Below are 48,733 nucleotides of genomic sequence, written 5' to 3'. Positions count from 1 at the left end.
CGTACAGCCAGTACTGCTCGTCGTTGATCCGGATCGCTTTCTGATCGACCGCAACGCGATCCGGGCTCTCACCGTCAGCTGGCTGTAGATCGGCTTTCTGTACCCAATTGTGAACAGCAACACGACTTCGATCGACACCCAACTCCTCAAGAAGAATAACTGTATTCGAAAGTGATAGTCCAGCGAGATGGTGGCGAATACCCTTTTCAATGATCTCGCGGGGTGTCCGTTCTCGCTCCACAAACCCCAAGTCGATCCACTCGGTAGACTCGGTGAGGCGGGCGGTTTTCGGCATAGGCACTGAATCCTCGTCCCGCCTCATTCTTAACTTAACACCGCGTCTGGCCGTCCGCCTGTTTATAAATGGCTGTTGACGGATCGACGACGAGCACTTCCAAAGTCGCAGCCATCCGTTTATAAACAATCGCTGACGGATCAATGGCGAACACCGCCAAAGCCCCAGCCGCGAGGACTCGCGCGACTCGCTGCGGTCCTCAGTCAGTCGCTGGCGCTCCCTCCTTGCGGTCCTTGCGTCGTCGTGCTTCGCCCTCGCGGCTGCCCCTTTGAGTCCCGCCCGCAACCGCGCCTCACGCCTCCCCAGCCTCGTCAGTCGCCTCCGCTTCGCTCCGGCGACTGACTCCCTCGCGCGGTGCTCCTCGCGGCCGCCGATGGCGGCCGCTCGCAGGCACGCGCCGCCGCACTGCCGCCGCGCCACCGCACCGCGGACCATTTATAAACGATCGTGCGGTCGGTTCCCCGGCGAACGCGTCGGGTACTCGTCCCGTTTATATCGCTCGCGCCCGTGTTGATCGTATGCGAAATGTGGACGCCGCAGGGCTGGGGATCGGCGACGACCACCCGCCCCGGATCATGGGCGTGCTCAACGTCTCCGAGGAGTCACCGTACGACCCGAGCGTGTACGACGACCCGGGCGAGGCGGCTCGGTACGTCGACGAGGAGCTGATCGGCGAGGGCGCCGACATCGTCGACGTGGGCCTCGAATCGGCGAACAAGGACCTCGACGTGCTCTCTGCCGAACAGGAGCTGGACCGGCTCGACACCGCCGTCGAGACGCTCGAATCGACTTCTGGCGACGCCGTCTGGTCGATCGAGACGCGCTATCACGAGGTCGCCGACGAGGCGCTCTCGCGCGGCTTCGACATGGTCAACGATATCTGCGGCTTCGCCGACCCCGAGATGCCCCGCGTCTGCCGTGAACACGACGTGGCGGTCTCGAAGATGGCCTCGCCGCCGGACCTCGAGCGACCGGGCGCCATCGAGGACGTCGACGACATCTACGAGGCCCTGTCGATGAACGGGTTTACCGACAAGACCATCCTCGACCCCGCGTTCGGCGGCTGGTCGGCGGCGAAGACCCACGAAGACGACCGCGAGACGTTCCACCGGCTGCGGGAGTTCCGCGGGTACGGCCGCCCCCTGCTCGTCTCGATCAACCGCAAGAGCTTCCTCAGGACCATCGCGGGTCGGAGCACCGAGGAGGCGCTCCCCGTCTCGCTCGCCGCCACGTCGATGGCGGTCGAGCGCGGCGCCCACGTGATCCGCACCCACGACGTGGCCGAGACCCGGGACGCCGCCTTGATCGGCGCCGAGTTCGCGCGCGACCGCCACCGCCCCGGCGACTCCGGCGCCGTCGCGGCCGAGGAGCTCGACGTGACGACGGTCCGCGAGGCCGAGCGCCATCTCAACCGGATCGGCGCGCCCGAGGCGCCCGAGGGGACCGACGGCGGGCGCGCCGCCGCCGGAAACGCGGTCGTCCGCACCTACGAGCTCTCCGGGCTCGACGACCCCGCAGTCGGCGCGTTACGCGCCGCGACCGTCGGCGGCGACGCGGTCGGCGCGACCTTCGCGCTCGGCGACCCGGACCGCGCCGGGGCGCAGACGGCTCCCTCGGCGACCGACGGCGGTACCGGCGACACCGGGGGCGAGGCGCCGCTCGGCGACGGCGACGCGAGCGACCGCCGCGGACTCCTGATCGGGACGCCCGCCGCGATCAATTCGGTGAGAGAGGCGGTATCCGGCGTTTCGGAGCCGCTCGACGCTGCGATCGCGGAAATCGACCGATACGTGAGTTAAGAGAAAGTTTATGCCCTCGTGTAGACAACCGATCGACCGGACGCCGGAGGGGCACGCGGGTAGGGGTACTCTGTGCCACTCCGGTCCATACCATAATTCGCCCGAACAGCGGCGGCGCCGTTCGGCGACTCGCGTGACGTCCGTTCCGAGCGTGATCTCCCCGTGAACTTCCCGGCCTTCGAACCGGTCTACGAGGCGATCCTCACCGACTTCGGGTTCGACCGCGCGGCCGACGAGCGCGCCCGCGACGTCGCCGCCGACCTCGCCACGCCGTTCCCGCTCGACCGCCTCGGCGACTGGGAGGGCCGGACCGTCGCCGTCGCGGGCGCGGCGCCCTGCCTCGCCGACGAGGTCGCGCTCGCCCGCGACGCCGACGTCGTCGTCGCGGCCTCGACTGCCGTCGACGTCCTCGCCGACCGCGGCGTCGCCGTCGACTGTATGGTGACCGACCTCGACAAGAACCCGGAGACTGCGGCGGCGCTGACCCGCGACGGCGTCCCCGTCGCCGCCCACGCCCACGGCGACAACGTCCCGGCGGTCCGCGAGTGGCTCCCGCGCTTCGCCGACGAGTGGACGCTTGCGACGACGCAGGCGGCCCCGGTCGGCCCGGTCCGGAACACCGGCGGGTTCACCGACGGCGACCGCGCCGCGTTCCTCGCCGACCACGTCGGGGCCGGCGACCTCGTCTTCCCGGGCTGGGAGTTCGACGACCCCGACGTCGACCCGATGAAGGCGCGGAAGCTCGACTGGGCCGCGCGGCTGCTGCGCTGGCTCGAACGCCGGCGCGACGAGGAGTTCGAGATTCTGGACGGACGCCGCGAGGCGGCGGACGCTGCCCTGAGCGAGATTTTCGGGGAAACGTCTGAATCGGGCTCCGCCGACGGTTAGCGGCTCTCGATTTTTCGCTCGACCCGAGGCTCCGGGAACAGCTCGCTCTCGTCGCGGTCGCCGATCCACTCCGCCAGCTGGACGAGCTGGTCCGCGGCGGCCTCGAACAAGCGCTCGCTCTTCTCCGGGGTCACGTCGGTCGGGTCGCCGAACGCGCCGTTCGCGGAGTTGTCGACCGCGTCGTAGAAGGTGCGAGCCCCGTGGACCATCGTGTCGGCGTCGTCGAGGTCGACGAGTCCGCCGTCGCGGGCGTCTTCGAGCCGGTCCTCGCGGACGAGGTCGGGCGCGAGGTGGGTGATCATCGCAGTTTCCTTGGGGCCCGCGTGGGGGCCGTTGCGCTCGAAGAGGTCGTCGACTAACTCCGGGATCGACTCGTCCCACATCCACTCGACGGCGTAGGCGACCTCGTCCTCGTGGAGCCGGCGGCCGACCTCGCGGAGGTGCTGGACGTTACCGCCGTGGGCGTTGACGAACACCACGCGGTCGATGCCGTGGTACGCGAGGTTCCGCGCGAACGACTCGACGTAGTCGCGGAACTCGGGCGGGTCAACCCACATCGTCCCCGGGAACTGTCGGTGGTGTGGGCTGACGCCGACGGTGATCGTCGGCGTCCGGAACGCATCGGAGCGCTCGGCGGCCGCCGTCGCGAGTCCCTCCGCGATCAGGTGGTCGGTCGCGAGCGGGAGGTGCGGGCCGTGCTGTTCGGTCGAGCCGAGCGGGACGAGCGCGACGGATCCGGGGGACAGCGCGTCGCCCAGCTCCGGCCAAGTGTGGTCCGCGATGTACATACCTCCGCCTCGCGCGCGACACGTATCAACCCCGTCGTCGCGGTCCGGTTCGCCGGCATCGGACGCGCCGGACCTCGCCGCCGTCGAGCGCCGATCCGCGTCGCCGTCGAGCGCGCGGACCTCGCCGCAGTCGAGGCGCGAGCCCCCGCGGAGCCCCGGCCGCTCGCCCTGTGTCGACACCCTTTTTGTGTCGTCCGGCCGAAGCGCTGACCATGTTCGGAGGCGGCGGCATGAACCCGCGAAAGATGAAACAGATGATGAAACAGATGGGGATCGACGTCGAGGAGCTCGACGCCGAGCGGGTCGTCATCGAGACGGCCGACGGCGACGACCTCGTCTTCGACGGCGCCCAGGTCACCAAGATGGACGCCCAAGGCCAGGAGACCTACCAGATCGTCGGCTCCCCCGACGAGGTGGCCGACGCGGGCGCGGGTGGCGCGACCGCGGTCGAGGGCGGCGACGCGGACGACCCGGCGCTCGACGACGCGGACGACGGCGACGAGGGCATCCCCGAGGAGGACGTGAAACTGGTCGCCCAGCAGGCCGGCGTCTCGAAGGAGGCCGCCCGCGAAGCCTTAGAGGCGGCCAACGGCGAGCCCGCGCGAGCGATCTCGGACCTGCAGTGACGGACGCCGCGTACCTGCTCGTCCACGAGGACCGCGAGTACCTGCTTGAGCCCGGCGAGGAGTTCGGGACCGACCTCGGCGTGCTCGAGGTCCCCGAAGACGTCGCGGCCGGCGACGAGGTCGAGACCCACCTCGGCACCGTCTTCGAGGTCCGCGCGCTCCGCGGCCCCGACCTGTTCAACCACCTCGAACGCACCGGCGCCCCGATGATGCCGCGCGACGTGGGGCTCGTGCTGGGTCACACCGGCGCGTCCGGCGGCGACCGCGTCCTCGACGCCGGCACCGGCACGGGCATCCTCGCCGCGTACCTCGGCCGGGCCGGCGCCGACGTGACGACGTACGAGGTCGACGCCGAGTTCGCCGATGTCGCTCGCGAGAACATGACGACCGCGGGCGTCGCCGACCGCGTCGAGGTCCGCACCGGCGACCTCACCGACGAGCTGGACGCGCTCGCCGAGGGCGAGCCGTTCGACGTCCTCACGCTCGACACCGGCGACGCCCCGGCGGTCGTCGAGCGCGCGGACGACCTGCTCGCGCCCGGCGGCCGCCTCGCCGTCTACTCCCCGTTCGTCGAGGGGACGCGCGAGGCGGCGCTCGCGGCCCGCGAGGCCGGATTCAGCGAGGTCGAGACCCTCGAAACGATCCAGCGCGAGATGGACTTCTCCGACCGCGGCTCCCGCCCCTCCACCGCGGGCGTGGGCCACACTGGGTACCTCGTGTTCGGGCGAGCGCCCTGAGTTCGGCGCCCCGACGCTTTCCTCTCCTCGCGGCCTCCGCCCGGACCGGCGCAACGTTCTTTCTGGTCGCGGCTGTCAGCGATCGGTGTGACCGCGGACGATGCCGGCACCGAGAACGTCTCCGACGCCGCCAGCGGTGGCTCCGAAGTCGCCGACGTCCTCCCCCGACCCGACGACCCGCTCGCCGACGCGGTCGAGGCCGCGCTGACGGGCCGATCCGCGGTCGTCGCGGTCGGCGTGCCGATCCGGCTGTTGCCGTCCGTGCTCGCCGCGCGCGAGCGCTCGTCGGGCCCGCCGTGGCAGATCGCCTGTCGCCCGGGCGTCGTCGACGCGCTCTCCCGCGCGCTCGTCCTCGGCACCGCGGTCGCAGAGGCGGTCGAGAACGGCGAGCTACGGATCCGGATCGGCGAGCCGCTCGGCCACGGGACGGGCGGGACGGTGTTCGCGAGCCCCGACCGCGTCGACGCCGTCGTCGGACCCCGGGGGGACCGGACGCTCGCGACGACGGCGGCCAGTACAGACGCGGAGGCGGTCGACACCGATGCGGAGGCGGTCAACGGCGCCCGCGCGACGGTCGAGTCGCGGTTCGACGCGGCGTCGTCGGAGACCGTCGGGATGCCCTCGCGGACTCGACTGCTCGCCGCCGCGCGCGAGGTCCTCGACGACCGGTTCGCGGACGACTTAGCGACCGTGCTGGCGTCGCTCGATTCCGGCGAGTTCGGACGCACGACCGAGGTGACAGACCGGACGCTGCTCGTCGCGCTCGGGGCGCGACACGACCTCCTCTTCCGGGACCTGCGGAGGTGGGTCGGGACCGACGGCGTCGGGATCGCCCCGGCACAGGAGTTCACCGGCGACCGACAGGCGCTCGTCGACCGGGGGCTGATCGAGTCGATCAAGGTGCCGATGGGGCCGGGGCGGCCGATGCTCCGCCTCCGCGCGGTCGACGACGCGCTGTTGCGCGCCCGGGCCGAGGAGGTACCGAGCGTGCTCCAAGGCCGGTTCGCGCTGCCGACCGACGCGGACGGGCGGGTCCGAGACGACGCGAGCCGTGGGGGACGGCGGCCCGTGTGGGAGCGTCGCCGCTGGTGACTCCCCGGACTCGATTCGCCTCCGGGGTCCCCGGATCGGCCCGTCAGTCCCACGTGACAAGAACTAACTCGCGGCGGCGCCCCCACACGGATATGACGACGTTCTCCGACAGGGTCGAGCGGATCTCGATAAGCGGGATCCGCGAGGTGTTCGAGGCGGCCGGCGACGACGCGATCAACCTCGGACTGGGCCAGCCCGACTTCCCGACGCCGGACCACGCCCGGCGGGCGGCGGTCAACGCCATCGAGTCCGGGAAGGCGGACGCGTACACCGAGAACAAGGGCACGCTCGGGCTCCGGGAGGCCATCGCCGAGAAACACCGCGCCGACCAGGGGATCGACCTCGACCCCGGGAACGTCATCGCGACCGCGGGCGGCAGCGAGGCGCTCCACGTCGCCCTCGAGGCCCACGTCGACGCCGGCGACGAGGTGTTGATCCCCGATCCGGGGTTCGTCTCCTACGACGCGCTGACGAAGCTGACGGGCGGCGAGTCGGTCCCCGTGCCGCTCCGCGACGACCTCACCATCGACCCGGCCGCCATCGAAGCGGCGATCACCGAGGACACGGCCGCGTTCGTCGTGAACTCGCCCGGGAACCCCACGGGCGCCGTCTCCACCGAGGAAGACGTGCGCGAGTTCGCCCGGATCGCCGACGAGCACGACGTGCTCTGCGTATCCGACGAGGTGTACGAGTACACCGTCTTCGACGGCGAACACCGCTCCCCGATCGAGTTCGCGGAGACGGACAACGTCGTGGTCGTCAACTCCGCCTCGAAGCTGTTCTCGATGACGGGCTGGCGGCTCGGCTGGGTGTACGGCGCCGCAGAGCGCGTCGAGCGCATGCTGCGCGTCCACCAATACGCGCAGGCGTGCGCCTCGGCGCCGGCCCAGTACGCCGCCGAGGCCGCGCTCCGGGGCGACCGGGACGTGGTCGACGAGATGACCGCCTCCTTCGAGCGCCGGCGGGACATCCTCCTCGACGGCTTCGACGACATCGGCATCGACTGCCCGACGCCGCAGGGGGCGTTCTACGCGATGCCGCGCGTCCCGGACGGCTTCGTCGACGAGTGTATCGACCGCGGCGTGGTCGTCGTCCCCGGCGAGGCGTTCGGCGAGAACGGGGCGGGCCACGCGCGCATCTCGTACGCGACCGACGAGGACGAACTTCGCGAGGCGCTCGACGTGATGGCGGAGGCGTACGAGGCGGTCCGCTGAGGCGGCCGGGAGACGCGCAGCCCGGTCAGCCCTCCTCTCCGTCCAAAATACGGAGGTAGCGCTCGTAGTACTCGTCGCCGTACCGGATCATCTCCTCCTCGGTCTCGCGGGCGGCGGCGTCTTTGCGAACGTTGCCGTCGACGTAGTGACGCGCGTCGATCGCACGGAGCAGTTCGACGTAGGCGTCCGAGTACGGGTGCGCCTCGCTGTACTCCTCCATGCCCGCCTGCTCGACGATCCGCGTCGCCTCCGCGGAGAGGTCGTCCGACCCGACCCTGGCGCCGACGAACGTCGCCCGGAGGATCGCCTCCATCCGCTCGGGGGACTCGGCGACCGCCTCCGCGGTCGGCCGGTACACGGCCTCGTGAAAGCGCTCCCGTTCGATTTCCACCCGATACGTGCTATCCCGGTAGGCGACGCGATCGGGGCCGTCGGCGGCGAGCAGCGCGCTCTCCGCGCGAGCGGTCTCGTCGCGGTAGGCGTAGCCGCCGCGCTGGACCAGTCCGACCGGGTACCCGCCGACGTTGCCGCGGGCCCGCGCGGCGAGGTGCGCGATCCGGACCGCGCGCCGGTCGGCGTCGGGGAGATCGCCGTCTTCGCCGCCGTCGACCGTGGAATCGTCGTCGCCTCCGGAGCCCTCTCCGTCGACCTCGAAGAGACGGAGGACCGGATACGTCTCGGCGACCTCGTCGACGACGACGGAGCCGAGCCGGTGGTAGGTGCCGTCCCGCAGGACGTACTCCGGATCGTCGGGGGCCGCGAAGAACGGTTTGCGGCCTTGCGTCGTGTGTGATTCGCCCGCCAGCGCGGCGTCGAGCGCCGCCTCGTCCCACTCCGTCGGCGGGTCGTTCCGGTCGCGCACGTACCGATCGCGCAGCGATCCGTCGATCCGCGAGAGCGAGAGCCTGAGCTGCGGTCCGCTGCCGTCGTCCGTGTCGCCGTCCTCGTCGGTCCCAAGACAGCCGGCGGCGGCGCCGATACCGCCCGCGAGCGCGCCGGCGAGGAGGCGACGGCGAGAGGGCGCGAGTTCGTCCATACCGACAGTTCGGACAGTCGACTGAAAGGTATTGCCGAAACGTAAACGACCACTTGTGCCACGGCGCCGTCGACCGTGACGGGCCCGTCGAACCCGATTTAAATTACCGTTGGTAATTCAATGTCGGCGGAGAGTTTCCGCAAGTTATACTGTCGCCCGCGGAGTAGCCGCCGCTAATGGATCGGAACATACAGGTCAGCCGCCTCGACCGACAGGCGGTCGAGGACCAGGAGGTCGAGATCGTCGAGCGAAAGGGGATCGGCCACCCCGACTCGATCTGCGACGGCGTCGCTGAGTCCGTCTCACGGGCGCTCTCGCAGCTCTACCTCGATCGCGTTGGCAAGGTGCTCCACTACAACACGGACGAGACGCAGCTGGTCGCCGGCCGCGCGGCTCCCGCGTTCGGCGGCGGCGAGGTCGTCGAGCCCATCTACATCCTCATCGTCGGCCGCGCCACGAAGGAGTACGACGGCGAGCAGCTCCCCGTCGACTCGACCGCGCTGGCGGCCGCCCGCGAGTACCTCTCCGAGGCGATCCCGGAGCTGGAGTACGGCACCGACGTCGTCGTCGACGCCAGGCTCGGCGAGGGGTCGGGAGACCTCCAAGACGTCTTCGGCGAGGAGACGCAGGAGGTTCCGATGGCCAACGACACCTCCTTCGGCGTCGGCCACGCGCCGCTCACCGAGACGGAGACGATCGTCCGCGAGGCCGAGCACGCGCTCAACACGACCTACCACGACGACCACCCCGAGCTCGGCCCCGACGTGAAGATCATGGGGAAACGCGAGGGCGACCGGATCGACATCACCGTCGCCGCCGCGATGGTCGACGCGTACGTCGACGGCCTCGACGAGTACGACGACGCGGTCGCGTCCGTCCGCGAGTACGTCGACGACCTCGCCCGCGAGTACACCGACCGTGAGGTCAACGTCGACGTCAACACCGCCGACGACTACGACGAGGGCTCCGTCTACCTCACCGTCACCGGCACCTCCGCCGAGCAGGGCGACGACGGCTCGGTCGGGCGCGGCAACCGCGCGAACGGCCTCATCACGCCCAACCGCCCGATGTCGATGGAGGCGACCTCCGGGAAGAACCCCGTTAACCACATCGGGAAGATCTACAACCTGCTCTCCACTCGCGTCGCCGAGTCCGTCACCGATGAGGTCGACGGCATCCGCGACCTCCAGGTCCGCCTGCTCTCACAGATCGGTCGCCCGATCGACGAGCCGCACGTCGCCGACGCGCAGATCGTCACCGAAGACGGCGTCGCGCTGAACGACATCGAGGCGGACGTGCTCGACATCGTCGACCGCGAGCTGGCGGACGTGACGGACGTCACTCGCAGCGTCATCGAGGGCGACGTCTCGACGTTCTGACCGCGGACACGGTCGGACCGGAAACCCGGTCCAAGCGGCGTCGACCCAGGGTTTCTACTGTCGACGCGACGTACCGAACAGCATGGCAGACGCCTCGACAGCCATCGATCTCAAGGCAGATCTGACCGACGACGTGGCCCTCGTCACGGGCGCGACGCGGGGGATCGGCGCCGAGATCGCCGCGGAACTCGCCGACTTGGGAGCGACCGTCTACGCCGGTGCGCGCGACCCCGACGACGTCACCGCGTCCGACCAGCACGCGGTCCGGTTGGACGTGACCGAGGACGAGGAGATACGGTCCGCGGTCGACCGGATCGAGCGCGAACAGGGCTCGCTCGACGTTCTCGTCAACAACGCGGGCGTGTTTCCGCGGTCGGGACCCCTCCACGAGATGGACCCTGCGGACTTCGACCGCACGATGGCCGTGAACCTCCGCGGGCCGGTCGCCTTGACCAAGCACGCGCTGCCGCCCCTCTTGGACGGGACCGGGGGTCGCGTCGTGACGCTCTCGTCGGGGCTCGGCCAATTCACCGACGGACAGATGGACGGCGGCTACCCGGCCTACCGGCTCTCGAAGGTCGGCGTCGGCGGGCTGACGGCGTACCTCGACGGCGAGTACGGCGATCAGGGACTCATCGCCAACGCCGTTTCCCCCGGCTGGGTGCGGACGGACATGGGCGGCGACGAGGCCCCTCGGACGCCTTCCAAGGGCGCCGAGACGCCGGTCTGGCTCGCTCGGTTCGCGCCGGGGAGCCCCGCGGGGCACCTCTGGAAGGACCGCGAGCGGATCTCTTGGTAGCGTCACCGACCGCAACCGATTTTACCGCGCCCCGCGACCGCCGACGTGTGACGCGGGTGTGTCTCCTCGGCGACCCCGACGTGGAGCTCTCCTACGAGCTGCTCTCCCGCGAGACGGCTCGCGACGCGCTCGCTACCTATCGGATCGAAGAGCCGTTCGAGAACAGCGTCGCCGTCGACACCGTGAGCCTCGGCGCCGCCGTCTCGCTTCTGAACGACCTCGACTGGTACCTCGTCCGCTTCGTCGAGGAGGCGCTCGTGTTGGAGCCCTCGGTCGCGACCGACGAGTGGCTCTCCCGCGACCTCGCCCGCGAGGTCCGCGACGGCGACGTGCCCCCGGAGGAGACCGACCAGCGGCTGAAGATGTTCGGGCTCGTCGACGGGCGGCCGGTCGAACCGCTGTTCGTCCGGCGGCGACAGGGCGAGACGCCCGAGTACGACCTCCGCGACGTCGACGAAACCGTGATCGTCCGCGTGAGCGAGTCGGAGTTCTCGGGCTGAGAGGGGAGAAAAGCTCGGGCGGAGCGGAGGAGGGGAGCCCTCGGCTCGAGCGGTTAGCCCTGGTAACCGGCCATCTCCATCACGGAGGCGAACTGCTCCGTGTCCGTGACGCTCTCGTAGACCATCCCGCCGATCATGCCGCCGGGGTAGCTCTCGCCGTTCATCGCGTGGTTCACCTTGTGACAGTGGAGCGCGTAGACGCCGGGGTCGGCGTCGGCGGTGAACTCGATCGTCTTGCGCTCGGCCGGCGCGATGGGAATCACGTCCTCGCGGTGGCGAGCGGCCTCGGGGATGACGCCGCCGTCCTTCTCGACGACGGTGAAGCCGTGGTTGTGGGTGTGCATCGCGTGCGACTCGTAGCCGGCGTTGACGTAGTGGATCCGCACCTCGTCGCCTTCCTCAACGATCAGGGGAGAGCCCTCCTCGGGGTGGAACGTGTACGGCGCGCACCGCCCGTTGACCGTGAACACGTCGGGGTTGCGGTCGCGCTGGCCGAACTCGACGTCGGCGCCGGCCATCGAGGCCGACAGCCGGCTGTCCCAGTCTCCGATCGTCATGAACGCCTCCTTGTCGGGGGCCTCGTACCCCTCCGGGTCGACGCGGAGGATTCCGTACATCCCCATATCGAGGTGGTTCTGTGTCTGGTAGTGGCAGTGATAGAAGTGCGTCCCCGGCTGGTTCGCGGTGATCTCGTAGGTGTGCTCCTCGCCGGGAGCGACCTGCTGGCCGGTCGTCGTCGGGACCCCGTCGTCCATCCAGCTCTTCGAGAGCCCGTGGACGTGGAACGTGTGCGGTCGGTTGTGCTCCGTGTTGTCGTAGGTGATCTCCAGGTCCGTGCCCTCGGTCACCCGGAGCAGCGGCCCCGGAACGCTGGGGTCCGTGTCCGGCGTCTCCCACGCCCAGACCTCCGGCAGCTCCCAGGGGCCGCCCTGCGTCTCGTCGCCGAGGAGCCGATGGCGACACGCCCGCGTCGACATCGTGATCGCGCCGTCCGTCTCGTCGAGATCGATCGTCGTCCGCGGCGACGTGAACGGGTGGTCCGTCTCGACCGCCGTCGAGTCGCTCCCGGACCAGTCGTCGACCTGTTCGGCCGCACCGCCGTCACCCGCTCCGTCCCCTACAGCGTTCTCCGCGCCGCTTCCGTCATCTGCCCGCGGGGCACCGCACCCCGCCAATCCGACGCTCCCGAGCGCCGCCGCCCCGGCGAGGAATCCGCGTCTGGACGTCACGTCTCGACCAAATATGTTCGCTTTCTTCATCACGTTCCCGACTCGGAACCGGATTGATTAAAGACGTATTCGGATGTCTCCATCGTGAGAATCCGGCCAAAGACCGAGAGAGTTTTGTCCCTTCGCCGCGCTGAGTCGGCCTTCCCCGCCGTTCAGGCGCCTCCATCTAGCTCCGCGAGGATCCGCGTCCGGACCGGGTCGGTGTCGACCGGCGCCCACGCCTCCACGTCGTAGGTCACGTCGGCGAGCACCTCCAGCCGGTCGGCGTCGCCCTCGTTTATCGCCTCGACCGCCTCCTCGCGTAGTTGGGAGAGAACCGAGTCAGCGAGGGCCTCGCGGTCGACGTCGCGGTCGGGCACGTCGAGAATGTGCGGCAGGTCCTCGGCGCCCTCCGGGAGCGTCGGGAACGCCGCCGGGCCGACCGCGAGGGCGGTCGTCTCCTCCTCGCTCCGGTCCGTCTCACCGTCGCCCGAGAGCGCGTCGTCCGGGGCTGGCACGAGCGCGTACTCTCGAACCGCGAGGTCGATGGCGGCGTCGATCGCGCCCTCGTCGACCTCGGTCCGCTTTTTAAACGCCAGCTCCGAGAGCGCGTGTGACATCTCCCCGCGGGTGAGCCACCCGAACAGGTCGACGACGCCGGCGAGGTCGTCGCGCGCGGCGACGCTCGGGCCGCTTCCGTCCGCCATCTCAGTCCTCCCCTGGGGCCGGCTCCGCCCGTCCGTCGTCCGCCGGCGAGCCGCCGCCGGCGTCGATTTCCCTGTCTGCGCCGCCGTCGCGAACCGAATCGAGGTCCGCCCGCGCGGCCTCCCGGACCTCGTCGGGGTCGACCGGCGCGTTCTCCCACGCCGGGAGCCGCGTGTCCGACCCCGGCTCGCCGAGCGCCTCGGCGTACGTCGCCACCTGCGAGCGCTCGGCGTCGGGGTCGTACGAGAGCCCGTTGAACGCGGCGTCGGCGGCGTACCCGTCTATCAGCTCCTCGGCGGCCTCGCGGTACCGCTCGGCGAGGCCGTCGTATTTGACGTCGACGTCAGCGTCCTCGACCGCGCGCAGCGTCGCCGCGCCGACCGCCCGGCTCATGTCGGCGAGGCCGGTCGGCCCCTCGACGGAGCGGTGGTCGTGCTCGTACCGGCCCAAGTCGACCTGCGCGCTGTCCGCGAAGCCCGCGTGGCCGAACGCCTCGCCGAGCGTCCCGACCTCCAGTCCCCAGCCGCGCTGGACGCGGAGCCGGGAGACGAGGTCGCTCGTCGCCGCGAACTCGCCGGCGAGCGCGTAGCGGAACGCCGAGAGGTACCGGAGGATGTCCGGCTCTCGCCCGGGCGCGGCGTCGCCGAGCGCGCGGACGAGCGGCCGGAAGAACAGCCGGAACAGCCGCCCGTACAGCGAGCCGTCCTCGACGCGGGCGTAGTACCCCTTCGAGAACGCGTACCCCCGCCCCAGCGGGAACAGCAGTCGGTTCACGAACGCCGGCGAGTAGGTCTTCGTGTCGGCGTCGTGGACGACGACGAACTCTTCGTCGAGCGCACGTCCGAGGGCGAGCCACACGTCGCGGCCCTTGCCTCGGTCGCCGTCGAGCCCCCGCGCTTTGAGCAGCGACGCGAGTCGGGGCCCGTCACACCACAGCGTCTCGACGTCGAGGTCGAACCCGTCGAGCCACTCCGCGAACGGGCCGGCACGGTCGGCGGACGCGCGCAGCGGCACGATCACTCGGGCCGGGTCGACCGTCTCCAGCGTCGAGAGCACGCGCTCGGCCGCGAGCGTCCCGTACTCGCGCTCGGTCATCGGCACGACGACCGCCGCGCGGTCCGTCGGGGCGTCGGGCCGGTGGTCGGTCAACGCGTGAAGCGTCGTCACGCGCTCCTGAACGTACTCCATTTACCGATCACACGGGAGCGACGACCAAAACAGGTGCGGTACCGCCGACCCGTGCCGGTCCCGGCCGGTCGCGCTCCGCCCGCGCCGCCTCAGGCCGCCCGCGTCGCGCCAGCCGCGCCGCCGGGGACGCGCCCGAGGCGGTACAGGGCCGCGTACGCGGCGACCAGGACCGACAGGCCGCCTGCGAGCGCGAGGAAGACGGCGTCGTACCCCGCGCCCGCCTCGATGGCCTCGCCGACGACCCACGAGCCCGCCGCCTGCGTGGACATCATCCCCGCCGAGAACATCGCGTACGCCGACGCGCGCGACTCGTCGGGCAGCGACGCGAGCAGGTACGTGTCGCCGGCCGGGAACAGCATGTGGATGGCGAAGCCGACGACGACGCTCGCGGCGATCACCGCCGCCAGCCCCTCGGCGGCGACGACGAGGACGACCCCGCCGATGAACGCCGTGACGATGCCGAGCAGGTACGGCACGTGGGGGAGCCGGTCCGCGAGGTCGCCCGAGACGAGGAATGCGGGGACGCCGGCGGCGAAGATCACCGTCAGGAGGTTCCGCGCGGTCGCCCGCGCCAGCCCCTTGTCGATCATGTACAGCTCGTAGAAGTTGAACAGTCCCTGCCAGACGAAGCTCGTGAGCCCCATCAGCACGACGCCGGCGAAGATTAGCTTCCACTCGCCGCGGGCGGCCCCGAGGAAGTCGGTGTCTCCCGCGCCGGCGTCGGGGAGCTCGGTCCGCCTCGCGAGCGCGACGAACAGGAGCGTGCTGGCCGCCGCGGCGAGCGCCAGCGCGTAGAAGGCGTACCGCCAGTCGTACCACAGCGCGACGGTGACGGCGGGCGCGGCGATGACGGCGGAGAGCTGGCTCGCCATTCCGTGGACGCCCATCACACGACCGACGCGCTGCGGGAACAGCTCCGCGATGAAAGGGTTCGCGGCGACGAAGTAGACGCCGGAGGCTAAGCCGACCGCGAACGCGGCGACCATCAGCGCGAGGACGCCCGGCGCGAGCGCGACGCCCAGCGCGCCGGCGGTCAGCATCGCGCCGGAGACGAGGATCACCCGCTGCCGCGTGAAGCGCGTGAGCGCCCACCCTGCGGGGAGCCGCGGGGCGGCCGATCCGAGCCACGCGAGCGTGACGATGAGCCCGGCGGTCCCCTCGCGGATCCCGAACGCGTCGATGAACTCGCCCACGAGCGGGGCGAACACGACGCGCGCGAAGTTGACGAGGAAGACCAGCGCGCAGAGCGATCCGAACAGCCGGGTCCGTGACACGGCGGCGGTTCGCCGCGCCCGGACACAAGCGTTGCGAAAGCGGGCTGACGCCGCGCTCGCGGGACCGATAGGTGCCGGCTGCGGCCGTATCGTGGTCGCTACCGCCTGTTTGGGGCTCTCGCGTCTGACCAGCGTCGTACGGGGTTTTTATCCGCCCCGACCCCGAACCACGAGGTATGAAATCCACGCGTAAGGGGCTCCGCGACGGCGACCTGATAAAGGACACCTACGAACGGCTCAACTGCGCCAACTGCGACCAGGTGTTAAAAAAGGAGAACGACCCCGACGAGGTGTTCTCGGTCCGTATCTGCCCGGAGTGCGGCGCGCGGTTCAAGGAGCTTCGCTGACCGCCGGGTCGCCGTTCGGTCTGTCGCCGCACCGCGCTACCCGTTTCCGCTCGCCGCTCGTCGCCCGGATTTCCTCCCTCGCGCACTCCGCTTTCTTTCGTCGCGCGTCGCAGCTCAAGGGTCGAATGAGCCCGCGACCGACCCTGTCACCGTCCGCGCCTCGGCCGCAACCGTCTCTATCCACCGGTACCCGGTGTACGCGTCGACCGCCGAGCGCGCGCTCCGCTCGTCCGCCGCGAGCGCCTCGTCCGGCTCTGCGAAGGACGGGAGGAACCGCGTCGCCAGCCACCGGTCCAGCGGGTTCTCGCTCCCCGCGAGCGTCGTCGCCGCTCCGATCGCCGCGTCGCGCGCGGCGCCGACCGCGTCGGGACCGTCGGGGAACATCGCCTCGCCGTTCTCGATCCGCGACGCGACGGCGTCCAGCCCGCGAAATCGGACGCGGGCGAGGAGGGTCTGCGTGAGCGCGGTCGCCGGGTGGTCCGGCTCGTAGTCGTCGACCGGAACGGGGTCGAACCGGAGATCCTCGAACGTCCGGTAGAGGGCCGTCGAGAGCAGCGAGACGCTCGGCGCGTCCCGTGGGACGGACCGGTCGTCGAGGAACGCCTCGGTCCCCGGATTCGACCGGAGTCGGTCGGCCTCCTCTCCGTGGAGCGCCCGGAGCCGATCGCCGATCTCGGCGCCCACCCGCTTCGCCTCGCGACGGAGCGGCTCGGCGACCGACACCGGGTCGTCGATCGAGGCCCGGTACCGGTCGCGGAGGTACCGTCCCGCCTCGACGTACGACTGGACGCGCTCGACGTCCCCGACCGCATCGCCGGTCCGAAGCGGGTTTGCTTGGTCCGCAGGCCTCGCGTTCCCGCCGACCAGCGTCCGCCGCAGCGACTCGTCGTACCAGCGCTCTATCGGGCCGTAGACCGCAGCGCCGGCCGCCGGGTCTGCCGCTGGGCCCGGTAACTCCTCCAACGTCTCGGACGCGCGCTGCCGAACCGTCCCGATGTCTGCGGCCACCGCCGTCGGCTCGCCCTCGACGGTCACGGCCGCCCACGTGCCGACGGCGGTCGCGGCGTGGCCGCGCGCGGTCGCGTACCGCTCCGCGATCCGGAGCGGCGGGAGCGACGCCGCCGAGGACGGGAGCGCGTCGCGGGCCGCCGCCCGCTCCGTCTCGATCTGCTCCCGTATCTCGCCGTTCGGGAGGGTCGCCGCGGTCAGCGGCTCGGGAATCGGGGAGAGCAATCGGTCGACGCGGTCGGCGAACACGCTCTCGACCGCGGGCGCGACGTCGACGGGGACGAGCCGCGGCGGGTCGGGGAATGGCTCGTCGAACTCGCGCGAGACGCGCTCGACGTCGAGCGACGGGGGGTCGTTCCAGAACCGCGGTTCGCGCCCCGCGCCGGAGCAGCCGGCGAGCGAGCCGAGCGCGACCGCGCCAGCGGCGGCGAGCGCGTCGCGTCGGGTGAGGCGCCGCGTCACGAACCGTCACCTCTCTCGTCGTCGGTCCCGCCGAGCGCCGTCTCGTTCCCCGGCACCGTCGCGTTCCCCTCGATCACCGCGTACTCGGTGTCCGTTTGCCGACACGGAGTGCGTCCGCTGGACCCGGACCCGGTGATCCGGTCGTCGAGCGCGACCGGGAGCCGGAACAGCAGCGCGAGCGCGACCCGCGTGTCCGTCTCGCACGCCTCGTCGGGCGGCCTGAGTTCGCGGCAGTACTCGTACTCGACGCGACCGGGCTGCCACGACACCGAGTGGATCACGAGCCGCTCACACGACTCGACGCCCGCGGGCGAGACGTACACGGTCTCCGCGTCGTAGTCCGTCTCGTCGAGGAACGATCGGACCCGCTCGCGGTCCGCGTCGGAGACGCCCTCGGCGACCAACAGCTCGGCCGCTCGGTCCGCGCTCGTGACGAGTTCGCGACCGATCCGGACCGGTTCGTCCTCGTCGTTCGCTTCGCTCCCGTCGAGGAGGACGCTCTCGCCGTCGGGATTCCGCGGCTTCACCACGGTCGGGTCCGAGTCGGTGCCGGACGCCTGCTGCTGGGCGGACTCCGCCTCCGGGTCACTCCCGCCGGAACAGCCGGCGAGCGGGCCGACCACGCCGAGGGCCGCGCTACCGAGGAGGGCTCGTCGCGTGGGGGACATGCGACCGGCTTGGACCGGTTGCGACAAACGCTTTGCGGCGTCGGGACGGCGGAGCCGGCTCCTCGGGGTCGATTCCGCGGCCCTCGCGGCGGCCGTCGCCCGCGGTCACTCGAAGACGGCGTCGAACGCCGACGCGCCGAGCGGGTCGAAGGTGCCGGCCGCGACGTTCTCGCGCACGTGGTCGGGGTCGGTCGTCCCGACGAGCGACGAGGTGACGCCGGGGGCGCTCCGCGCGAAGTTGAGCGCGCGCTGGGCGGGCGTCTCGCCCGCGAGCGTCGCGTCGACGTCGGCGGGGATCGCGCCCTCCGCGGCGAGGTCCCCCTGCCCGACGCTCGCGCTCGTCACCACCGAGAGGCCGGCCTCGTGGGCGAATTCGAGCGTCGAGACGGGGCCGTCGTCGGCGGCGCCGGGCGGCGTGGATTGGTTCCGCCGCGTGAACGCGTCCGCCATCGCGACGTTGAAGGGGAGCTGGATCGCCGCGAACCCGTGGTCGTCGTCGGGCCCGACCGCCTCGCCGGCGGCCTCGGCCCGCGAGAGGACCTCGGCGAGCGAGAGGTAGTCGTCGGCCTCGGTCGGGACGCGGAACGCGCTCCACGTCGCGACGCCGTACGCTCCCACGTCGCCGGCGGCCCGCCGGCGTTCGAGGGCCTCGAAGGCGGCTTCGATCCGATCGTACACGTCCGCTCGCGACCGGACGGCGAGCTGCGTCTCGGGATTGTGGACGTAGAAGCAGTCGATCGAGTCGAGGTCGAGCCGGTCGAGCGAGCGGTCCAGCGACCACTCCAAGTACGCCGGCGTGATGGCGTGCGCGCCGTTCGCGAGGTCGTCGGGGTCGACGATCCCCGGCTCGACGAAGCGCTCGCGAACGTACGCGCTCGGGTCGTCCGGGCGCTCGCCGTCGAACGGGAGGAAGCCGCCCTTCGTCGCGACGACCACGGACTCGCGGTCGACGGGGGCGTCACGGAGCGCCTCGCCGACGACGCGCTCGGCGCGACCGCAACGGTAGTTGGCCGCGGTGTCGACGTGGTTCATCCCCGACCGGAGCGCCAGTTCGATCGACTCGCGGGCCGCCTCGTCGACCGCGGGCGTCGGCGCACCGAGGTACGTCCCGATCCCGACGCTGGAGACGACGCCCGGCCCGAAACGACGGAAGTAGGTGCGCCCGAAGGCGTCGCCGAACCGGTTCCGGTACCCCCAGAGGGCCTCGCGAGTCGCCATGTGGTCGAGGTAGTTGGCTCGCGGGTAAAAGTCGCGCGGGAGGCCGGGTCGCAGCTGACGGGGGTGACCCTGTTGTGGCCGCGGTCAGTCGGTCACGCGGAAGGTCCGCGTCGTGTCCCTGTCGCCGCGGACGACGTCGACCTCGATGAGCCCCAGCGAGGTGAAGATCTCGCCCCAGTCCCGGTAGTACAGCGGCGTCTCGTCGTCGACGTAGTTCACGTCCGGATCGCCCGACGCCGACTCGCGCGCCGGATCCTCGATCTCGGCCGTGACGAGCACGTCGTCGGTGATCCGTGCGATCTCCGCGAAGGCCGACTCGACGTCGGGATGGAGGTGCTGGAGCGTCTCCACCGAGTACACCGCGTCGAACGCGCCGTCGTCGAACTCCCCGACGAGGTCCTCTATCGCGCCGCAGTGAAACGTCCCATCGGCGGCGAGTTCGGGGTACGTCTCCCGCATCGTCTCGAACGCCTCGGCGTTGATGTCGATCCCCGAGAGGTCCTCAAAGCCGTTGGCCGCGAGGTGTTCGAGGTGCCGGCCGGAGCCGCACCCTAGTTCGAGGACGGCCGCGTCGCGGTCGAGGTGCGCGTCGAGCGCCTCGCGGATCAGCGCGCTCGTCTCGTTCGGCCCGTAGTGGGCGTAGTACGCCGGTGAGTATTCGCCCGCCCGGTTCGTCCACGACTCTCGGACGGAATGTGGTTCCACGTGCGCCAACGCGGACAGAGAGGGAAAACGTCGTCGGACGGCCCCGCTGCCGAACCGCGCCGAACCGCGCAGAACCGGACAACCGCGTGACGCGTCGCGTTTCGGCGACACGAGTACACTTACCTGTCCGTCTCTCACATGGGTGTCTATGGCAAGCAAGGAGTACGACTACGTCGTGGTCGGCGCCGGCTCCGCGGGCTGCGTCCTCGCGAATCGACTCACCGCGGACCCGGACGCGAGCGTGCTGCTCCTCGAGGCGGGCACGCCCGACGACGACCGGAACGTCCGGATCCCGGCGGCGTTCCCGGAGCTGTTCAAGGGGGACGCCGACTGGGAGTACTACACCGAGCCGCAGGACGGCTGCGCCGGCCGGGAGCTCTACTGGCCGCGCGGCAAGACGCTCGGGGGATGCTCGTCCACTAACGCGATGATCTACATCCGGGGCCATCGGTGGGACTACGACCGCTGGGCCGAGCTGGGGAACGACGGCTGGGGGTACGACTCGATGCTGGAGTACTTCAAGCGCGCCGAGACGTTCGAGCCGTCGACGTCGTCGTATCACGGGGACGCGGGGCCGCTCAACGTCACCGACCAGTCGTCGCCGCGGCCGGCCTCCGAGGCGTTCGTCAGCGCGGCCGCGCGGGCGGGGTACGACCGCAACGACGACTTCAACGGGGCGAAACAGGAGGGCGTCGGGCTCTACCACGTCACGCAGAAGGACGGGAAGCGCCACAGCGCGGCCGACGCGTACCTCAAGCCCGCGCTCGATCGCCCGAATCTCACCGCCGAGACCGGCGCGCAGGTGACCGAGGTTCGCGTCAAGGGTGGTCGCGCGACCGGCGTCGAGTACGAGCAAGACGGCGAGACCCACTCCGTCGACGCGACCGAGGAGGTGATCTTGAGCGCCGGTGCGGTCAACTCCCCGCAGCTCCTCATGCTCTCTGGGATCGGCGACCCCGATCACCTCGCCGACCACGGCATCGACGTCGAAGCCGCCTCGCCCGGCGTCGGTCGGAACCTTCAGGACCACCTGTTCGCGTTTACCGTCTACGAGGCCGACGACGGCGTCAGCACGCTGGACGACGCCGGGAGCCTGAAGGACCTCTTCAACTGGTTCGTCCGCAAGCGCGGGAAGCTCACCTCCAACGTCGGCGAAGCTGGCGGCTTCGTTCGCACCGACGAGGACGAGCCCCGACCGGACCTGCAGTTCCACTTCGCTCCCTCCTACTTCATGGAACACGGCCTCGCGAACCCTGAGGATGGCCGGGGCCTGTCGATCGGCGCGACGCAGCTTCGACCGGAGAGCCGCGGCCGGATCAGGCTCAACTCGGCCGACCCGTTCGAGGCGCCCGCCATCGACCCGAACTACCTCGACGAGCGCGCCGACCTCGACACGCTCGTCGAGGGGGTCAAGCGCGCCCGCGAGATCGCCCGGCAGGACCCCCTCTCGGAGTTCCTCGGGCGCGAGGAGTGGCCCGGCGAGGACGTCGAGACCGACGAGGAGATCGCCCGACACGTCCGCGAGGAGTGTCACACCGTCTACCACCCGGTCGGGACGTGTAAGATGGGCGACGACGAGGCGGCGGTCGTGGACGACGAGCTCCGGGTCCACGGCGTCGAGGGGCTCCGCGTCGTCGACGCGAGCGTGATGCCGACGCTCGTCGGCGGGAACACGAACGCACCGACGATCGCCGTCGCCGAGCGGGCGGCGGACCTGATCCGCGACGAGCGGCCGACGGCCGCCGAGGGGCCGGTCTCGGCCGCCGGCGACTGACTGGGGACCGGCCTCGGCCGCCGGCGACTGACCGGGGGCACTCCTTCGGACGCGGGCGACACGTCGACCGCGCCCCGCCGTCAGACGCCCGCACGACGCAACGACTATACGGACTCCGGGAGTCACGTGTGATAATGGCCTCGCTCACCGACCACCTGACGGACCTCGTCGCGGACGTCGACGCCGCGCTGCTGTTCTCTCCGACGAGCTCCTTCTACGAGCGATTCGCGGACGATGAGGTCGAGGTCGTCGTCGTCGCGCCCGACAACGACGTCGACGCGGAGACGTTCGTCGAGCTCCCCCTCCCGTTCGACAACGTCAAAGACCGGATTCGGTTCGGCATTGAGGGCGCGATAGACGAGGATCTCCTCGCCGAGGGTGACGAGGTCGCGTGCGTCGCCTCGGTGTTCGACGGCGGCTCGGACGCGCTCGTCCGCGTCACCGTCGACGAGGGGATCCACACCGGTATCTTCGATCTGTTCGCCAACTCCCGGGCGGAGCCGAGCGTCATCCGCGACGTGTTTGAGGTCGCGATAGAACTCGGCAAAAAGGGGCAGAAGGGGAAGCCCGTCGGCGCCTTGTTTGTCGTCGGCGACGCGGGGAAGGTGATGAACAAGTCGCGGCCGCTGTCGTACAACCCCTTCGAGAAGAGCCACGTCCACGTCGGCGACCCGATCGTGAACGTAATGTTAAAGGAGTTTTCGCGGCTCGACGGCGCCTTCGTCGTCTCCGACTCCGGGAAGATCGTCTCCGCGTACCGCTACCTCGAACCCGCCGCCGAGGGAGTCGACATCCCGAAGGGACTCGGCGCGCGCCACATGTCCGGCGCGGCGATCACCCGCGACACGAACTCGACCGCCATCGTCCTCTCTGAGTCCGACGGACTCGTCCGGGCGTTCAAGGCCGGCGAACTCGTCTTGGAGATCGATCCGGAGGAGTACTGACCCATGTCCGCGGCCCAGATCACCGTTCCAGAGTTCCTCGCGAACGTCCCCTATCGGATCTGGCTGGCGCTGGGCGTCCTCCTTTTCGGGCTCCTCTTAGCGTACCTCACCGGCGTGATCAACCGCCGCCTGCTCCGTCGCGCCGGGGTGCCGGAGGTGATCGAGGGGACCGCCTTCGAGCGGACGGCCCGCGAGTTCGACACCTCGACGGTGCGGATACTGGCCCGGCTCTCGAGCTACTTCATCCTCGCCGTCACCGTCATCGTCGCGCTCACCGTCGCGGACGTGAACTACCTCGAGCAGTTCTGGTCCGGGGTCGCGGCGTTCCTCCCGCGGCTGTTCGTCGCCGTGGTCGTGTTCATCGTCGGGATCGTCGTCGGTGACAAGGCCGAACTGCTCGTCGCCGAGCGCCTCCGGGGGATCAAGCTCCCGGAGCTCGGCGTGCTCCCGACGCTCGTGAAGTACAGCGTCGTCTACGTCGCGGCGCTCATCGCCCTCGGACAGGTGGGCGTCCAGACGCTCGCGCTCATCGTGCTGCTCGCGGCGTACGCGTTCGCGCTCGTGTTATTCGCCGCGCTCGCGACGAAGGACCTCGTCGCCTCGGCCGCGGCCGGCGTCTTCCTCCTCCTCCGGCAGCCGTACGGCATCGGCGACGAGGTGCGCGTCGCCGGCGAGCGCGGTATCGTCCAGGAGGTCGACCTCTTCGTCACCCACATCGAGACGGACGGCGAGGAGCACGTCGTCCCGAACCACGCGGTGTTCCGCGAGGGGATCGTGCTGATCCGCGGGTAGGGCCGCCGCCTCGGCCGCCTCGAAACGCAACTGTAACCCCGTCACCCATTCCCACGCTATGAAAGTCGTGGTCCCCGTATAACTCGACGCGGCGCCAACGTCGAGACATGACCCCCGATACCGCGATCGTCGCCTGCGACGGCTGGGACGGCAGCGAGTGCGAGGGGACGCCCCACTGCCCGCCGCGCTGTCCGCGGTTCGTCGACAAGGAGGGGACGCGCTGGACGATCCGGCCCGCGACCGACGCGGACGAGCCGTTCCTCGCCGAGATGTACGAGCGGTTCGACCGGACCGACCGCGCGCAGGGGCTCCCGCCCGTGAGCCGGCGACGGCGCGTCGAGTGGATCCGCTCGATGCTGACCGAGGGGAACAACGTCGTCGCGGAGCGGGACGGCGAGCTGTTCGGCCACGCGATGTACACGCCGACCGACGCCGCGACCCCCGAACTCGCCGTGTTCGTCCACCCCGACGCGCAGGACCGCGGCGTCGGGACGGAGCTATGCCGGCACGTCATCGCCAACGCCGCGGCCGCTGGCCGCGACGGGATCGAGCTCCACGTTGAGACCGGGAACCGCGTCGCTCGGAACGTCTACCGGACGGTGGGCTTCGAGGTCGTCGAGCGCCGCGGTGACCTCCGGATGCGCCTCGACCTCGAGGACCCGATCGCGACCGAGGTCCGCTGGCCGCCGTTCGTCCGCGAGGGGCCCGCAGAGCCCGCGGTCGACCTCTCGCCGGGCGAAGGCGGGGCGGGGCGGTCGCCCGCGGACGACTGAGGCAGCGGGCAGCCGACCGAGGCGGCGGGAAACCGACTGAGGCGGACCGACGCCGTGGATCTCCCGCTCACGCGCCCACCGCCACCGCAACCGTTAGGCCCCGCCAACCCTAGGATTCCGTAACCGTGGACGACGCCATCGAGTGGCTGCGGGACCGCCCATTCTACGAGGGACAGATCGCCGACCACCGGCGGATCCCGGCCCGCGAGCCCGAGTTCGCGGACGTCGACCTCGAACCGCGGCTCGCCGGCGCGCTCGCGGACCGCGGGATCGACCGGCTCTACCGCCACCAGGCCGACGCGATCGAGGCGGTCCGCGGCGGCGACGACGCCGTGCTCGCGACCGAGACGGCCAGCGGCAAGTCGCTCGCGTACACCGTCCCCGCCTTCGAGGCGGCGATGGATCACGGCGGACGCACCCTGTATATCGGCCCGCAGAACGCGCTGATCGCGGACCAGGAGGAGTCGCTGTCGGCGCTCGCCGCGGACCTCGGCTTCGGCAGCCGCGTCTCGGTCGACTCCTACACCGGCCGGCTCTCGCAGTCAGAAAAGCGGGACGTACGCGACCGCCGGCCGACCGTCCTCCTCTCGAACCCGGACATGCTCCACTACGCGCTGTTGCCGTACGCCGGGCGCCTGTGGGACTGGTTCTTCTCGTCGCTGGAGTACGTCGTGATCGACGAGGTCCACAGCTACCGCGGCGTGTTCGGCTCGCAGGTCGCGTTGACTCTGCGCCGGCTCGCGCGGACCTGCGAGCGGTTCGACTCGTCTCCGCAGTTTGTCTGCTGTTCGGCGACGATCAACAACCCCGTCGACCACGTCGCGACCGTCACCGGCCGCGACCCCGCCGGGATACGGCTCGTCGACGAGGACGCGTCGGGTCGGGGGCCGCGCGACTGGGTGCTGTGGAACCCGCCGGAGTACGACGACGACTGGGCCGAGCGCGGCAGCGGCCGCCGGAAGTCGAGCCACACGGAGAGCAAACGGCTGTTCGTCGACCTCGTCACCGCGGGCCAGCAGACGCTGGCGTTCACGCGGGCACGTCAGACCGCGGAGCAGTACGCGACCGACAGCGCGAGCGACCTCCGGGAGCGGGGCGAGCGCGACCTCGCGGGGAAGGTAGGCGCGTATCAGGCGGCGCTCACCGACGACCGGCGCCGCGAGATCGAGGCCGACCTCCACGCCGGCGACCTGCGCGGCGTCTGGTCGACGAGCGCGCTCGAACTCGGCGTCGACGTGGGCGGGCTCGACGCGGTGGTGCTCGACGGCTATCCCGGCACGCGCATGTCCGCCCACCAGCGAGCCGGTCGAGCGGGCCGCGGCGACGACCCCGCCCTAGTCGTGATGGTCGGCGGCGAGGACCAGCTCGACCAGTACCTGATGCGGAACCCGAGCGACTTCTTCGACGCGCCGCCGGAGGACGCCATCTGCGACCCGGAGAACGGCCAGCTCATGCCCGGCCACGTCGCCTGCGCGGCCGACGAGAACTGGCTCGCGCCCGCGGACGAACGCTTCTTCGGCGACTCCTTCCCGGGCGTGGTGGCGGACCTGACGGACGAGGGCGTGCTGAACCGGCGCGAGGCCGCGGCGGGCACACGCTGGGTCCACGCCGGGGGGTCGAGCCCGCAGCAGTCCGTGAACCTCCGCACCGCCGAGGAGCGCGAAATCTCGCTGATCGAGCGGTCGAGCGGCGAGACGGTCGCGACGCTCGGCTTCGCCGACGCGCTTCGCGACGCCCATCCGGGCGCCATCTACCACCAGCAGGGCCGCACCTACGAGGTGGTCGAACTCGACCTCGACCGCGATGTCGCCGAGCTCCAGCAGTCGTGGGCCGACTACTACACGCAGGTGCGCTCCGACAAGGACATCGTCGTGAACGAGGACCTCGTCGAGCGCGCGCTCTCGGCGCGCGAGGACGTGCCCGTCCGCTTCGCGGACGTCACGGTCACGGAGCAGATCACGGGGTTCGTGCGGAAAGACGCCGCGACGGGCGAGTCGCTCGGCGAGTCGACGCTCGACCTCCCGGAGACGACGCTGCGCACGAAGTCGCTGTACTTCCCCGTGCCCGAAGACATCGAACGCGAGATGCGGCGCCTCGGCGACCCGCTCGGGGATGCGGACGCTGGCGACCCGGAAGTCAGCGCGGACGGCGGCGAGACGCCCGATAGCGAACCCGACGCGGACGACGCCGCCGACGGCGAACCGATCCCGGGCGGCGAGTACGCGTTCAACGGCGGCATTCACGCCGCCGAACACGGGATCATCTCGCTGTTCCCGTTCCACCTGCTCTGTGACCGCGCCGACGTCGGCGGCATCTCGACCCCGCACCACCCCCACACCGAGGGGCCGGCGGTGTTCGTCTACGACGGCTACCCGGGCGGCGTCGGGCTCACTCGGCGCGGCCACTTGCGGATCGAAGAGCTGATGACCCGGACGGCGCGGCTCATCGACACCTGCGACTGCGAGGGGGGTTGCCCGGCCTGCGTCCAGTCGCCCCACTGCGGCAACGGGAACGATCCCCTGGCGAAGGCGCCCGCCGTCCGCCTGCTCGAATCGCTGACGGGCTCGGGCGCGGACTCCTGACCACGCCCACCCAAAGCTCCTTGGCGCCGGGCACCGACGCCTCCCTCCATGGAGTTGGACCTCGACGACGCCGCGGATCCGGCGGCCAGGGCGATGGAGTGGCTCGTCCTCGGCGCGGCGTACTTCCTGCTCCTCCTCTTTCTCATCGGCGTGTTCGACCTGTTCGTCTCGCTGTACCGCCTCCTCGTCACGGGCGACTTCACCGACCCGGTCGAGGTCGTCGCGCTGCTGGACAGCGTCCTCCTGTTGCTCATCATCGTCGAGGTCCACCGGACGCTGGTGGCGTACGCGCGCGGCCAGCCGGTCCTCCGGATCGTCGTGAGCGCCGCCATCATCGCCGTCTCGCGGCGCGTGATCAGCTTCCGGCTGGAGGACTACGGCACGGGCGACGAGGCGCTGCTCGCGGCCGCGGCGCTCGGCGTGTTGATCCTCTCGCTCACGCTCGGCTACTTCCTCCTCGACCGGGTGAGCGTCCCGGGGCGCCTGGAGCTCTGACCGGAACGCCGACCCCGACCCGACCTTCGATCCCGGTGGTTTCACGGTGGACGCGCCCGTGTCGATCCCATGGAGCTGTTCTGGCACCGACGGGACCTCAGAGTCGCCGACAACGTCGGGCTCGCGGCCGCGGCGGGGACCGACGCCGGTGACGGCGCGGGCGACGACGATCGCGCGGACGACGAAGCTCGCGGAGACGACGCCGACCGGGGGCCCGCCGCGCCCGTCTTCGTCTTCGACCCGGACGTCCTCGACCACGCGAGCGACGTGCGAGTCCGCCGCCTGCTCGACGGGCTCGCCGCGCTCCGCGAGGACTACCGCGAGCGCGGGAGCGACCTGCTCGTCGCGCGCGGCGACCCCGAGGCGGTTCTCCCGCGGCTCGCGGAGGCACTCGACGCCGAGCGCGTCGTCTGGAACCGCGACTACTCCGGGCTCGCCCGCGAGCGCGACGCGGGGGTGCGGCGCGCGCTCGCCGCGGTCGACGTCGCGCGCGAGGCCCACCACGACGCGGTCCTCCACGACCCGGACGCCATCCGGACGAACGCCGGCGATCCGTACTCGGTGTACAGCTACTACTGGAAGAAGTGGACCGACCGCGCGAAAGAGGACCCGGCCCCCGCGCCGACCGGCGAGGGGCTCGTCGGCGCCGATCGGCTAGCCGAGGCGGTCGACGCCGTCGACTGGGGCGACTCGGCCGACGCGGTCGCGGACGGGGGTGGCGCCGATCAAGGAGGCGGCGCCGACGCTGGAATTGTCACCACCGATGCCTCCGTTGGCGACCTGCCGACCCCCGGCGATCTCGGCTTTTCGGAGCCGGACGCCGCGGTCGGGCCCGCGGGGACCGCCGCGGCCCGCGAGCGCCTCGACACGTTCCTCGACGAGGCGGTGTTCGCCTACGAGGCCGAGCGCGACTACCCGGGCCGGGAGGCGACCTCCCGGCTCTCGGCGTTCCTCAAATACGGCGAGATCGGCGTCCGGGAGGCGTACGCGGCGACCGAGGAGGCGATGGTCGAGGCCGAGTCGGACGCCCGGCCCGACGACGCCCCTGAGCAGGTCGAGGAGTTCCAGGGCCAGCTGGCGTGGCGGGAGTTCTACACGCAGGTGCTCTTCCACAATCCCGAGGTGGTGACGGAGAACTACAAGACGTACGAGGAGGGGATCGAGTGGCGAGACGACCCCGAGGAGATAGCCGCCTGGAAGCGCGGCGAGACGGGGTATCCGATCGTCGACGCCGGGATGCGCCAGCTCCGCGAGGAGGCGTTCATGCACAACCGCGTCCGGATGATCGTCGCCTCGTTCCTGACGAAGGACCTCCTCGCCGACTGGCGCCACGGCTACGACCACTTCCGTGAGCACCTGGCCGACCACGACACCGCCAACGACAACGGCGGGTGGCAGTGGGCGGCCTCGACTGGGACCGACGCGCAGCCCTACTTCCGCATCTTCAACCCGATGACGCAGGGGGAGCGCTACGACCCCGACGCCGAGTATATAAAGAAATACGTTCCAGAACTCCGCAACCTCGACGCCGACCTGATCCACGGGTGGCACGAGCTGTCGCCCACCCAGCGCGCGAATGCGGCGCCGGAGTACCCGTCGCCCATCGTCGACCACTCTGAGCGCCGGGAGGCGGCGCTAGCGATGTACAAGCGCGCGCGCGGCGAGGATCCGGACGAATAAGCAGACTCTGTCGAGAGACGCCGTATCGCTGTGACGACTAATACCATCAAAGCCCCAGTCGCGAGGACTCGATTCGCTCGCTGCGGTCCTCGATCGCTCGCGCCGCTCGCTCTCTGCGGTCCTTGCGTCGCGCGTCTTCGTCCTCGCGACTGCCCCTTTGAGTCCCACCCTACACCGCACGGAACCGCAGCCTCAAACCTCCCCAGCCTCGTCGGTGGTCCTCCGCTTCGCTCCGGACCACCGACTCCCTCGCACGCGCGGTTCGCGCCCGGTGGGCGCTCACCGGCGCGCGCCACCGCACCTCGATTTCTATTTAAAACAGCGCCTCGCTCTCGTCGAGGACGCGCGCCGGACCGCCGACCTCCCAGACGTCGGTGTCGATGCCGATCTCGGCGATCCGGCTCTCGACCTCGTCGACGTGGTCGGCCAGGGTGTTCACGTACACCGACGCGCCGGTGTCCGTCGAGAAGTAGACGGGGACGCCCGACTCCCGGAGCTCGCGGACCGCGTTGAACACCGCGATCGTCTCGGGCTGCCAGTACACCCACCCCGCGGGGCCGGTCATCGTCGTAGCCGTCAGGGAGAGCGAGTCGTGCTCGGCGGTTTCGAAGATCCGATCGAAGTCGCCCGCGCGGAGCGCGTCGGTCATCTCGACCAGCTGGTCTTGAACGTGCGCGGTCCGCGCCTGCATCATGTGGCTCGCGGCGGCCTCGCGGTGGGCCTCCTCCGTCTCTTTATAAGCGGGGACATGCGCGGCGACGATCCGGAGGTCCTCCTCGGGGTCGAACCCGTCCTCGCTCACGCCCACGTCGAGGCGGTACGAGCGGCAGTCCTCGTCGTTGAGTCCGGCTTCGAGCCGCGAGTACGCGCCCGTGACGGAGCGTGCTGCGGAGGAGGACCCGCGGCGGGCAATCGTGGAGACTTCGGGCAGGGAGCGGTCGAGTCCCGTGGCCTCCACGAGGGCGAGCGCGGCGGCCGCGAACCCCGACGAGGAGGAGCCGAAGCCGATGTTCGACGGGAAGGAGTTCTCGCTTTCCAGCCGCACGGCCGCGTCGACCCCGGCCAGTTCGCGGACGTGGTCGACGACCATGTCGATGCGCTCGGCGGCGCGACCGTCGACTTCCTCGCCGCCGATGACGTAGGCGTCTTCGCTCGCGTCGGGCTGCCACTCGACGGTCGTCGTCGTCGCGGTCGGCGCGGTACAGAGGCTGATGCTGTCGTGGTACGGGAGTCGCAGTTCCTCGTCGCGCATCCCGTGGTACTTGACGAGCCCCTGGATCGGGTGGGCTCGCGCGGTGGCCTTGCCGGTCATACCTCGGGAAGCGTCCGGCGGGGGATTAGTCGTTGCGATGAGCGGGAGGAAAGGGACGCCCGTCGACGAGCGCTCAGTACGTCTCGACGTCGAGGCCGTCGATGCGCCCGAAGTGCTCGTGATTGCGGGTCACGACCGGTTCGTCGTTCAAAAGCGCCGTCGCCCCGATGATACAGTCCTCTCTGTCGATCTCCTCACCTCGGGCGCGAAGCGAGCCGGAGATCTTCCCGGCCGTTCGCATTACGGTGTCGTCGGCGACGACCGCGTGGCGCGTGTCGAGTACGTTGAGAATCGCTTGTCGGCGCTCTTCGGGAGCGTTCAACTGTGGAACCGCCTCGTACAGTTCGAGCACCGTTAACGAGGAGATCTTCTCGGGGCGATTCTCCCGTTCGATGAGATCGAGGTATCGGACTGCGTCCCGGTCGTCGTGTAGAACGTCGATGACGAAGGTCGTGTCCTCGATCATTCGTCGCTCCGAACGTCCGAATCGAGGCGCTCGCGCCGATCGCGAGAGCGTGACCGCCCCTCCTCGACGAGGGATTCGAGTTCGTCGGCCTCGTCCTCCGAGAGGATCCCGGCGACCTCGGTCCACGACCGCTCGCCGGCGATCCGCTTGACCACGTCGGAAAACGACTCTCCCTCCCGCTTGTGCGATTTGAGCCGCTCGTAGGCTTCCTCATCGAGCGAGATCGTTTTCGTCGACATTACAGTACATAGTTACGTGTGTATATTTATAAATCTCAACGACGATCTCCGCTCGTTTCGTACGCTTCCGTCCCCACCACGGCGACGCGATCGAGGGGAACCCTTTTTGACCGGTCGGCGGGTACTCCGCGCCATGACCGAGTACACCGTCGAGTTCGTCGGCACCGGCGAGACGATCGAGGTGGCCGACACGGAGACGATCCTCAGCTCCTGTTTCGACGAGGGGGTCGCACAGGAGTACTCCTGCCGCGTCGGGATGTGTCTCGCCTGTTCCGCCGAGATCGTCGAGGGCGAGGTGACCCAGCCCGCGGCCCGCGGCCTCACCGACGAGGAGGCCGAGGAGTACGCGCTCACCTGTATGGCGCGGCCGCAGTCGGACCTGAAGCTCGACCGCGGGAAGTACCCGCCGAGCATCGAGGACGACGCAGCGGTCTCCGCGGGCGAGGGCGACGGCGCGGGCGGCGCAGACGGTGCGGCCGCGGACGACGACTGAAAAATCCGCTTTTTCGACCAGGGAGGTCAGTACGGCACCGCATACAGCGCTATCGCGAGGAACGGGATCAACGCGATCAGCATCGCGATGGCGTAGCCGAACATCTCGCGCGCCTTCACGTTCGTGATGGCGAGCAGCGGCAGCGCCCAGAACGGGTTCAGCAGGTTCGTGTGCGCGTCGCCGACCGCGTACGCGATGGTCGCCTGCCCGTAGGGCACGCCGAGCTCTTGGGCGGCCTGAAGCACCGACGGGCCGACGACGAGCCACTCGCCGCCGCCGGAGGGGACGAACAGGTTCGCGACGGAGCCGACGACCCACGCGACGACGGGGTACGTCGCCGCCGTCGACACTTCGAGCAACCCCTCGGCGAGCAACAGCGCTAGCCCGGAGCTGGCCATGATCCCCTGAATGCCGGCGAAGAAGGGGAACAGCAGGACGATGCCGGCCGCCGCGCCGGCGGCGTCGTTGAACCGGTCGCGGTAGTACGCCGGTCGCTGGTAGATGAGCAGGCCGGCGAAGAGGAAGCTGAAGTTGACGGCGTTCAGTGTGAACGCGTTGAGTCCCTGCCCGGTGAACTGGAGCGCGACGATGGCGACGCCCGACAGCGCGACCAGCCCGCCGATGATCCGGCTGTTGTTCAGCCGCTCGGCGGGGACGTCGTCGACGTCGGCGGGCGGCTCGTCGACCGGGTCCGCGGCGTCGGCGGCGTCGGTGCCGCCATCCGCCGCGGAGTCAAATAGGTCCGCCTCGTCGACGTACTCGGTGATCCCCTTCGCGCGGCCGCCCGAGGGCGCGAGGACGTACAGTACCACGCTCGCGAAGACGATGGAGAGCGCGGTGAGCGTGAGCGCGTACGGGTGGAAGATGGTCTCGGCGGCTGGCACCGTCGACGTGAGGAAGTCGAACCCGGTCCCCTCACCGATGTTGTTCGCGTCGGTCAGCTGGAGCGGCGCGGAGCCGGAGATGCCCCAGTGCCAGGTCAGGCCGAGCCCCATGTACCCGGCGACCGCCAGCAGGGGGTAATGAACGTTGATATCCTTCCGGTGGGCGACCTTCCCCATCTCGCGGGCGAAGATGGCGCCCATGATGAGGCTGAACCCCCAGTGGACCCACGCCAGCGACATCGAGATGAACCCGACGAACGCGGCGGCCTGCGCGCCGGAGTTCGGAATCTCGGCGAGCCGCTGGAGGACCGCGTTGACCCGCGGGTGGTACGCGATGACGAACCCGGTCATCAGGATGAGCACCATCTGCATCGAGAATCCGAGGAACGCCCAGAAGCCGCCGTACCAGAACTCCAACAGTTCCACCGGTCCCGAGTCCGTGGCTATCAGTCCGGCCACGTAGACGATATACGTCAACAGGATGGCAAAAACGAACGGACTCGGCATCCACCGTTCGACGGCCTCTGACATTCGAAACCCGATACGTTCGATAACGCCTGCCTCGTCACTCGCTGCCATACACGCCGTATCCAGTATCCTACAGTATAAATAATGGGATACGGTCGTAGCGGCTGACACGTTTCCGTTCGCGCTCGACGACGCCAATCCGCGGTCGACGACGCCCGTCCGCCGCCGGCGGTACGCTACTCGACGCGCTCGAAGCGGTGCCGCACCACGTCCGCGTCGTCGTCCCAGTCGAAGTTACCGCCGTGCGCGCGGACCATCCGCTCTTTGTACGCCTCGAGCGAGGGGGACCCCTCGCGTTTCGCGTCCTCGTCGGTCATGTCCCCGAGCGTGCGCTCGGTGACCTCGATCAGTTCGAAGGCGACGCCCTCTATCTCGAACGTGTCGCCCGCCTCGCCGTATCGGTTCCCGCGGTGGAGCTGCGTCACGTCACCGTCGAGGGCGGCCTGTTTCACGCGGTCGTTCGGTAGCAGGTCGGCTGGGTCGTTCTCGGACATGTCGGGTCGTTGGGTCCGGATCGATTTATAAGCGCGGCCCCGGGGCAACGGCCGGAGCGCGTGCCAACCGTCCCCGCGTTCTACGAATCTCGAAAACGCCGGTCGCAGGGATCGACACGGACGTGAACACCCGTTTCGACGGCCGAGCCGAGGGATTCAAGATACTGCCGAGTCCCATCTCAGACGATGCGACAGGACCACCTCATCACCGCGACCCAGCTCTCGCGGGATGACATCGAGGCCGTGCTCGACCGGGCCAGAGCGGTCGCCGACGACCCCGCCGCGTACGCGGACCGGCACGCCGGCCGCGTGCTGGCGCTCTGCTTTTTCGAGCCCAGCACGCGCACCCGGATGAGCTTCGACAGCGCGGCCAAGCGCCTCGGGATGAACACCATCGACATGGGCGACGTCGACTCCTCGTCCGTCTCGAAGGGGGAGTCGCTCTCGGACACCGTCCGCGTCATCGAGGGGTACGCCGACGCCCTCGTCCTCCGGCACCCCAGCGAGGGCGCCGCGACGCTGGCCGGCGAGCGCGTCGACGTCCCCGTGGTCAACGCGGGCGACGGCGCGGGCCAACACCCCTCCCAGACGCTCCTCGATCTCCACACGATCCGCGAGGACCACGGGCTCGACGACCTCACGATCGGGATCATGGGCGACCTGAAGTACGGGCGGACGGTCCACTCGCTGGCGGCCGCGCTCACGGAGTTCGACGCCAACCAGCACTTCATCAGCCCCGAGTCGCTGCGGCTCCCGCGGTCGGTCCGGTTCGACCTCCACGAGACGGGCGCGCAGATCCGCGAACACGAGGAGCTCGAGCCCGTCCTCGACGAGCTCGACGTGCTGTACGTCACCCGGATCCAGAAGGAGCGCTTCCCCGACGAGAACGAGTATCACCGCGTCGCGGGCGAGTATCGGATCGACGCCGAAACGCTCGATGCGGCCGCGGACGACCTCACAGTCATGCACCCGCTCCCGCGCGTCGACGAGATCGCGCCCGACGTCGACGAGACCGACCACGCGCGCTACTTCGAGCAGGCGCACAACGGGATACCGGTGCGGATGGCGCTGCTCGACACCCTCCTGAAGAACGCGAACCCCGACGGCGACGAGGGGACGGAGGTGGACCGATGAGCGACCACGAGCTCCGCGTCTCGAAGATCCGCGACGGCACCGTCATCGACCACGTCGAGGCGGGGCAAGCGCTGAACGTCCTCGCCATCCTCGGCATCGACGGCTCCGAGGGGTTCGGCGTCTCCGTCGGGATGAACGTCCCCTCCGACCGCCTCGGCCGCAAGGACATCGTGAAGGTCGAAGACCGTGAGCTGTCGCAGTCCGAGGTCGACGTCCTCTCGCTCATCGCGCCCGAGGCGACGATCAACATCGTCCGCGACTTCGAGGTCGTCGAGAAGAACCGCGTCACCCGCCCCGACGGCGTGACGGGCGTCCTTTCCTGTCCGAACCGCAACTGTATCACGAACGCCGACGAGCCGATCGAGACCCGCTTCGACGTCGTCGCCGACGGGGTACGCTGCGACTACTGTGCGACGATCCTCCGGGCCGACATCGCTGAACACATCGACGTGTGAACTACCCCACCCTACTCAGCCACTGGCGTGGCTTCGTTGAGGGTGGGGCTTCCTGTTTCCACGACGCGCTTTGCAGACACCGAGATAGTGTCCGTAGGGAGCGCAGTCTCCACAGGCGTAGATTCGGGCCATCCCAGCCCTAGTTCAGAAAAACCGCGTTGCAGTACGTTCATCGCCGCGTTCGCGTCACGGTCGGCTTCAAATCCACAACTGGGACACGAGTGTTCTCGTACCCAGATGGGTTTGGCCGTCTCCACACCACACTTCGCACATTCTTTCGTCGTTCCTCTCGCTTCGACTTCCACCACGTGTGTCCCGTACAGCTCACCCTTGTATTCGAGTAAGGTAATGAACTGTCGCCACGCAGCATCTTGCTTGTTCCGCGCGTTCCCGTCGGCCTGAAGCATCTCAGCAACCTTCAGATCTTCCACGAACACCGCATCGTACTCTGTGACGAGCCACGTCGTGAGCTTGTGCTGGTAGTCCAGCACCTTCTGGCGGATGTGGCGGTTGACCTTCGCAACCGTTTCGCGCTGGTTCTCGTAGTTGTTCGACCCGTGTTCCTTCTGCGAGAGCTTTCGCTGCTCTCGACGGAGGCGATCGTACTCGTCTTCGAGGTCGAGCCAGTTCACGGTTTTGCCGTCCGACGTGTGGATGTAGTTCAGGATGCCGAGGTCGATACCTACGCTATTACTGGTATCAAGCTTCTCCACGTCCGGTTTCTTGGGTAGGTCTACCTCGTCAGTTTCGAGACCGAAAGAGACGAACCACTCGCCGGTCGTCTCTTTTTTGATGGTAACTTCTTTGATGGCTGCTTCGTCGGGGATCTCGCGGTGGTAGCGGAGTTTGATATCACCGATCTTAGAGAGCCAGAGCGTCGCATTGCGACCACTCGTGTTTTTGAGTTCGAAGCCGGACTGCGAGTACGTCATGCTCTGGTAGTCTCTGGGTGCTTTCCACGTGAGTTTCCCGACCGTGTTCCCGTTCTGTTTCTGTTCGGAGAGTCCGGTGAGGTTCTGGTGAATCGCCTCGGGGTCAAGCCCCGAGGCTTCCCGTTTCCACGACATGACTTGCAGACACGGACTCGAAGTGAGTCGTGTCCGTAGCGGTCACAGTCTCCACGGGCGTGTCTTCGGGCCATCCCAGCCCTAATTCAGCAAAGCCTCTCTGCAGGACGTTCATCGCCGCATTCGCGTCCCTGTCTGTCTTAAATCCACACGACGGACAGGAGTGTTCCCTGACCCAGATGGGTTTCACTGTCTCCATACCGCACGACGCGCATTTTTTGCTCGTGCCTCGGGCTTCGACCTGCACGACGTGACTGCCGTACAATTCTGCTTTGTACTCGAGCAGGGTGATGAATTGTCGCCACGCCGCATCCTGCTTGTTTCGAGTGTTGTGCGACTGTTCAAGCATCCCCTTCACGTTCAGGTCTTCGACGAATACGGCGTCGTACTCGCGGACGAGCCATGTCGTTATCTTGTGCTGATAGTCCAGCACCTTCCGACGAATCCGACGCTTGACTTTGGCAACTTCGACTCGTTGTTTCTCGTAGTTGTTCGACCCCTTCTCCTTCCGAGATAATTTACGCTGTTCGCGTCCGAGTCGCTCGTAGTCGTCTTCGAGGTCGAGCCAATCCACGGTTTTGCTGTCGCTAGTGTGGATGTAGTTGAGTATTCCGAGGTCGATGCCGACGCTGTTGCTCGCGTCCAGCGATTCCACGTCGGGTTTTTCGGGGAGATCGGCGTCGTCGGTTTCGAGGCCAAAGGAGACGAACCACTCGCCAGTCGTCTCTTTCTTGAACGTGACCTCTTTGATGATGGCGTGGTCAGGAATCGGCCGGTGGTAACGAATTTTTACCCAACCGATTTTGCTGAAGCGGACGTACGCGAACCTGTCTTGGCCCCTGTTTTCATCGAGGTCGAAACCAGACTGGTTGTACGTGACGCTTCGATAATCGGTGGGTGCTTGCCGCTTGAGCCGACCAACGTTGTACCCCTTCTCTTTCTTTTTGCGAAGATTCGAGAGGTTACGGTGAAAGCGAGCGACGGTGGCTTGGGCGGCCTTCGAGTGTAGTTTACCGAAGACGGGCCACTTTCGCTTCCAGCAGGGAAGTTTGTTGTTCTGGTCGTACTCACTCGGCTTATTATCTTCCGGGGCTTGTTCGTAGTCCCAGCGGACGTGGTTGTAGAGCTGGCGATGAACATCTAGATGGAGTTCCAGCCCAGCCGCTACCTCTTGTGTCGGGTAAGCGTGGTAGCGGTGACTGTGTTCCATCGCTGTCTATTGATTAGTGAGGTGTTCATTTAGTGGTTTGTATCACGAGTTGTCGGCTTCATCCCCGAGGTCAAGCCTCGGGGTATTCGCCTTGTCCGCCGATAAAACCGAGTGACGGTTCGTTGGAGAGCCTTCGAATTAACGTCCGAGAAGACGGGAAACTCGGTTTTCCAGTCGGGGAGTCGGGAGTGGTGTTTGTACGCGGAACCGATGTCGTCGGCGTCTGTGTTTTCGTACTCGTACAGGGTGTAGTTGTACGCTTGGCGATGAACGTCGATGTGGTAGTCCAGTTGCTCCGCTACCTCTTGTGTTGGGTAGGCGTGGTAGCGGTGACTGTACTCCATCGCTGTCTCTTGATTTGAGATGTGTCGATTTAATGGTTTATACTGGTGTGCGGCGATTCATCCCCTCCCTACTCGCTCGTGGAGGAAGGGGCATTCTCGCCTCAATTTTGGTAAAACGCCGACCGACGTGAGCCGTCGACTTCTGATCTGTTCTCGGTCCGGTAAGTTTTAGCGCCCGCCGCCCGAACGCGTTGGTATGAGCAAGAAAGTCAAGCTCGTCCTCGTGCTGTCGCTCGTCGCGCTCGCGTACTTCCTCTTCGCCGGTGACAAGCAGCCGGTCGAAGTCGAGTAGCTGCGCGGCGCCGCGCTCGCGCCCTCCGTGAGCCGCGTCGACCGGTGAGCCGCATTGGCCTCCGAACCGCTTCGCGCGTCGACCGCTGAACCGCCTCGCACGTCCGTCGCGTCCGCGGTCGACCACCGCGATACCGTCCGTTTTTACCGACCTATCCCGTAGCCGGGGCCATGTACGGGGTCGTCACGCGCAACGCCGACGAGGTCGAGATGGAGCCGTTCGACCTCGGCTTCTACGAGGTCAAAGACGTCACCGGCCGGGCGGCCGAGCCCCTGCCGAACGCCGTGAACATGGTGTCGTGTTTCGGCGACAACGCCGCCGCGAGCGAGAACGACGACCTCGTCCCCGTCGACGAGCGCGGCGAGCCGGCGACCCGCGACCGTGACTACTTCGACTGGGCGTACATCTGCCCGACGCACCCGGAGTACCGCGAGGGGCTCATGGAGATCATCGCGGACTGCGCGGCCGAGAACGGGGACGTCCGCCTCGACGACGTCGGGTTCCCCCGCGAGGGGTTCTGTCACTGCGACCGCTGTGAACGCCGCTTCGCCGAGAGCGACCGCGACGACTTCGCGGACTGGCGCGCGGACGTCATCACCGAGTTCGTCGCCGAGGCGGCCGAGCTGGTCCCGGGACGGCTCCTGCTCACGCTGTACCCCGACCCCTACCCCGACCACCTCTACGAGCGCGCCGGCCTCGACGTGGACCGGCTCGCCGAGCACGTCGACGAGTTCGTCGTCCCGCTGTACGACACGGAGTACGCGACGACCTACTGGCTGGAGTCGATCGCCCGCGGGTTCCGCTCGCGGCTCGGCGGCGACTACGACCTCCACGGCGCGCCGCCGGAGGCCCCGTTCTCGCTGGAGCTGTACGCGGTCGACGTCGACGTCGACGACCTGATCCACGCGACCGAGGTCGCCGAGACGTACGCGAAGGACGTGTTCTTCGGTTACGACGCGAACAACGCGGCCGCCGCGCTTCGCCGGAAGGACGCCGACTCGCGCGACGGCGAGGTCCACCGGCCGGACTGACGAGCGTCAATCCCGCGCGGCGACGTGAACGAGGGTTTATGAGTGACGGCGGCCGAGACCCACGTGACCGGCCGCCGGCGTGCGACATAACCGGTCGTCTCGCGTTCGCGCGAGGCGGTCGCCTTTCAACGTCCGCGCCGTAGCGGCGGTCACTCTACACCGTTGAGCCGTCGGCTCGTCCCCGCTCGGACGGACTCACCTATCGACTTCGCCCATGATCGTATCCAGGCTCCCCAGCGACGCGATCAGGTCCGGGATCGACTCGCCCTCGGCCATCTCGGGGAGCGCTTGGAGGTTCGAGAACGACGGCCCGCGGATCTTGAACCGGGCGGGCTCGTCCGTCCCGTCTGCGCGGATGTAGATGCCGAGTTCGCCTTTCGCGGCCTCGACCGCGCGGTAGATCTCCGCGTCGTCGTCCGGGCGAATCGTCCGAGGGACGTTCGCTTGGACGGTCCGTTCGTCCTCGGGCCACCCGTCGAGCAGGTCGACACACTGCTCGACGATCCTCGCGGACTCCTCGACTTCCCGCATCCTGACGAGCAGCCGGCTGTAGTTGTCGCAGCCGTCCTCGGTCATCACGTCCCAGTCGAGCTCGTCGTAGTAGCCGTACGGGTCGTCGCGACGCAGGTCGTAGTCGACGCCCGACCCCCGGAGGACCGGGCCGGTCGTCCCGTACTCCTTTGCGACCGCCGGCGGGAGGACTCCCGTGTCGACGGTTCGCATTTGGAGGATCTCGTTTCGCGTCAGGAGGTCGTGGTACTCCTCGAGGCGACGCGGGAGGCCGTCGAGGTACTCGCGGATCGTCGAAAAGAATTCCTCGCGTGGCTCGGGGAGGTCCCACGCGACGCCGCCGAGCCGGAAGTAGTTGAACATCAGCCGCTGGCCCGTCAGATCCTCTACGATGTCCTGAACGCGCTCACGCTCTTGAATGGCGTACATGAACGTCGCGGTGAAGTCCCCGATCACGTCGAGCGCGTACGCCCCCATCGCCAGCATGTGCGAGAGGATCCGACTGAACTCCGCGGCCATCGTGCGGACGACCTGCGCGTACTCGGGCACCTCGATGTCCGCGAGGTCTTCGGCGACCCTGGCGTACGCCCACTCGTTGAGCAGACCGCCGCCGCCCCAGTCCCAGCGGTCGGGGTACGGCATTATCTGATGTCGGTACGTGCCCGACTGGGCCATCTGCTCTTCGCAGCGGTGGATGTAGCCGATGTCGGGCTCTACGCCGACGACGTCCTCCCCGTCGAGGGTGACCTGGAGGTGGAGGACGCCGTGGGTCGCCGGGTGGTGCGGCCCGATGTTGAGGAGCATCGTGTCGCTCCCGGTCGCCGTCGACGACCCGGGCTCGACAGGCTCGTTCTCGGAGAGCGCGGCTATCTGCGGCTGATCGTCGTCGTAGTCCGCCGAGAGGGGGTGGCCCTGCCACGTCTCTGGGAGGAGTATCCGCCGGAGGTCGGGGTGGTCGTCGTAGCGGATCCCGACGAGGTCGTACGCCTCGCGCTCGTGCCAGTCGGCGGTGCGGAACACCGGTGCGGCCGACTCCGAGACAGGATTTCCTTTGTCGGCGGGGACGACGACGCTGACCTCCCGAGTCGGGTCGTCGTACGAGCGCAGGTGGTATATCGACTCGTAGCGCCCCTCGTACTCCTGTGCCGTGACGCAGGCGAGGTGGTCGTATCCCGCGTCGTCCCGCAGCGCGGAGAGCGCCTCCTGAACCGCGTCGGGGCGGACTCGGGCGGCCGGGGCGTTCAGATGTTCCTCACGTGCCGTGACAAGCTCGCGGATCGACGAGAACGGGCCGGCCGTCTCCTCGTCGTCGCGGTCGCGCAGCAGCTCCGTCGACATATCAGGAGACACGCGGGCTCGCGACCCGAGGCTTCTGCCGGCTCAGTACGGGCATTTATAAGATCGCCCTCGTCACTGCTTGACGTGAAGTACGTGCGGCTCGAACTCCGGTACCCGCCGGCCCTTATCCACCCCATACATCGGCTCGTCGACGAGTCGGACGCCATCGAGCGGGACGTGCTCCTTCACGGCAGCCTCTTCGACGAGACGGCCGACACGTTCCTGTTCTACGTCGAGGGGGACATCGACGTGTACGCCGACGCGTTGCGGTCCGTCGACCGCATCCGGGAGTTCGAGATCACTCGGATCGACGAGAGCGGGTACTACGTGTTCCTCACCCAGCGACGCGACACCGTCGACGAAGCGATGTTCGAGTCGCTCCGGCGGACCGGCGTCGTCGTGGTCCCGCCGATCGACTTCCGTCCCGACGGGGTCGCGCGCCTGACGGTTCTCGGGGAGCACGGACCGCTCCGGGACGCGCTCGTCGAGCTTCCGAACCGGATCGAGAGCGAGGTCCTCCGAATCGGCGAGTACGACTGGCGGCAGCACCTCTTCGATCCGGGGCTGACGGACCGGCAGTTCGACGCGCTCGCGGCCGCCGTCGAGTGCGGCTACTACGAGTCCCCGCGAGCGGCGTCGATCGAGGAGGTCGCCGACCGGATCGACGCCGCGCCGAGTACCGCGTCCGAACACCTCCGGAAGGCCGAATCGGCGATGATGAACGCGTTCATTGAACTGCGCGACGTGGCCTGATCGAGCGGACGGGTGACGGCGTACCTGGGCGACGACGACGCGCCTAGTGAACCGTCCGGTCGTCGCTCGTGTCGATGTCCTCGATCGGGTCGGCGTTGCCGAAATCGGGCGTCGGACCGTCGCCTGGCTCCGCCCAGTCGACCGCGTTCCGAAGCACCTGCCGGACGTCCTCGTCGTAGTAGACCGGGTAGGTTTCGTGGCCCGGGCGAAAGTAGAACACCTTCCCGCTCCCGCGCCGGTAACAGCAGCCGGAGCGGAACACCTCCCCGCCCTCGAACCAGGAGGTGAAGACGAGCGTGTCGGGCGCGGGGATATCGAACCGCTCGCCGTACATCTCGGCCTCGTCCAGCTCGATCCGCTCGCCGATCCCGTCCGCGATCGGGTGGCTCGGTTCGATCGTCCACAGCCGTTCTCGCTCGGCCGCCTCGCGCCACTTCAGCGAGCAGCTGGTCCCCATCAATCTTTTAAAAATCTTCGAGTAGTGCGCGGAGTGGAGCGCGATGAGGCCCATCCCGTCGAGAACGCGTTCGTGGACGCGGTCGACGACCGCGTCGCGCACCTCGTCGTGGGCGGCGTGGCCCCACCAGACGAGCACGTCGGTGTCGTCCAAGATCGTCTCAGTGAGCCCGTGGTCCGGCCCCTCGTCGAGGGTCGCGGTACGGACCTCGTGGCCGCCCTCGCGGAGCGCGTCCGCGATGACGGCGTGGATCCCGGTGGGGTAGACGTCGGCGACGACGTCGCTCTCGCGCTCGTGTCGGTACTCGTTCCAGACCGTGACGCGTGCCATACGCCGCGTGGACGCCGGACCGACTTGAGCGCTCGGCCTCGACCCCTCGAGTTGCCGACCGTGTGGGCAGCGGTTCAGGCGGTCGCTTCGACGTCGGCGAGCCGACCGGCCAAGTATTCCGCGATGGAGACGGCTTCCTCCTCGACGAACCGCGCGAGCTCCTCGCCGTCGGGGGACTCGACGACGACCGTCGGGATCAGTTCGATGTCGTACTCCGCGACCAGTTCGCCCTCCTTGCCGTCCGGCCCCTTCGTCACCGGGTACGCCTCAATCCGGTCGTCCGGGACGCCGGCGGCCGCGAGCGCGGCGCCGAACTCGGGCAGTTGTCGCTGGCAGTCGCCGCACCAGTCGCCGCCCCACACCTTGAAGACGTAGTCGTCGTCGGCGAGCGCTTCTACGACGGAATCGTCGAACGCGTCCGCGTCGAGGTCGGCGGCGGGCGCGAGCGTTTCGAGTGTCATACGCGCTCTTGGTTGCCGAGACAGGTAAACGGCGCGTCGGTGGCAAGACGAAGTCTCGTTCGTTCGCGACAGGAACGCCCCCGAAGCCCCAGCCGCTCGGCCGTACGATGGTGGCGCTTATAAATAGCCGATCGAGACGAACACCACCGAAGCCCCAGCCGCGAGGCGGGCGCACGCTCGGGGCGGTCCTCGCTCGTTCGCTTCGCTCACTCGCTGCGGTCCTGCCGTCGCCTGCGCCCGCCTCGCGCCTGCCCCTTCGAATCCCGCCCCCTACCGCACAGCAACCGCACCTCACACCTCCCCAGCCTCGCGGTTCGCTCGGGGCTCCGGGCGGTCGCCCCTCACTCACCGCGTCCCTCGCGCGTGCGACTCGCGGCCTACGGCCGCTCGTCGGCACGCGCCGCCGCGTCTGTTCAGGTGTCCGGCCACCGTTTATAAGCGAACGCGGCAGCCGCGTTGTTGTTTATAAACAGATACGACCGTCGCGGCCGACATCGATTGCCGGAGTCCGCGGGGCCTTTGGGTCGCGACCGCCTCGTGTCGCGTAATGGACGACGACATTCTGTCGACGCTCGGCTCGCCGCTGGTGCGGGTCGACGCGCCCGCGGGAACCGCGGTGGCGGCGAAAGTCGAGTCCCGGAACCCGGGCGGCTCGGCGAAGGACCGCCCCGCGCTGTACATGGTCGAGGCCGCCGAGGAGGCGGGCGAGATCGAGCCGGGCGACCGCATCGTCGAGCCGACCTCGGGCAACACCGGCATCGGCCTCGCGATGGTCGGCGCGGCGCGCGGCTACGACGTGACCCTCGTGATGCCCGAGGGAAAGTCGATCGAGCGCCGCCGGCTGATGAAGGCGTACGGCGCGACCGTCGAGCTCGTCGACGGCGACATCTCGGCCGCGAAGGACCGCGCGGACGAGCTCGAAGCGGAGCCCGACACCGTTCAGCTCCGCCAGTTCGAGAACCCCGCGAACCCGCGCGCGCACTACGAGACGACGGGGCCGGAGATACTCGATCAGGTCGGCGACCGCACCGTTGACGCGTTCGTCGCCGGCGTCGGCACCGGCGGTACGCTCTCCGGGATCGGCCGCCGCCTACGCGAGGCGTTCCCGGACGTCCGGATCGACGCGGTCGAACCCGCCGACAATGCGGTCCTCTCCGGCGGAGAGCCAAGCGTCGACGACTTCCAAGGGATGGGACCGGGGTTCGTCTCGCCCAACCTCGACGTCGACCTGATCGACGAGGTCCACACCGTCGAACTCGATGCCGCCGAGGCCGAGTGCCGCCGACTCGCCCGCGACGAGGGAATCCTGGTCGGCCAGTCGTCGGGCGCCTCGAACCTCGCGGCGAAGGACGTGGCGGCCGAACTCCGCGAGAGCGGTCAGTTCGCCGGCGAAGAGCCGCTCGTCGTCACCGTCTTCTGGGACAGCGGCGAGCGCTACCTGACGGCGGGCACCTTCGACGGACCGGACGAGGCGTGAACGCCGGGCTCCGCGGCCACCCGGGAGTTGATTAGCGTCCGGTGCGCAGGTCGCCCGTGAACACGCGCGCAGAACCGGCGGCGGAAGACGAGGAGTCGGGAGACCGATCCGACCCCCCGGACCGCCGCTTCGACGGGCCGTGGCTCGCCGCGCTCGCGGCGACCGTCGGAGCGTGGACGCTATTGTACGCTCTCGACTGGGCGTTTCTGACGCCCGAGACGCCGCTCGGTGCGAGCATCGGCTTCGCGCACGGCTACCTGCTCGCGCCGCTGGCGACCGCGACCATCCTGCTCGACGCGCTCTCGCTCGCCGAGCGGCGCGTCGTCGACCTCGGCGTTTTCAAGTGGGTCTACGCGCTCGCCGCGCTCCCCGCGCCGCCGGTCGCCGCCGTCTACTACGCGCACCGCGAGTGGCTGAAACCCGACGACGCGGCCCTTCTCGGAGGACCCTGATGCCGGCCGGCGAACCACCCGGCGAGTCCGCGGACGACGCCGGCTCGACGACAGGCTCGACGACTGACTCGGCGTCCGACTCGGCGACCGGTGCGGTCAACGCGCTCGTCACGGCGCCCGAGAGCGGCGCGCCGCCGGTCCGCCGCGACGCGGTCGAGATCCGGCCGGACGGCGTCGAAGGCGACCGCTACCGGAGCGGCGACGGCCACTTCCAACTCGACGCCTGCGCGGTCACCCTCGTCGCCGCGGAGGCGCTCGCCGCGGTCCGCGAGGAGACCGGCATCGACGTGACCGACGGCCGCCACCGTCGGAACGTCGTCGTCGGCGGCTTCGGCGCCGAGCTGGACGCGCTCCTCGACGCGACCGTCGCGGTCGGCGACGCCCTGCTACGCCCGACCCGGAGACGGCCTCCCTGCGCGCACGTCGAGGAGCTCGCCGGCGAGGACGGACTCGCGTCGGCGCTGCGGAACCGCGGCGGGCTCTGCTGTGACGTGGTCGAACCCGGTCGCGTCGCCGTCGGCGACGCGGTGCGGATCCGCGAGGCCGACCCCCGGACCGCCGGCGCCGCGATCGCGGAGCGGCTCGCGGATCAGGAGTGAATCGCAGACCGAAGAGGTACCGCGGACCGAGAGTGAATCCCCCGACCGCTCGCCGGGAGAGGACGGTTTATACGGGTCGCGCGCGACGGCGGAAACGAGACGTGAACCGCGCAGTCGACGCCGTGGCCGCTCGGACGCCGTTGCCGTCGGGGAGCGCGAGCCGACCGTCGACGGGCCGATTGTCGACGAGCCGACCGGACCCGGGTGCGCGGAGGCGGCGGTCGGCGTGAACTGGCGCTACCGCCACACGGTGTTGACGCTGTGTATGCTCGCCTTCTTCGTGACGTACTTCGCCCGGCTGGCGATCAGCCCGGTCGTCCCCCTCATCATCGACGACTTCGGGGTCTCGAACACGGCGGTCGGGGTCGCGCTCTCCGGCATGTGGTTCGCCTACGGGCTCTCGCAGTTCCCGAGCGGCATCCTCGCCGACCGCTACGGCGAGCGTCGCGTGATCTTGGTCGCGGTCGGCGGAACGACGTCGATGAGCCTCCTGCTCGCCGTCGTGCCGGTCTTCCCCGCGTTCGTGCTGGCCGCGGTGCTCCTCGGGCTCGCAGCGGGGCTCCACTACGCGGTCGCGACCACGCTGCTCTCGCGGACGTTCGACGACCTCGGCACCGCGGTCGGGATACACTCGCTCGGCGGCCCGCTGGCGGGACTCGTCGCGCCGGTCGCCGCGACGTGGGTCGGCTTCCGCTACGGCTGGCGCCCGGGGGTCGCGCTGGCCGCGCTCGTCGGCGTCCCCATCTTCGTCCTGTTTGCGCGGCGGGTCCGGCCGACCGAGCCGCGGCGCCCGGACCAGCCGATGGCGGAGCGGCTCCGCCTCGGCCCGCTACTCGAACTGGTCGGCCGACGCGAGATCCTCGTCCCGCTCGCGGTCGCGACGCTCGGCACGTACGTCGCGCAGGGCGTCATCTCCTTCCTGCCGACGTTTCTCGTCGAGCTCCGGGGGTACTCGCCCGCGTTCGCCGGCGGCGTCTTCTCGGCGTTTTTCGTCGTCCGCGCGGGAGCACAGGTCGGGCTCGGCCGGCTCTCCGACCGGCTGGGCCGCGACGCGAGCATCGCCGCGGCGCTTTCTGCCGGCGCGCTCGGCCTCGGCGGATTGGTCGCGCTCCCCGACCTCGTCGACCTTCCGCTCGCGGTCGGGCTGCCCGCGCTCCCGCAGATCGCCGGGCTCGGCGTCGCCGTGTTCCTCGCCGGGCTCGGCTCCTCGTTCTTCTCGGCCATCGACCCGCGCTTTATGGACGCGCTCGGCGACGCGGAGCGCGGCGCCGGATTCGGACTGATCCGGACCGTCTACACGGTGATCGGCTCGGCCGGCTCCGTCGGCGTCGGCCTCGTCGCGGACCTCTTCGGCTGGGCCGCGTCGTTCACGGTCATCGCCGGCCTGTCGGGGCTCGCGTTCCTCGTCATCTCGGCGAACGCGCTCGTCGGGGAGAGGCGGTGACCGAGGCACCGCAACCGGTTCCGGAGCGCGGCGTGCGAGGCACTCCCGTGCGACCCGAACGTTCGAGTCCGCCCGGAGCGAAGGCAGGGTATGTACGACTACCACGCCCACACGAACTACTCGGACGGGGCGTTCCTGCGCTGGATGGTCGAGGCGGCCGCGGACGCCGGGCTCGACGGGATCGGGTTCGCCGACCACTGCAACGTCTCGCCGGAGTCGACCGCGCGCCGCTACAAGCGCGCGTTCGGGTTCAACCTCGATCTCACCTACGAGCGGCGCCGCGAGGCGATCGAGGCGGTCCGCGAGGACGTTGACGTCGACGTGTTCGACGCCGTCGAGATGGACTACGATCCCGCCCACGAGGCGGCGATCGCCGAGTTTCTCGACGACGCAGGCTTCGATTACGCCGTCGGCAGCGTCCACGAACTCGACGGGGCGAACGTCCATACGCGCTCGCATTTCGCCGACAAGCCGGAGTCCGAGCGCAGAGAGTTAGTCGACCGGTACTTCGAGAAGCTGGTCGCCTTGGTCGAGTCGGAGCTGTTCGCGATCGCCGCGCACCCGGACCTGATCGAGCGTAACCCGCACCTCCGCGGGTTCGCGACCGAGGACCACTACGCCGCGGTCGCCGACGCGTTCCGGAACTCCCGGACTGTCCCGGAGATCAACGCCGGCCGCCTGCTCGACGACTACGGGGAGTTCCACCCGTCGCCCGCGTTCCTCGACCGACTCGTCGACGCCGGGATCGAGGTGACTGTCGGGACCGACAGCCACGACCCGGACGCGATCGCGCCCCGTGTGCGAGAGATCGAGGCCGAACTCGACCGGCGCGGGATGGAGGCGGTTCGGCTCGACCAAGTGGTGGAAAGAGCCTGACGCGATCGGCTATCGTGCTGGACGAACTTTCGCGTCTCGTCATTCGATCTCAAAACAGCGGTGTGAATCGGCCGGTACGTCGGGGTGAATCGGCCGGTACGTCGGGGTGGTCCGCTGAACGGAGACGAGACGCGCTGTGGTAGCGCCGCTCAATCGAGCAGTCACTCGTCCGTGACGATGACCGCGCCGCGCATCCCGAACTCGTTGTAGACCGTGTCCCCTCGGAAGTCGGTGACCTCGAAGGGTGCCCCGTGGGGCGTGCAGTAGTAGAGGTAGGTACCCGGCTCGTCGAACGTGACCGAGTAGGTCAGCCCCGGCTGATAGACGACGCCTTCGGGGTTCTCGAAGAGGGGGCCGTTCTCGTTCTCTTTCAGCGAAACGACGTTGTGCGGGATGGGCGGGAATCCCTCAGGGTACTCCGCCCAGGTCCAGATGACTTCTGTCCCGGGCGAGACCTCGACGGCTACGGGAGCGAAGGCGACCGGGAGCATGGAGGGAAAGCCCGGAAGTTCGACGTCCGTCATCGCGCCGTTGACCACGTCGACGGTGTTCTGCCCGGTCATATCGACAACGCCGTCGGCCCAGACCGGGGAGGGCTTGTACAGCGCCGGTTCGTTCAGGAAGGCCCCGACGCCGTTCCCGTTGCCGAAGTTGTTGCCCTTCCGTTCGGGCTTAGCCCCGGCTGCGGTACCAGCGCCGAGGGCGGATACCAGGGAAAATGCCCCTACGGACTTCAGGACGCTACGGCGACCGAACGTGGATGGTACTGATGGTTCCATGATTATACAGATTCGAGGAGAATACCTGCGGCTTTAGCCGCAGGATGAATCCGACAGAACTCTACACGAACCACTGTCCGGTGGTATCCCCGAGTTTCCAAAGTCCGCAGTTTCAAGTGGTGTCAATTCGTATCTGAGGGTAAGGTCAGGTCGGAACGGAGCGATTCCGAACGGCCTTCGGAGGCGGCCTCGCCGCCGCTAATGAGACAATATCCGAAACACCAACACGGTGAACGCGAATGCCAGAAGCGTTCGTCTGTGCCTGTTGGTCGAGCAAGCCCAAAGATACCTCCAAGTCCGTCGAAGTGTCGGCGACTCCCTGCTGGCAAAAA

Annotated in this window: 48 protein-coding genes and 2 pseudogenes; 27 read left to right on the top strand and 23 right to left on the bottom strand. The window is 69.1% G+C overall.

Translation table 11 applies throughout. From position 1 onward, the window contains the following. Positions 1-295 (bottom strand): annotated as a pseudogene (locus F3H13_RS15440) (IS6 family transposase); the annotation flags it as partial. A gap of 518 nt (positions 296-813) precedes the next feature. Here F3H13_RS15440 and folP point away from each other — a divergent pair. Both folP and F3H13_RS15430 read left to right on the top strand, forming a co-directional pair. After that, the gene (gene folP, locus F3H13_RS15435; protein ID WP_188128089.1) at positions 814-2,094 is read left to right on the top strand and encodes a dihydropteroate synthase; all 1,281 of its coding nucleotides are present in this window, start codon (positions 814-816) and stop codon (positions 2,092-2,094) included. A gap of 162 nt (positions 2,095-2,256) precedes the next feature. Next, complete coding sequence (locus F3H13_RS15430) at positions 2,257-2,982, top strand: 6-hydroxymethylpterin diphosphokinase MptE-like protein (RefSeq protein ID WP_149799893.1); 726 nt, start codon at positions 2,257-2,259, stop codon at positions 2,980-2,982. Here the strand turns inward: F3H13_RS15430 and F3H13_RS15425 are convergent. Then, on the bottom strand, positions 2,979-3,770 hold the full coding sequence (locus tag F3H13_RS15425; protein WP_149799892.1) for a creatininase family protein: 792 nt from the start codon (positions 3,768-3,770) through the stop codon (positions 2,979-2,981). The two genes, F3H13_RS15430 and F3H13_RS15425, sit on opposite strands and share 4 nt — an antisense overlap. Before the next feature lie 212 nt (positions 3,771-3,982). Between F3H13_RS15425 and F3H13_RS15420 the strand changes: the two genes are divergently transcribed. The 4 genes from F3H13_RS15420 (at position 3,983) to F3H13_RS15405 (ending at position 7,439) form a co-directional block, all read left to right on the top strand. Further along, positions 3,983-4,396, top strand: a complete 414-nt coding sequence (locus F3H13_RS15420; protein ID WP_149799891.1) for a nascent polypeptide-associated complex protein — start codon at positions 3,983-3,985, stop codon at positions 4,394-4,396. Continuing rightward, positions 4,393-5,133: a methyltransferase domain-containing protein gene (locus tag F3H13_RS15415; RefSeq protein WP_149799890.1), complete on the top strand. Its 741-nt coding sequence runs from the start codon at positions 4,393-4,395 to the stop codon at positions 5,131-5,133. The genes F3H13_RS15420 and F3H13_RS15415 overlap by 4 nt, the downstream gene beginning before the upstream one ends. Before the next feature lie 87 nt (positions 5,134-5,220). Then, positions 5,221-6,225, top strand: coding sequence for a transcriptional regulator TbsP domain-containing protein (locus tag F3H13_RS15410; protein WP_149799888.1), 1,005 nt, complete (start codon positions 5,221-5,223; stop codon positions 6,223-6,225). A 92-nt stretch (positions 6,226-6,317) separates the two neighbouring features. Further along, positions 6,318-7,439, top strand: a complete 1,122-nt coding sequence (locus F3H13_RS15405; RefSeq protein WP_149799886.1) for a pyridoxal phosphate-dependent aminotransferase — start codon at positions 6,318-6,320, stop codon at positions 7,437-7,439. Positions 7,440-7,464: 25 nt separating this feature from the next. On the opposite strand, the gene F3H13_RS15400 is transcribed toward F3H13_RS15405, so the two are convergent. Beyond that, positions 7,465-8,475, bottom strand: coding sequence for a hypothetical protein (locus F3H13_RS15400; protein ID WP_149799884.1), 1,011 nt, complete (start codon positions 8,473-8,475; stop codon positions 7,465-7,467). A 176-nt stretch (positions 8,476-8,651) separates the two neighbouring features. Between F3H13_RS15400 and F3H13_RS15395 the strand changes: the two genes are divergently transcribed. From F3H13_RS15395 to F3H13_RS15385, 3 genes are all read left to right on the top strand, one after another. Next, positions 8,652-9,854: a methionine adenosyltransferase gene (locus F3H13_RS15395; RefSeq protein ID WP_149799882.1), complete on the top strand. Its 1,203-nt coding sequence runs from the start codon at positions 8,652-8,654 to the stop codon at positions 9,852-9,854. Positions 9,855-9,936: 82 nt separating this feature from the next. Then, positions 9,937-10,653 (top strand): SDR family NAD(P)-dependent oxidoreductase, encoded by a 717-nt coding sequence (locus F3H13_RS15390; RefSeq protein WP_149799881.1) that lies wholly within the window; start codon positions 9,937-9,939, stop codon positions 10,651-10,653. 47 nt (positions 10,654-10,700) lie between these two features. Continuing rightward, positions 10,701-11,153: a DUF5804 family protein gene (locus F3H13_RS15385; protein ID WP_149799879.1), complete on the top strand. Its 453-nt coding sequence runs from the start codon at positions 10,701-10,703 to the stop codon at positions 11,151-11,153. A 53-nt stretch (positions 11,154-11,206) separates the two neighbouring features. On the opposite strand, the gene F3H13_RS15380 is transcribed toward F3H13_RS15385, so the two are convergent. From F3H13_RS15380 to F3H13_RS15365, 4 genes are all read right to left on the bottom strand, one after another. Further along, the gene (locus F3H13_RS15380; protein WP_149799877.1) at positions 11,207-12,412 is read right to left on the bottom strand and encodes a multicopper oxidase domain-containing protein; all 1,206 of its coding nucleotides are present in this window, start codon (positions 12,410-12,412) and stop codon (positions 11,207-11,209) included. 122 nt (positions 12,413-12,534) lie between these two features. Beyond that, positions 12,535-13,068, bottom strand: a complete 534-nt coding sequence (locus tag F3H13_RS15375; RefSeq protein WP_149799875.1) for a DUF7109 family protein — start codon at positions 13,066-13,068, stop codon at positions 12,535-12,537. A 1-nt stretch (position 13,069) separates the two neighbouring features. After that, on the bottom strand, positions 13,070-14,254 hold the full coding sequence (locus F3H13_RS15370; protein WP_149799874.1) for a glycosyltransferase family protein: 1,185 nt from the start codon (positions 14,252-14,254) through the stop codon (positions 13,070-13,072). Positions 14,255-14,343: 89 nt separating this feature from the next. Next, complete coding sequence (locus F3H13_RS15365; protein ID WP_149799873.1) at positions 14,344-15,528, bottom strand: MFS transporter; 1,185 nt, start codon at positions 15,526-15,528, stop codon at positions 14,344-14,346. A gap of 176 nt (positions 15,529-15,704) precedes the next feature. On the opposite strand from F3H13_RS15365, the gene F3H13_RS16320 reads away from it, so the two are divergent. Next, the gene (locus F3H13_RS16320; protein ID WP_188128088.1) at positions 15,705-15,875 is read left to right on the top strand and encodes an HVO_0758 family zinc finger protein; all 171 of its coding nucleotides are present in this window, start codon (positions 15,705-15,707) and stop codon (positions 15,873-15,875) included. Between the two features lie 114 nt (positions 15,876-15,989). Here the strand turns inward: F3H13_RS16320 and F3H13_RS15360 are convergent, their stop codons facing one another. The 4 genes from F3H13_RS15360 to F3H13_RS15345 all read right to left on the bottom strand — a co-directional run bounded on the left by F3H13_RS15360 (position 15,990) and on the right by F3H13_RS15345 (position 19,936). After that, positions 15,990-17,345 (bottom strand): hypothetical protein, encoded by a 1,356-nt coding sequence (locus F3H13_RS15360; protein WP_149799872.1) that lies wholly within the window; start codon positions 17,343-17,345, stop codon positions 15,990-15,992. After that, positions 17,342-18,013: a hypothetical protein gene (locus tag F3H13_RS15355; RefSeq protein WP_149799871.1), complete on the bottom strand. Its 672-nt coding sequence runs from the start codon at positions 18,011-18,013 to the stop codon at positions 17,342-17,344. Before F3H13_RS15355 ends, F3H13_RS15360 begins: the two co-directional genes overlap by 4 nt. A 105-nt stretch (positions 18,014-18,118) precedes the next feature. Beyond that, positions 18,119-19,231, bottom strand: a complete 1,113-nt coding sequence (locus tag F3H13_RS15350) for an aldo/keto reductase (RefSeq protein ID WP_149799870.1) — start codon at positions 19,229-19,231, stop codon at positions 18,119-18,121. An 84-nt stretch (positions 19,232-19,315) separates the two neighbouring features. Then, positions 19,316-19,936: a class I SAM-dependent methyltransferase gene (locus tag F3H13_RS15345; protein ID WP_149799869.1), complete on the bottom strand. Its 621-nt coding sequence runs from the start codon at positions 19,934-19,936 to the stop codon at positions 19,316-19,318. Between the two features lie 148 nt (positions 19,937-20,084). Between F3H13_RS15345 and F3H13_RS15340 the strand changes: the two genes are divergently transcribed. From F3H13_RS15340 to F3H13_RS15310, 7 genes are all read left to right on the top strand, one after another. Then, complete coding sequence (locus tag F3H13_RS15340; protein WP_149799868.1) at positions 20,085-21,710, top strand: GMC family oxidoreductase; 1,626 nt, start codon at positions 20,085-20,087, stop codon at positions 21,708-21,710. Between the two features lie 134 nt (positions 21,711-21,844). Further along, positions 21,845-22,654 (top strand): diadenylate cyclase DacZ, encoded by an 810-nt coding sequence (gene dacZ / locus F3H13_RS15335; RefSeq protein WP_149799867.1) that lies wholly within the window; start codon positions 21,845-21,847, stop codon positions 22,652-22,654. Positions 22,655-22,657: 3 nt separating this feature from the next. Then, entirely contained in the window at positions 22,658-23,446 is a 789-nt protein-coding gene (locus tag F3H13_RS15330) for a mechanosensitive ion channel family protein (RefSeq protein WP_149799866.1), read from the top strand. A gap of 107 nt (positions 23,447-23,553) precedes the next feature. After that, on the top strand, positions 23,554-24,219 hold the full coding sequence (locus tag F3H13_RS15325) for a GNAT family N-acetyltransferase (RefSeq protein ID WP_149799865.1): 666 nt from the start codon (positions 23,554-23,556) through the stop codon (positions 24,217-24,219). A 125-nt stretch (positions 24,220-24,344) separates the two neighbouring features. Further along, positions 24,345-26,801 (top strand): DEAD/DEAH box helicase, encoded by a 2,457-nt coding sequence (locus F3H13_RS15320; protein ID WP_149799864.1) that lies wholly within the window; start codon positions 24,345-24,347, stop codon positions 26,799-26,801. A gap of 48 nt (positions 26,802-26,849) precedes the next feature. Beyond that, positions 26,850-27,296: a phosphate-starvation-inducible PsiE family protein gene (locus F3H13_RS15315; protein ID WP_149799863.1), complete on the top strand. Its 447-nt coding sequence runs from the start codon at positions 26,850-26,852 to the stop codon at positions 27,294-27,296. 69 nt (positions 27,297-27,365) lie between these two features. After that, on the top strand, positions 27,366-28,976 hold the full coding sequence (locus F3H13_RS15310) for a cryptochrome/photolyase family protein (RefSeq protein WP_149799862.1): 1,611 nt from the start codon (positions 27,366-27,368) through the stop codon (positions 28,974-28,976). A 313-nt stretch (positions 28,977-29,289) separates the two neighbouring features. Here the strand turns inward: F3H13_RS15310 and mvaD are convergent, their stop codons facing one another. From mvaD to F3H13_RS15295, 3 genes are all read right to left on the bottom strand, one after another. Next, entirely contained in the window at positions 29,290-30,288 is a 999-nt protein-coding gene (gene mvaD / locus F3H13_RS15305) for a phosphomevalonate decarboxylase MvaD (protein ID WP_149799861.1), read from the bottom strand. A gap of 73 nt (positions 30,289-30,361) precedes the next feature. After that, a complete protein-coding gene (locus F3H13_RS15300) occupies positions 30,362-30,754 on the bottom strand; it encodes a PIN domain-containing protein (RefSeq protein WP_149799860.1) in 393 nt (130 codons plus the stop codon). After that, positions 30,751-30,993, bottom strand: a complete 243-nt coding sequence (locus F3H13_RS15295; protein WP_007993051.1) for an antitoxin VapB family protein — start codon at positions 30,991-30,993, stop codon at positions 30,751-30,753. The genes F3H13_RS15300 and F3H13_RS15295 overlap by 4 nt, the downstream gene beginning before the upstream one ends. 133 nt (positions 30,994-31,126) lie before the next feature. Here F3H13_RS15295 and F3H13_RS15290 point away from each other — a divergent pair, with 133 nt between their 5' ends. Beyond that, complete coding sequence (locus tag F3H13_RS15290; protein WP_149799859.1) at positions 31,127-31,486, top strand: 2Fe-2S iron-sulfur cluster-binding protein; 360 nt, start codon at positions 31,127-31,129, stop codon at positions 31,484-31,486. A gap of 26 nt (positions 31,487-31,512) precedes the next feature. Here the strand turns inward: F3H13_RS15290 and F3H13_RS15285 are convergent, their stop codons facing one another. Beyond that, positions 31,513-32,949, bottom strand: coding sequence for a short-chain fatty acid transporter (locus F3H13_RS15285; protein WP_149799858.1), 1,437 nt, complete (start codon positions 32,947-32,949; stop codon positions 31,513-31,515). 125 nt (positions 32,950-33,074) lie between these two features. After that, positions 33,075-33,392 (bottom strand): ASCH domain-containing protein, encoded by a 318-nt coding sequence (locus tag F3H13_RS15280; protein WP_149799857.1) that lies wholly within the window; start codon positions 33,390-33,392, stop codon positions 33,075-33,077. A gap of 186 nt (positions 33,393-33,578) precedes the next feature. On the opposite strand from F3H13_RS15280, the gene pyrB reads away from it, so the two are divergent. Together pyrB and pyrI are read left to right on the top strand one after the other, a co-directional pair. Continuing rightward, on the top strand, positions 33,579-34,526 hold the full coding sequence (pyrB, locus tag F3H13_RS15275) for an aspartate carbamoyltransferase (protein WP_149799856.1): 948 nt from the start codon (positions 33,579-33,581) through the stop codon (positions 34,524-34,526). Then, a complete protein-coding gene (gene pyrI, locus F3H13_RS15270; protein ID WP_149799855.1) occupies positions 34,523-34,981 on the top strand; it encodes an aspartate carbamoyltransferase regulatory subunit in 459 nt (152 codons plus the stop codon). The genes pyrB and pyrI overlap by 4 nt, the downstream gene beginning before the upstream one ends. 11 nt (positions 34,982-34,992) lie before the next feature. Here pyrI and F3H13_RS15265 read toward each other — a convergent pair whose 3' ends face one another. The 3 genes and pseudogenes from F3H13_RS15265 to F3H13_RS15255 all read right to left on the bottom strand — a co-directional run. Continuing rightward, positions 34,993-36,048 carry an RNA-guided endonuclease InsQ/TnpB family protein gene (locus F3H13_RS15265; protein WP_223174436.1) on the bottom strand — a complete coding sequence of 352 codons (1,056 nt, stop codon included), beginning with the start codon at positions 36,046-36,048 and terminating at the stop codon, positions 34,993-34,995. After that, complete coding sequence (locus tag F3H13_RS15260) at positions 36,017-37,258, bottom strand: RNA-guided endonuclease InsQ/TnpB family protein (RefSeq protein WP_149799854.1); 1,242 nt, start codon at positions 37,256-37,258, stop codon at positions 36,017-36,019. Before F3H13_RS15260 ends, F3H13_RS15265 begins: the two co-directional genes overlap by 32 nt. A gap of 56 nt (positions 37,259-37,314) precedes the next feature. Beyond that, positions 37,315-37,602, bottom strand: a pseudogene (locus F3H13_RS15255) (helix-turn-helix domain-containing protein); the annotation flags it as partial. Positions 37,603-38,064: 462 nt separating this feature from the next. Here F3H13_RS15255 and F3H13_RS15250 point away from each other — a divergent pair. Continuing rightward, positions 38,065-38,925, top strand: a complete 861-nt coding sequence (locus F3H13_RS15250; RefSeq protein ID WP_149799853.1) for a glycoside hydrolase family 10 protein — start codon at positions 38,065-38,067, stop codon at positions 38,923-38,925. A 195-nt stretch (positions 38,926-39,120) separates the two neighbouring features. On the opposite strand, the gene F3H13_RS15245 is transcribed toward F3H13_RS15250, so the two are convergent. Next, on the bottom strand, positions 39,121-40,773 hold the full coding sequence (locus F3H13_RS15245) for an NADH-quinone oxidoreductase subunit D-related protein (protein WP_149799852.1): 1,653 nt from the start codon (positions 40,771-40,773) through the stop codon (positions 39,121-39,123). 84 nt (positions 40,774-40,857) lie between these two features. On the opposite strand from F3H13_RS15245, the gene F3H13_RS15240 reads away from it, so the two are divergent. After that, entirely contained in the window at positions 40,858-41,526 is a 669-nt protein-coding gene (locus F3H13_RS15240) for a helix-turn-helix domain-containing protein (RefSeq protein WP_149799851.1), read from the top strand. Between the two features lie 43 nt (positions 41,527-41,569). Here the strand turns inward: F3H13_RS15240 and F3H13_RS15235 are convergent, their stop codons facing one another. Together F3H13_RS15235 and F3H13_RS15230 are read right to left on the bottom strand one after the other, a co-directional pair. Then, the gene (locus F3H13_RS15235) at positions 41,570-42,313 is read right to left on the bottom strand and encodes a ThuA domain-containing protein (RefSeq protein WP_149799850.1); all 744 of its coding nucleotides are present in this window, start codon (positions 42,311-42,313) and stop codon (positions 41,570-41,572) included. Positions 42,314-42,387: 74 nt separating this feature from the next. Continuing rightward, entirely contained in the window at positions 42,388-42,774 is a 387-nt protein-coding gene (locus F3H13_RS15230) for a TlpA family protein disulfide reductase (protein WP_149799849.1), read from the bottom strand. A gap of 547 nt (positions 42,775-43,321) precedes the next feature. Between F3H13_RS15230 and F3H13_RS15225 the strand changes: the two genes are divergently transcribed. The 5 genes from F3H13_RS15225 to F3H13_RS15205 all read left to right on the top strand — a co-directional run bounded on the left by F3H13_RS15225 (position 43,322) and on the right by F3H13_RS15205 (position 47,622). Continuing rightward, positions 43,322-44,251 (top strand): PLP-dependent cysteine synthase family protein, encoded by a 930-nt coding sequence (locus F3H13_RS15225; RefSeq protein WP_149799848.1) that lies wholly within the window; start codon positions 43,322-43,324, stop codon positions 44,249-44,251. Between the two features lie 56 nt (positions 44,252-44,307). Beyond that, on the top strand, positions 44,308-44,703 hold the full coding sequence (locus F3H13_RS15220) for a hypothetical protein (protein WP_149799847.1): 396 nt from the start codon (positions 44,308-44,310) through the stop codon (positions 44,701-44,703). Further along, a complete protein-coding gene (locus tag F3H13_RS15215) occupies positions 44,703-45,302 on the top strand; it encodes an MOSC domain-containing protein (protein ID WP_149799846.1) in 600 nt (199 codons plus the stop codon). Before F3H13_RS15220 ends, F3H13_RS15215 begins: the two co-directional genes overlap by 1 nt. A 226-nt stretch (positions 45,303-45,528) precedes the next feature. Beyond that, positions 45,529-46,746: an MFS transporter gene (locus F3H13_RS15210; RefSeq protein ID WP_149799845.1), complete on the top strand. Its 1,218-nt coding sequence runs from the start codon at positions 45,529-45,531 to the stop codon at positions 46,744-46,746. Positions 46,747-46,836: 90 nt separating this feature from the next. Further along, entirely contained in the window at positions 46,837-47,622 is a 786-nt protein-coding gene (locus F3H13_RS15205) for a PHP domain-containing protein (protein WP_149799844.1), read from the top strand. A 161-nt stretch (positions 47,623-47,783) separates the two neighbouring features. Here the strand turns inward: F3H13_RS15205 and F3H13_RS15200 are convergent, their stop codons facing one another. Next, positions 47,784-48,401, bottom strand: a complete 618-nt coding sequence (locus tag F3H13_RS15200; RefSeq protein WP_149799843.1) for a plastocyanin/azurin family copper-binding protein — start codon at positions 48,399-48,401, stop codon at positions 47,784-47,786. Positions 48,402-48,733: the final 332 nt, after the last annotated feature.

The organism is Halorubrum xinjiangense, assembly GCF_900102375.1.
Taxonomy (GTDB): domain Archaea; phylum Halobacteriota; class Halobacteria; order Halobacteriales; family Haloferacaceae; genus Halorubrum; species Halorubrum xinjiangense.
The sequence above is the reverse complement of the archived record's forward strand: the minus strand, read 5'-3'. Positions and strand labels throughout refer to the sequence as shown.

Excerpts from the sequence above, each read along its gene's own strand:
- folP (WP_188128089.1), top strand. The coding sequence starts at position 814 with ATGCGAAATGTGGACGCCGCAGGGCTGGGGATCGGCGACGACCACCCG.
- F3H13_RS15425 (WP_149799892.1), bottom strand. The coding sequence starts at position 3,770 with ATGTACATCGCGGACCACACTTGGCCGGAGCTGGGCGACGCGCTGTCC.
- F3H13_RS15420 (WP_149799891.1), top strand. The coding sequence starts at position 3,983 with ATGTTCGGAGGCGGCGGCATGAACCCGCGAAAGATGAAACAGATGATG.
- F3H13_RS15405 (WP_149799886.1), top strand. The coding sequence starts at position 6,318 with ATGACGACGTTCTCCGACAGGGTCGAGCGGATCTCGATAAGCGGGATC.
- F3H13_RS15400 (WP_149799884.1), bottom strand. The coding sequence starts at position 8,475 with ATGGACGAACTCGCGCCCTCTCGCCGTCGCCTCCTCGCCGGCGCGCTC.
- F3H13_RS15395 (WP_149799882.1), top strand. The coding sequence starts at position 8,652 with ATGGATCGGAACATACAGGTCAGCCGCCTCGACCGACAGGCGGTCGAG.
- F3H13_RS15390 (WP_149799881.1), top strand. The coding sequence starts at position 9,937 with ATGGCAGACGCCTCGACAGCCATCGATCTCAAGGCAGATCTGACCGAC.
- F3H13_RS15380 (WP_149799877.1), bottom strand. The coding sequence starts at position 12,412 with ATGAAGAAAGCGAACATATTTGGTCGAGACGTGACGTCCAGACGCGGA.
- F3H13_RS15375 (WP_149799875.1), bottom strand. The coding sequence starts at position 13,068 with ATGGCGGACGGAAGCGGCCCGAGCGTCGCCGCGCGCGACGACCTCGCC.
- F3H13_RS15370 (WP_149799874.1), bottom strand. The coding sequence starts at position 14,254 with ATGGAGTACGTTCAGGAGCGCGTGACGACGCTTCACGCGTTGACCGAC.
- F3H13_RS16320 (WP_188128088.1), top strand. The coding sequence starts at position 15,705 with ATGAAATCCACGCGTAAGGGGCTCCGCGACGGCGACCTGATAAAGGAC.
- F3H13_RS15355 (WP_149799871.1), bottom strand. The coding sequence starts at position 18,013 with ATGTCCCCCACGCGACGAGCCCTCCTCGGTAGCGCGGCCCTCGGCGTG.
- F3H13_RS15350 (WP_149799870.1), bottom strand. The coding sequence starts at position 19,231 with ATGGCGACTCGCGAGGCCCTCTGGGGGTACCGGAACCGGTTCGGCGAC.
- F3H13_RS15340 (WP_149799868.1), top strand. The coding sequence starts at position 20,085 with ATGGCAAGCAAGGAGTACGACTACGTCGTGGTCGGCGCCGGCTCCGCG.
- dacZ (WP_149799867.1), top strand. The coding sequence starts at position 21,845 with ATGGCCTCGCTCACCGACCACCTGACGGACCTCGTCGCGGACGTCGAC.
- F3H13_RS15330 (WP_149799866.1), top strand. The coding sequence starts at position 22,658 with ATGTCCGCGGCCCAGATCACCGTTCCAGAGTTCCTCGCGAACGTCCCC.
- F3H13_RS15325 (WP_149799865.1), top strand. The coding sequence starts at position 23,554 with ATGACCCCCGATACCGCGATCGTCGCCTGCGACGGCTGGGACGGCAGC.
- F3H13_RS15315 (WP_149799863.1), top strand. The coding sequence starts at position 26,850 with ATGGAGTTGGACCTCGACGACGCCGCGGATCCGGCGGCCAGGGCGATG.
- F3H13_RS15310 (WP_149799862.1), top strand. The coding sequence starts at position 27,366 with ATGGAGCTGTTCTGGCACCGACGGGACCTCAGAGTCGCCGACAACGTC.
- mvaD (WP_149799861.1), bottom strand. The coding sequence starts at position 30,288 with ATGACCGGCAAGGCCACCGCGCGAGCCCACCCGATCCAGGGGCTCGTC.
- F3H13_RS15300 (WP_149799860.1), bottom strand. The coding sequence starts at position 30,754 with ATGATCGAGGACACGACCTTCGTCATCGACGTTCTACACGACGACCGG.
- F3H13_RS15295 (WP_007993051.1), bottom strand. The coding sequence starts at position 30,993 with ATGTCGACGAAAACGATCTCGCTCGATGAGGAAGCCTACGAGCGGCTC.
- F3H13_RS15290 (WP_149799859.1), top strand. The coding sequence starts at position 31,127 with ATGACCGAGTACACCGTCGAGTTCGTCGGCACCGGCGAGACGATCGAG.
- F3H13_RS15285 (WP_149799858.1), bottom strand. The coding sequence starts at position 32,949 with ATGGCAGCGAGTGACGAGGCAGGCGTTATCGAACGTATCGGGTTTCGA.
- F3H13_RS15280 (WP_149799857.1), bottom strand. The coding sequence starts at position 33,392 with ATGTCCGAGAACGACCCAGCCGACCTGCTACCGAACGACCGCGTGAAA.
- pyrB (WP_149799856.1), top strand. The coding sequence starts at position 33,579 with ATGCGACAGGACCACCTCATCACCGCGACCCAGCTCTCGCGGGATGAC.
- pyrI (WP_149799855.1), top strand. The coding sequence starts at position 34,523 with ATGAGCGACCACGAGCTCCGCGTCTCGAAGATCCGCGACGGCACCGTC.
- F3H13_RS15265 (WP_223174436.1), bottom strand. The coding sequence starts at position 36,048 with ATGTCGTGGAAACGGGAAGCCTCGGGGCTTGACCCCGAGGCGATTCAC.
- F3H13_RS15260 (WP_149799854.1), bottom strand. The coding sequence starts at position 37,258 with ATGGAACACAGTCACCGCTACCACGCTTACCCGACACAAGAGGTAGCG.
- F3H13_RS15250 (WP_149799853.1), top strand. The coding sequence starts at position 38,065 with ATGTACGGGGTCGTCACGCGCAACGCCGACGAGGTCGAGATGGAGCCG.
- F3H13_RS15245 (WP_149799852.1), bottom strand. The coding sequence starts at position 40,773 with ATGTCGACGGAGCTGCTGCGCGACCGCGACGACGAGGAGACGGCCGGC.
- F3H13_RS15235 (WP_149799850.1), bottom strand. The coding sequence starts at position 42,313 with ATGGCACGCGTCACGGTCTGGAACGAGTACCGACACGAGCGCGAGAGC.
- F3H13_RS15230 (WP_149799849.1), bottom strand. The coding sequence starts at position 42,774 with ATGACACTCGAAACGCTCGCGCCCGCCGCCGACCTCGACGCGGACGCG.
- F3H13_RS15225 (WP_149799848.1), top strand. The coding sequence starts at position 43,322 with ATGGACGACGACATTCTGTCGACGCTCGGCTCGCCGCTGGTGCGGGTC.
- F3H13_RS15215 (WP_149799846.1), top strand. The coding sequence starts at position 44,703 with ATGCCGGCCGGCGAACCACCCGGCGAGTCCGCGGACGACGCCGGCTCG.
- F3H13_RS15205 (WP_149799844.1), top strand. The coding sequence starts at position 46,837 with ATGTACGACTACCACGCCCACACGAACTACTCGGACGGGGCGTTCCTG.
- F3H13_RS15200 (WP_149799843.1), bottom strand. The coding sequence starts at position 48,401 with ATGGAACCATCAGTACCATCCACGTTCGGTCGCCGTAGCGTCCTGAAG.